The following is a 57,463-nucleotide window of genomic DNA, read 5'->3' as shown; positions in this document are numbered from 1 at the left end:
CGCAAGGTAATGGTACTGGGGTGTTTGGCCAGCGACTGCATATTTGATTCAGCGGTTTGCTTGAGATAGCTGAGGTAACGAACGTGGTTATTCAGGCTATCAATATTTGTATTGTTCAGTTGCTCGCGCAGATCATCGACGATCTGTGTTTCGATATGTGCCAGTGCGTAGACCAATTGCAGCTCATCCTGCACGTTCCGCAGCGTTGTTTGCAGTTGTTGGCTTTTCGTCGAGCTGGTTTTCTGTGTGAGTTGATCAATTAATGAACCTTGCTGCCAACTGATATCTTGCGAAAGCGACGTCAGCTCATTATTAAAATCATCATGTAGCCAGTTAATCCGTGCGGCTATCTCGGTCACTTTTTCTTTTGCCAGAAAATTGCTGTACAGGGCGCTGTCCAACTGCGAAAGCAATTCGCGGCTGTGACGGAGAGTAATGGCCAGCTGTTGTTGATTCTCCGGCGTCAGGCGGTGACTGGCTTGCTCAATCGTATCCAAACGATGTGCAATTTGGTCACGCATCTGAATGCGGGCACTGGTGTTGGGCGCATGTTGGAATTCATTTAGTTCCTGAATAAGCGCATTAAGATTTTCTTCTAACTGAAACGATGCCTGAATTTTAGGGAAGTATTCATTCAGTGCATAACGGATTTGTTGGCGTTGTTCATTCCATGAATAGAGGCTGACGGCACTGACAAATAGGGTTAAGACGGCACCAAAGGCAAATGCCCAGCGCAGGATAGAACTGATGGTGATGCGCTGCCACAACAGGTTCATTTAAGCGACTCCAATTGTTGGATTGCCAAAAATTGTTGCTGCTGAAAGAACTGCTGCCACGCCATTAGCTCGGTTTCCTGTGAGTTATCAGCATTTTTAGGTTGGTTAAACAGTGAAAGATAGCGAGGATCAGTGGCCTGGCGCGCCGAAACGGGAATAGCTGTTAGCAAGGCGCGGATTTCAGGCAGTGGCCGCTTTAGGCGAGCTTCTGCACTGTGTAGTGCTTTCCAGGCATCCTGCAATTGATGTAACCGGAAGCTGATGGCGGTATCGAATAGCTGTTGCACCAACGGCTGACGCAACAAAATTTGCCGGTAGTCTAGCGGCGTTTGTTGCAATAAACGTTGCTGTTGTTTGGCGCGAGGGTCATTTTCTGGCAACGGAGTGACCGGATATTTACCCGTTGCGGTGTCGGACAGCGCTTGCTGCCCAATGTCACTGAGCAAGAAATGGATAAAGCGGGTGGCATCACTCTGATGCGCACTATTTTTAGTTATTGCGATAAAAGTCGGGGAAGCGCCACTTTGTGGAAAATAACTGAAAGTGAGTTGCGGGTCTTTTAACAGCAAGGTGGCATAGTTATCGATAATTGGCCCAGCGACACCTAATCCGGTTTTAATTTTATTCGAGACGCCAAAACTGCGCGATGAAATCGTCGCCAAATTCCCCGAAACCTCCAACAAAGTTGCCCAACCTTGCTCCCAGCCGCGCTCCTGAAATAAGGTTTCTATCATCAGATGATTAGTATCCGAACGAGAGGGGCTGCTCATCAAAATCATTCCCTGATAGCGGGCATCTTTCAGCCCTTCCCATGTCGTAGGCGTGGGTAAATGTTTCTCTTTTAATCGCGCACTGTTTGCCAAAATACCGTAGCCCGAAATTGCTACCGCAACAGTAGAGTTGCGGATAGATTCAGGAACTAACTGTTGCTGATTTTGCCGTGGCAGTGGTGGTAGAGGGTTTAATTGTTGGTGATCTTGCAAGTGCTGCATCAACATCGGTGACGATGTCAGTATTAAATCAATACTTTCTCCCATTGGGGTATCGAGTAGCCGTTCAAGTGAAGAACTGGTCCGATTAAGAGTGCGCACGGCAATAGATTGCGGCTGTTTTTGCCACTGAGAAATAATATGCGCAGTGGCTTCAGGGGAGAATGTCGTCGCAATAACCAGTTCATTCGCCATACTGACACACGTAAAACTGGCAGTGAAAATTATACTCAGCAGCAATGTAGTTAATGCTCGCATATATTTTATTTCCTCTGGCAATGTGTGACTAATATCAAAAAAACAATAAATAAACGTTATATCTTCTCAGGGGATATTGTTCTCGTTTGTCCCATTTTTATCTTTTTCGGACCAATAAAATAACAATAATGATAAATGAGTTAATTTTGACTCATAATTTCCCGCCCATTGTGTCGATATTGAAACATATTAGCACTGTTGCATCCATCAAGGCATCACTGCATGCTGGTCTGGCAACATAATGACGCAGTAGACCCAGTAATATCAACTGGTTTATGTCTGTGCTGCTGTCTGTTTATTTCGATGGTGATATTGCCACAAAAATAATTATTGGCCTCAATGCCAGGGTTTCTATTTTTCTAAAAGTTAATTTAATAATAAATCGGTAAGGTGAACTATGCTCTCATTTATGAAGCCTAAAGTCGCAACGCATAAAGTCCCCGATGATAAAGTTATTGCTACATATAATCGCTATCGGGTTCAGGCGCTGTTCAGTATATTTATTGGTTATCTTTCCTACTATATTGTGAGAAATAACTTCACACTCTCAACACCTTATTTAAAAGAGCAATTACATCTCAGTGCAACAGAAATAGGTTTGCTGAGTAGTTGTATGTTAATTGCTTATGGCATCAGCAAAGGCATCATGAGTAGTTTGGCGGATAAAGCCAATCCCAAAGTGTATATGGCGGTCGGGTTATTACTTTGTGCATTAGTTAACGTCGGGCTGGGGTTTAGCGGGGCATTTTGGTTATTCGCGGTCTTGGTCATTTTTAACGGCTTTTTCCAGGGCATGGGGGTAGGGCCATCTTTTATTACCATCGCCAATTGGTTCCCGCGCCGCGAACGTGGTCGGGTCGGGGCTATCTGGAATATTTCACATAACGTCGGGGGCGGTATTGTCGCGCCTATCGTCGGCGGGGCGTTTGCTATTTTAGGTGCTGAACATTGGCAAACCGCCAGCTACATTGTGCCGGCCGGTGTTGCGGTTGTGCTAGGTTCACTGGTTTTACTGCTGGGTAAAGGCTCGCCGGTAAGTGAGGGCTTACCTCCGCTACAAGAAATCATGCCTGAAGACTTGGTTGTGGAGCCGGTAAAAGCTGGGCAACAAGCACCAGAGAATATGTCAGCATTTCAGATTTTCTGTACTTACGTGTTGAAAAATAAGCATGCCTGGTATGTCTCATTTGTTGATGTCTTCGTCTATATGGTGCGCTTCGGCATGATTAGCTGGCTGCCTATTTATTTACTGACAGAAAAGCATTTCACCAAAGGAGAGATGAGCGTCGCTTTCTTATTCTTTGAGTGGGCGGCAATTCCTTCAACACTATTAGCTGGCTGGTTATCCGATAAGTTCTTCCGTGGACGCCGTATGCCTCTGGCGATGATCTGTATGGCAATGATATTTATCTGCTTGATTGGTTATTGGCAGTGCGATTCGTTGCTGATGGTCACTTTCTTTGCCGCTATCGTGGGTTGTTTAATCTACGTACCGCAATTCCTGGCTTCAGTGCAAACCATGGAGATTGTTCCAAGCTTTGCTGTGGGGTCCGCTGTCGGTTTGCGCGGTTTCATGAGCTATATTTTGGGGGCATCGTTAGGCACCAGTCTGTTTGGTATCATGGTTGACAGAGTGGGCTGGCACGGCGGTTTCTATTTACTGATGGGTGGGATTGTCTGCTGCATTATTTTCTGTTACCTGTCACACCGTGGGGTGTTGGAGCTGGAACGTGATCGTAAAAGTCAGCAGGCTCAAATAGGCAAAGAAGCATTAGCTTGATGTATTAGAGATAAAAAACCGCTCATTTTTAGTCAGATAACATGGGCGGTTTATTTGATTAGCTATTCGCGGTAGTTATAAATTCCCGGCGGTAATACTAACTGCCAGGCAATTTCTTCCGCTTTCTCGCGCCCAAGTAGCAAGAAAACAATCTTCAGGGCGAAATCAATGGAGGTTCCCGGCCCTTGGCTGGTCACCAGATTCACCCGTCGGTCATAAACAACGCGCTGATCCATCCACTTAGTGGCAGCGATTTTATCTTTCAGCCCCGGAAAACCTGTCATATTCCCCACCGGGAACAGATTGTGGTGTTCAAGCACTAAGGCGGGGGCGGCACAGATTGCCGCGACCAGACGGCCTTCATTATGTGTTTGCTGCACAGTCGCGACTAATAGTGGGCTGTCACGAAAGCATTCTGCCCCTTTAACGCCGCCGGGCAGTACCACCACATCAAATTTTTCATCTGCGACATCAACTAGCCGAGCATCAGCCAATAACCGCACACCGCGTGAACAGACGATTTCTAATGCGCCGTCGCTGGCGACACTGGCGGTTGTGACCTGAATACCCGCGCGTACCAGAATATCAATAGTGGTAACCGCTTCTGTTTCTTCGCTACCAGGAGCCAGGCAAACCAGCGCCGATACGCTCATACTCATTTTCCTTACGCTTAATTAAATCATACAGCCGGGAATTCTCCGGTAATGTCATGCCGTGACTGCGTGCGCGCCGCAGTAAATAACCGGTGATGTAGTCTATTTCCGTGTGCCGCTGGCAACGTAAATCCTGCAATAGAGACGAGATATTATCTGCTGTATTCTGAATAACATCATTAACATAGCTGAGTAGGCTCTCAGTTGAAGTATGGTAACCCTCCATCTCCATCACACTGGCGACTTCAGCACACAAACTGGTAATCAACTCTGGGTAGCGCTGCAAATCACCATTCCGACAGTTATATAGCCCCGTAAGTGGGTTAATTACGCAGTTTACCGCCAATTTTTGCCAACAAGCGGCTGAAATATCATTATGCCAGGCAACATCGGGTAGTGCCTGATGCAATACATCGGCCAGATGACTGATATCCATGATGGTGGGCGAGGTCGGGCCGATATGTGTTATACCGCTGGCAACATGGACAATCGTGTTACCGTCGCGACGAGCGGCATGAGTGGTGACGCCATGCAAGAAAACATGCTCATCTCGAGGCAATTCCTCCTGTGTTCCCATTCCGTTATGTAGCAGTAAAATCTGACATTCAGGGTTAAGTTTAGGGAGCAAAGCACTAACCGCACTGGAAACTTGCCATGCTTTTAAGCAAACCAACAGTAATTCACTTTTCGACAAATGCTCTGGATCGTTCGTCGGGAGGTTCTGATTGAAAGCCTCGCCGTTTAACGTAATGACATTGACTGAACAAAAGGGCTGTGGCACACGAAGCCAGCCTTGTACATCATGGCCTTGCTGGTATAACGCGGATAGCCATAATTGCCCGAGAGCTCCGCAACCAAGCACAGTAATTTTCATTGAGACCTCCTTGGTGTGAGCAGTAATACACGACTTCTTTCTAGGTGTTATGCTTTGATTATAGACTTTTTGGTCATTAAAAGCAGAGTTAGCTACCAGCTCGGTTAGTGAAGAACCGCAGCTTAGTTGAGCCATTGTCAGCAGCTTGGCTTTGTCTGTGGGGGATAAAGCAGTTATTATGCTCGCCATTCATCTTATCAGGAGGAGGGAATATGCCATCTTTCGACATCGTATCTGAAATTGATATGCAGGAAGTGCGTAATGCCGTTGAAAACGCCACCCGTGATCTGGCGAACCGTTGGGATTTTCGTAATGTTCCAGCGAGTTTTGAATTAAATGAGAAGAACGAAAGTATCAAAGTTGCCAGTGAATCTGATTTTCAGGTTGAGCAATTGCTGGATATTTTGCGTGCTCAACTGACTAAGCGTGGCATTGAAGGTGCAGCACTGGAGATCCCGGAAGAAATGGATCGCAGCGGCAAAACCTACAGTGTAGAAGCCAAGCTGAAACAAGGCATTGAAAGTGTGCAGGCCAAAAAGCTGGTTAAGCTAATTAAAGACAGCAAACTGAAAGTCCAGGCGCAAATTCAGGGCGAACAAGTGCGCGTGACCGGCAAAGCTCGTGATGATTTGCAGAGTGTGATGGCATTGGTTCGCGGTGCTGATCTGGGCCAGCCATTCCAGTTCAATAATTTCCGCGACTAAATCCGCGGACAAAGAGGAACTCTGACCGACGCGCGGTTTTTGTTCCTCATTTTATTATCTGGTGGGCTGTTTACTGGCTAGCTAGGTTGCATTAACCAACTGCTCCAACTGACTACGATTGGTCTTTTTCGTATCAACTTTCACGTAAGCGCTGCGTTCCGCAGTCACAACTACCGCCTCGGTTACTCCCGGTTGGGCTTTAATCCGCTCTTCTAATGCTGAGTCTTTTACTGCCAATTCTGACAAAGTAATTCGCAGGCTACTGACATAAGGGGGCTCCTGCATTGTGGCACTGACGGCAAACCACACCAGCGCGATAACCGCTCCGGCGGCAAACACCGTGCTTGCCCCTGCCATACCAAATATCCAACCGCCTAAACTCCCGCCGATAGCCACGCCAATAAACTGGCTGGTGGAGTAGATCCCCATTGCCGTACCTTTATAACCTGCCGGAGATTCTTTGCTGATTAATGAAGGCAAGATAGCTTCCATGACATTGAAGGCGATAAAGAACAGCTGCACACCGGCAATAATGACCCACAACTGGTGCCCGGCAGACCACAGCACCACTTCGGCGGCAAACAGTACCGCGACACACCCCATGAAAACCTGCTTCATGCGGCGTTTGACTTCAGCATAGATAATGAACGGCACTACGGCGGCGAACGAGACCAGCATAGTCACCAAATAGACAATCCAATGCTGGGCAGGGGCCAATCCAGCACTGGCCATAATTTGCGGTAAAGCAACAAAGCTCGACATCAACAAGATATGTAGGCACATGATGCCAAAGTTGAGTTTAAGCAGCCGGCTGTTGTTGAGAACCTTGCTCACACTGCCTTTGACGATACTGGATTCGCGGTTAAGTACATGCCTGTCGGCATCGGGCACCACTGCTAGAGTGATGACAATACCTAATAGTGCCAGTATGGCTATTCCCCAGAACAGGGCTTGCAGACCAAAGGCATGGGTGACTATTGGCCCAATAACCATCGCGATAGCAAAGGTGATACCAAAACTGACGCCAATAAATGCCATCGCTTTGGTGCGGTTTTGTTCGCGTGTCAGGTCAGACAATAGTGCCATGACTGCGGCGGCAATTGCGCCAGAGCCTTGCAATGCGCGACCTAGAATGATGCCCCAGATAGAATCACTCAGTGCAGCAATCACGCTACCCAATGCGAAGACTAATAAGCCACCGACGATCAGAGGTTTGCGGCCAATGCGATCGGAAACCAGCCCAAAAGGGATTTGGAAAATGGCCTGAGCCAGACCGTAGATACCAATAGCTAGGCCAATCAACGCCTCACTGGCTCCAGAAAGTGCCATACCATAAGTGGTGAGAACCGGCAAAACCATGAACATGCCAAGCATGCGCAAAGAGAATACCGTACCCAGCCCCCAAGTAGCCCGAAGCTCTAGCGGGGTCATTTTATTGTCGTTCATTACCACCTCAGAAAAACCAATTGCACTATTGTAATGATGTTAATGCCTACCGGTAAATCTATTGATGTTTAGAATGTATTACAGGTGAGTTTTAAGATAACAGCAGGGTAGTGCAGAAATAAAAAATGGCTGTCAGAAACAGCCATTTTTACATCAATAGGGCTGAAATTACCCGACGTAAGTCAGTAATCCCGCCGAGGAAGGGACATTGAAATCAACCGACATCATGACGCTCAATGACGTAATGGCAATGATAGAGAAGACAAAGAGTTTTCTCGCCCACACGATGTCATTGGTTGCCTTGTAACCGCGCAATGCCATTCCCAGCCACCAGACACTCACCGCCGCAGCGACAACCAGGTATTTATAACCGGCATAGCCACTTAAGGTTAGCATCAAGGTCGCGACCATAAATGCCAAAATATAAAGGGTAATATGGTTTTTGGTGACCGATATTCCTTTTATCACCGGCAGAACCGGGATGTTGGCAGCTTGATAATCCTTAAAACGGAAAATCGCGATGGCATAAGAGTGCGGCATTTGCCACAAGCTGAAGATAAGCAGCAGAATCAAGGCACCCATATCGAACTGCCCGGTAACCGCACAGTAACCAATCACTGGTGGTGCGGCACCTGACAAGCTGCCAATCAACGTGCCGTAGACTGATTTGCGCTTCATGTAGAGGCTATAAACCCCAACATAGATAACGAAACCAATGACGGCCAGCATCATTGCTAATAGATTGGCGGCGACGTAGAGCAACAGCATGCCAGCAATACCCAGTACTGATGCATAAATCAGGCTCACTTTCGGATCGATAAGCCCTTTTACCAGGACACGATTCTTCGTTCTCTCCATGATACGGTCGATATCACGGTCGATATAGTTGTTAAATACACACCCGGAGGCAACAACTAACGAGACACCGAACAGGGTGGCGAGAAAAAGGGGGTAATCAATCACGCCTTTGGAAGCGAGGAGAAATCCCCCAACGACAGAAATTAAATTGCCGAAAATAATTCCTGGTTTAGTTACTTGCAGGTATTGCTTAATCATCACATGCAGCTCTTCAGTCAACCATCATATTGATGTTGAGGTTGTACATAATCCAGAGTGAGCCCACAACAACGATTGCGATAATCATAGCGGTGAACAGGAACGCCACCAGATTCCAACGTTCTTCGGACGATCCATTCATATGCAGGAAGTACACCAAGTGCACAATAATCTGCACTACGGCTAAACCGACCACTGTGGCCAGAATAGTCGTATGGGAGGCGGTACCGCTCATCACCATAGCAAATGGAATAACTGTCAGAATGACCGACAGAATGAAGCCAATAAGATATGACTTCAAGCTACCGTGGCTGGCTCCACCGTGAGTAGTTGTTGGATGACTCATTACATGGCTCCTAACAGATAGACAACGGTGAATACGCAGATCCAGACCACGTCCAGGAAGTGCCAGAACAAGCTCAGGCACATCAGACGGGTACGGTTCATCTCATTCAGGCCGCGTTTTGCTACTTGAATCATCATAATGATGATCCAAACCAGGCCAGCAGTAACGTGAATACCGTGGGTGGCAACCAGTGCGAAGAAGCTAGACAGGAACGCACTGCGATCCGGGCCGTAGCCTTCAACAATCAGGTGATGGAATTCATAGATTTCCATTGCCACAAAGCCCAGACCGAACAGGAAAGTCAGACCTAACCAGGTGTTTACCTGGTTTTTATGGCCTTTATTCATGCCCAGCATAGCGATGCCGTAAGTAATACTACTGAACAGTAACAGGAAGGTTTCGACCAGAACAAAGTTCAAGTCGAAGATATCCCTGCCGGAAGGACCGCCAGCGGTCCCGTTTACCAGCACTGCATAAGTTGCGAACAAAGTCGCAAACAAAATACAGTCGCTCATCAGGTAGATCCAGAAGCCGAATACTTTCGTTGCTCCTGCATCGTGATGCCCGTGCTCTGCATGGGCGACGTTGTGGTTAGTCAGAGTTTCAGTTGACATGATTCACGCCTGCTTTGCTGATTTGTTCATGATGAAGATTTTCAATGCGCTCAACTTCTGCAACCGGCACATAGTAATCAACATCCTCGTCGAAGCTTTTCACAATCCAGGTCACAATCATGCCAGCGAAGCCAATAATGGCCAGCCACCAGATATACCAGATCATGGCAAAGCCGAAGATCAAGCTGAAGCCAGCAATAATCACACCTGCACCAGTATTCTTCGGCATGTGGATTTCTTCGTATTTCGCTGGGCGTTTGTACGCTTCGCCTTTCTCTTTCATATCCCAGAACTCGTCACGGTCAACAACTTCAGGCACGACAGCGAAGTTATAGAACGGCGGTGGGGAAGAGGTAGACCACTCCAGCGTACGGCCACCCCACGGGTCACCAGTCAGATCGCGGTTTTGCTCGCGGTCACGAATACTGACGAACACCTGGATAACCTGACACAAGATACCGCAAGCAATCAGTGCTGCACCGCCTGCTGCCACCATCAACATCGGGTGGAATTCTGGGTTGATGTCTTGGCTCAGACGACGGGTCATGCCCATAAAGCCCAGCACATACAGCGGCATAAAGGCAACGAAGAAGCCAATTATCCAGAACCAGAAAGCACGGATGCCCCATTTCTCATTCAGCGTAAAGCCGAAGGACTTAGGCCACCAGTAAGTCAGGCCAGCGAAGCAACCAAATACCACACCACCGATAATCACGTTATGGAAGTGCGCAATCAGGAACAGGCTGTTATGCAGTACAAAGTTTGCACCCGGAACGGCAAGTAGAACACCGGTCATCCCACCGATAGAGAAGGTGATGATGAAGCCAACGGTCCACAACATTGCGGAGTTAAACTGAATACGGCCTTGGTACATCGTGAACAACCAGTTGAAGATTTTCACCCCAGTTGGGATGGAAATGATCATCGTGGCTATACCGAAGAAGGCGTTAACGTTGGCACCGGACCCCATGGTGAAGAAGTGGTGTAGCCAAACAATAAACGACAGTACGGTAATCGCGATGGTTGCCCAGACTAAAGAGGTGTAACCAAACAGACGTTTTCTTGAGAAGGTCGCAGTAACTTCGGAGAACACCCCGAATACTGGCAGAACCAAAATGTACACTTCCGGATGGCCCCAGGCCCAAATCAGGTTGATGTACATCATCATGTTGCCACCCATATCATTGGTAAAGAAATGGGTGCCAAGGTAGCGGTCCAGTGTCAGTAACGCGACGGTCACAGTCAGGATCGGGAATGAAACGATAATCAAAATGTTGGTACACAGTGCAGCCCAGGTGAAGACAGGCATCTTCATCATCGACATGCCAGGCGCACGCATTTTCAAGATAGTCGCGAAGAAGTTAACACCGGTCAGCAAGGTCCCCAAACCAGAAATCTGTAGACTCCAGATCCAGTAATCGACCCCGACACCTGGGTTGTACTCTTTACCTGATAGTGGCGGATATGCCAACCAACCGGTTTGCGCGAATTCACCGACTCCCAGAGAGATGTTGATTAACACCACCCCGACGACAAAGAACCAGAAGCTCAGTGAGTTCAGGAACGGGAAGGCAACGTCGCGAGCACCGATTTGTAGCGGTACAACCACGTTCATCAAGCCCACCACAAAAGGCATCGCCATGAAGAAAATCATGATAACGCCGTGCGCGGTGAAAATCTGATCATAGTGATGAGGCGGGAGGAATCCGGCCTCACCAGCAGAAGCAAGTGCTTGCTGGCTACGCATCATGATGGCGTCGGCAAAGCCACGCAGCAGCATGACCATGGCGACCAGAATGTACATGATACCGATTTTTTTATGGTCAACCGAAGTCAGCCATTCGCTCCATAGCCATTTCCATTTGCCGAAATAGGTCAGGGCAGCGACAACTGCCAGCCCACCCAGAACAATTGCAGCAACGGTAACCATAATGATTGGTTCGTGTAGCGGAACCGCATCAAGTGTTAATTTTCCCAACATCGTTTTATTCCTCGGCTCCGGCGTGAGCGGCGTGTTCGCCCATATCCATGCCCTGGCTCATATCCATACCTTTATGGGTATCATCGCCTTTCTTGTGCATGTTCATATCGCCCATAAATTTGCCAATGATTCCTTTAAACAGCTCCGGTTTAACACTGGAGAAATACTCAACCGGGTTATTTTCACTCGGCTCAGCCAGTTTATTGAAATCGTCAGTGGTATTCAGGGTGTTCGGCGATTTTTTCACCTGTGCGACCCACTGGTTGAAGTCTTCCTGCGTTGGTGTTGCGATTGCAGTGAATTTCATACCAGAGAAGCCTTTGCCACTGAAGCTGCTGGAAATACCATTGTATTTACCGGCTTCGTTGGCGATCAGATGCAGTTTGGTTTGCATCCCGGCCATCGCATAAATCTGCCCGCCTAACTGAGGAATAAAGAACGAGTTCATTACTGAGTTGGAGGTGATTTTGAAGTTCACCGGAACATCAGTAGGGAAAGCCAGTTCATTTACTGTAGCAATACCTTGTTCTGGATAGATAAATAGCCATTTCCAGTCAAGGGAGACCACTTCAATGGTGATCGGTTCTTTGCCAGCCACTTCAATCGGTTTGAACGGGTCAAGTTCGTGGGAGGTTTTCCAGGTTATCGTTGCCAAAATAGCAATGATAATGATTGGAACAGCCCAAACAACAAGCTCAATTTTGTTGGAATGGGACCAGTTTGGGGTGTAGGTCGCACTTTTGTTGGACGCGCGGAACTTCCATGCAAAAGCAAACGCCATAAAAATAACCGGAATAACGACGATCAACATTAAACCGATAGCTGTAAGTATCAGTGTTTTTTGTTCGACTCCGATTGCGCCTTTGGGATTCATCAATACCATATCGCAACCACTAAGCATTACTGTGGCTGCTAATAAAGACAGCATACCCATATTTTTAATGTATTTCTTAAGTCTCATCTAACGACCTCAATTACAAAAGGGCTCTATTGTCGTTTCATGTGTGCGGGCATTTTACGGGAAGGTTGCAGGACTGTAAACATGCTTAAGATTGTGTCAGCGGCTTGTTGACACTTTATGTTAAGGGGGTCACAGATGTTGCCATGCGTGACAATTTACTAATAGCAACAATATGTTGGCGATAGCACCTAGCGGGAAAACAGCGGATGTTAAGGAAAAACAACGGTAATTAGTGTTTTATTCACGGGAAATACTGATTTTAAATTAATACTTAGGCTTATTTTATGTAAATAATATGTGATGCCAAGGTAAATTAAAATATATTCAGGGGCGCTATAAATAGTCACCCCTGAATCATTTAGCTAGAAATTATATTTAATAGAGTAAACGATAGCGTCTTGTAAGAAATCTTCACCCAATTTGTTATAAGCATAACGGTACTGAATACCGGTGGTGAATTGTTTAATTGGTGTCCACCAAAGTGCAATGGCACCATTCACCCCGTTACGGCCACCATTACCTGCGGCATAACGTTCTGCCCGGTTAAACTCCAGTTCATTCCAGTTAGTGATGCTGAAATTCTCATCGAATGCGGTAAAGTCATAACCTGCGACCCAGCCCACGACATAGCCGTTGTTGCCCGAATAATAGGTTTGATCAACATAGTGCAGCGCGACGAAAGGCTTCATCCACACGCCTGCTACCGTGGCGTTATAGCCGATACCATACAGAGTGTTCACTTCGTGGAAGTTGCTGTAATTGTTACCTTCAGCACTTGGCAACGAGTAAGTGCCATAAAGATGGCCATAAAGGTTGAAACCGGAATCGCCTAAGTAATAACGGCCGGTTGTTTTGAAGGTATAGCGCTGGTTGTCACCGGGCTGTGCCGTTTTTGAATTGAACGGGTTTTCTAAATCAAAGAAGCCGTAGACCTCGCCCCAGCTATAACCTGCACCACCTTCCAATTCAATATAGGCAAAGTCATCTTTGTGTGAAGAGTTGCCTGATTTATGCGTAGTACTGCGACTCCAGTCAAGGTAGTTCATGCTGATATTAGCAAATCCCCACTGGTATTCAGCTTGTGCAGCGGGAGCCATCGTGACCGCAGTCAGCGCGGCTGCGCCGATAAGAATTTTACGCATAAATGCCTCTGTGTAGTTGAAAGATGTCAGGAGAAACAAAAGGACACAGTCCTTAACAAAAAGTGCGCACATCATAGTCCCAGAGCACGAAAGGATAAATAGCTCAAAGTGATGTAGATCTCGTTTTGTGAATAATATTTTGCAAGTGTTGCTTAAATTTGTGACATGGTTCAATTAATGTACTAAGGGAGCGTCAAAGATTGGATGGGCTGAAGTTATTTTCCTAACTGACAAATGCAAAAAAGCCGGCACAAGTACCGGCTTTAGTTAATGACGGGAGTTTATTAAGCTAATTTCTCTCGTCTGAGCGCGAGATAATCCAATACGCCACCCAGAACCATACCGACCACACTGAGCTGAATGCCTCGCAGCAGTAATATATCGGCCAATTGTGGGGCAGCGGTCCAATCCAGCGCGTTGCATATCAGTAAAATCAGCCAGGCGGCTAATAAAATGCAGCCAATTGTCAAAAAGCGTAGCGCCCAACGATAAGCTGTTTTAAATGCAGTACGAGGCATGAACTCATCTGTTTTTTGGGTGTGTTCCAGTGTCTGGCGGCAGATATAAAGCAGAATTAACCCCGGAATCGCCGCAGCAATAGAGAATAAATAGAACAGAGGCCAGCCATGAGTTTCAACAAACCAGCCGGCAATTGGGCCGACATAAACTCGACCTACTGCCGATAATGCTGATAACAAAGCAAATTGTGTGGCAGAGAACGATTTATTACAGAGCGTCATCAGTAGGGCGACGAAGGCCGCAGTCCCCATCCCGCCGCACAAGTTCTCCAGGAAGATGGCGCTGCCCATGGAGAATATATTCTTGTCGGTGATAGATAACAGCCAATAGCCGATATTGGAAACGGCTTGTAGAATCCCGAAAATCATCAATGCCCGGAATAAGCTCAAGCGCTGCATCAACAGGCCGCCATAGAGCGCACCAATAATAGTGGCAATCAATCCTAATGTTTTATTGACCAGACCGACTTCACCAGCATCGAAACCTATCCCACGGATCAGGAATGTGGTACTCAGACTAGCTGCAAAGGCATCCCCCATTTTGTACAGCACGATAAGCAGCAAAATCAGCCACGCATTGTTACGGCCAAAGAAATCACGTAAGGGCTCGACGATCGCCTGTTCTAAGGTTTTGGGGGGGGCAATTCGAATCACAGGCTCAGGAGCAAATAGGGTAGCAAACACCCCAATTAACATGAGCCCGGCCATCAGCCAGTAGGTCGATTGCCAGCCGAGATAACGGTCGGCTATCCACAGGGCCAGACCACCGGACACCAACATTGCCAAGCGATAGCCTAATACAGAAACTGCCGCACCGGTGCCGCGCTCTTCAGCGCTGAGTAAATCGGTTTTATAAGCATCAAAAACAATATCTTGCGATGCAGAACAGAATGCAACTAGCACGGCGATAGCGGCTAACCACCATAAATGTTTAGCCGGTTCCATAAAGCCCATGGCGATGATGGCGACAATTAACAGCAATTGGCTGATTAACAACCAACCGCGTCGACGGCCAAGAAATGAGGGCGTATAGCGGTCCATCAACGGGGACCAGAGGAACTTGAAGACGTAGGCCTGACCGACCAAAGAGAAAATACCAATAGTTTTTAGATCGACGTTTTCAACCGTCATCCAAGCTTGCAGCGTCCCGCCGGTAAGAGCTAAAGGGAGACCGGAAGCAAATCCCAACAAAAGAAGAACTAGAGAGTTGCGCTGGGTAAAAAGGTTCGAATAGCGATTGGACATGTGAGACCTACATGCTCCACCCCATGTGCGGGGCAGAGCATTCTGTTAAGCAGTAATAATGATGTTAAGCAAATAGCAGATTAGCGCGCATTTTGCTTGATAAAGCTACTGACGCTGGTGTCTTGCGCCATATCCGCAATAACATCGCTTAACACGGTATTGACGGCATTAGTGATTTTTTCGTTGGTTGCAGTAAATGCACCCTGAACGTTATAGCTGGCACGGTAATTCTTCACCTGCTTATTGCCGTTTTTCGCGGTAGCAGTAATAGAGATATCGGCTTTGGTGGTGATGTTATAACGCAGATTGCCTTCCTGAACATCGGCATACAGCTGATTTACCACGATTTGCAGGTCAACTGGTGCATTAGTGCCAATCATATAACCACGAGCAGTCATTTGTTTTTCAAGCACTTCTTGTAGCAGGAAACGCAGATCACGGGATGGGGTTAACACCACCAGTTGACCATCACGATTGACTTTAGCCAGTGCCGAATCTTGACGTTGGTCGGCCCCATTAATGCTGATTGTAATCCCCATTAATGTTGGATCTTGTGGCGGTAATACCACTTTCGGGGTGACATTCAAGGTGTTGTTACTGGCAGCACAACCCGCCAATATAAAAACAGCCAACAGCGGGAAAAGAATTTTCTTTAGCATGTTCACTTTCTCAATAGTTATGGAATTTTTTAATAATCAGAGCGGGATAGCAGCCATGTTATTTTGCGAGTTTGCAGTTGCGACATCATAGCACTGCGAGTGGCTGGTGGAAGATCCTGATGGAGAGAAATTCACCAAAAAATATGATTTTCCGCCAAGTACCCCTTCATTTAATGTTAAGACCTTACAAGTTGCCTTTTTGCTGACTATCAGATAAGTCCGTTAACCTAAACTGCTCGAGTTGAGATATTCAGGATATTTTGTATCTGAAATGTTATAAAACAGCCAAAATCAACTAATATTGCAATAGAGAGTAGGCAGTTTTCTGCCTCAGCAGTAAGGAGAGCATGATGATTTTGATTCGAGAACAAATTGAAGAAAAACTAAAAATGGCCTTCGAACCGGATCATCTGGAGGTAATCAATGAAAGTTACCGCCACAATGTTCCTGCTGGTTCTGAGAGTCATTTTAAAATTGTGATCGTCAGCGATAAATTTCAAGACCAGCGCTTTCTGAGCCGTCATCGGGCCATTTATAGTGTGTTGGCTGATGAGCTGGCAAGCACGGTTCATGCGCTGGCCTTACATACTTACACTCAGAAAGAGTGGGCTGGATTACAAGATACGGTTCCTGACTCACCGTCATGTCGTGGCGCCGGGACATTGGCTTAATCTGCGAGCGTAATCAAATACAAACCGGATAACAGTAGTAATTCTGGTCTGATTTAGGGTATTAGTAGGTGAGAATTTTGCGAGCGGCCTATAGGGCCGCTTCTGTTTCTGTATAGGCGACGTGTTAGTTTGAACCGTGCGCCACAGGAGTTTTAGCCGAGGGAACGATTCACGCGTGAATTTTACCGCGACAACATTCGCTTGCTTTCCTCGACTCATAACCTGTGCGCCGCTATAATGTCGCGTCTTATTTTTCCGGAATGGTTTCGGGACGCTTCTGACATCTGGGATACTCGGTTCTGTTTAATGCGGCCGTCCCGGTTCTTAGAGGGTGTTTTCAGAGTTCGCATCATTCCTGAAAGGGTAATGGTGCTGCTTCGTTTGCAGCTTCTGGAGTTGACCGAGCACTGTGATTTTTTTGAGGTAACAAGATGCAAGTTTCTGTTGAAACCACTCAAGGCCTTGGCCGCCGTGTAACAATTACTGTTGCTGCTGACAGCATTGAGAAAGCAGTAAAAAGCGAATTAGTTAAAGCCGCTAAAAATGTTCGTATCGACGGTTTCCGTAAAGGCCATGTGCCGATGAACATCGTTGAACAGCGTTACGGTGCTTCTGTTCGCCAGGACGTACTGGGTGATCTGATGCAACGTAATTTCGTTGATGCGATCATTAAAGAAAAAATCAACCCAGCTGGCGCGCCTAACTATGTACCGGGCGAGTACAAGCAGGGTGAAGATTTTACTTATTCCGTTGAGTTCGAAGTGTATCCGGAAGTTGAGCTGAAAGATCTGGAAAGCATTGAAGTAGAGAAGCCAGTTGTTGAAGTTAATGACGCTGACGTTGATACCATGCTGGAAACTCTGCGTAAGCAACAAGCAACCTGGAAAGAAACTGACGCTGCAGCAACTGCTGAAGATCGTGCAACTCTGGATTTCACCGGCTCTATCGATGGTGAAGTGTTTGAAGGTGGCAAAGCGTCTGATTTCGTGCTGGCAATGGGCCAGGGTCGTATGATCCCGGGCTTCGAAGAAGGTGTAATCGGCCACAAAGCCGGTGAAGAATTCACCATCGACGTAAACTTCCCAGAAGATTACCACGCCGAAAACCTGAAAGGTAAATCAGCGAAATTCGACATCGTGTTGAAGAAAGTTGAAGTGCGTGAGCTGCCAGAACTGACTGAAGAGTTCATCAAACGTTTCGGCGTTGCTGATGGTTCATTAGCGGGTCTGCGTGCTGAAGTGCGTAAAAACATGGAACGTGAGCTGAAAGGCGCAGTGCGTAACCGTGTGAAGACTCAGGCAATCGACGGTCTGGTCAGCGCTAACGAAATCGACGTTCCAGCTGCACTGGTTGAAGGTGAAATCGACGTTCTGCGCCGTCAGGCTGCACAGCGTTTCGGCGGCAACGAGAAACAAGCTGCTGAACTGCCACGTGAACTGTTCGAAGAACAAGCTAAGCGTCGCGTTGTTGTTGGTCTGTTGCTGGGCGAAGTTATCAGCCAGCACGAGCTGAAAGCTGATGAAGATCGTGTTAAAGCACTGATCGAAGAAATGGCTTCTGCTTACGAAGATCCACAAGAAGTGATCGAGTTCTACAGCAAAAACAAAGAGCTGATGAACAATATGCGTAACGTTGCTCTGGAAGAACAAGCAGTAGAAACTCTGCTGGCTAAAGCCAAAGTTACTGAAAAACCAACTACCTTTAGTGAGCTGATGAATCAGACCACTACTGCGTAATGTTTTTTTAGCGCATTAAATTGAAAAAGCCCGTTGCCTTTGGCTGCGGGCTTTTTCTTTTAGTAACAATAATCCCTCAATAGTATGATTAATCTGGCATGTTTCGTCGTAATCTGCGCTATATTTGAAAAGTGAAATGAAGTACTTAACAGATAAAAAATCAATAGGGCGTCGGGATTACGGCAGGGATCGCGGGCGGTTATTAGGCTAAAAAATGGGTATGGGGCTTGAAAAAGAATATTAATCCCCCAATTAACTTAATAGACGTTCATATCTGATGTTGATGAAACACTGGCTGATTACCACCGTCGAATGTGTCTGGATACCCAGACTGTTTGCATGCGACCTTGATGCATGAACATAGTCATCATTGCTTATCTCAAGTAGAATCGGTTATGAATGGCGCCAAAGTAAATTCTATTAGGAGACGGTAATGTCATACAGTGGCGAACGAGATCAATTTGCACCTAACATGGCTCTGGTGCCAATGGTGGTTGAGCAGACTTCACGTGGAGAGCGTTCTTACGATATCTTCTCCCGTCTGCTGAAAGAGCGCATTATTTTTCTGACCGGTCAAGTTGAAGACCATATGGCCAACTTGATTACCGCGCAAATGCTGTTTCTGGAAGCAGAGAATCCAGAGAAAGACATCTTTTTGTATATCAACTCACCAGGTGGGGTGATTACTGCCGGGATGTCAATTTATGACACCATGCAATTTATTAAGCCTGATGTCAGCACTATTTGTATGGGCCAGGCGTGTTCAATGGGTGCATTCCTGTTGACTGCGGGTGCTAAGGGTAAACGCTTCTGCCTGCCGAATTCACGGGTGATGATCCATCAACCGTTGGGCGGCTTCCAGGGCCAGGCCACAGATATTGAAATTCATGCCAAAGAGATTTTAAAAGTGAAATCGCGCATGAATGAACTGATGGCGCATCACACGGGAAAATCTCTTGAAGAAATAGAGAGAGACACTGAGCGCGACCGTTTCCTGTCTGCTGAACAGGCTGTAGAATACGGTTTAGTTGATTCTGTGTTCACCCGTCGTGACTAACGACTTATTTCTGTGAGCCGATATACTATAGTGAATGTAAATAGAACAATTCGTGATGCTGAATAAGCCTAATTGCGTATTGTTTGTGCAACCCTCATGATGTCGGCTGTCCGTTGAAGGCTAACGTGGCGTACAGAAGTAGCGAGAATAGTCTCCCTGCCGCAGGTTTCAGATGTGGCAGATATTAAAGAAGAGGTTTACTGATGACAGATAAGCGCAAAGACGGTTCTGGAAAGCTGCTGTATTGCTCTTTCTGCGGCAAAAGCCAGCATGAAGTGCGTAAGCTAATTGCCGGGCCGTCAGTGTATATCTGCGATGAATGTGTCGATTTGTGTAATGACATTATTCGCGAAGAGATCAAAGAAGTCGCACCGCATCGCGAGCGTAGCTCGCTGCCTACGCCACACGAAATTCGTCGTCACCTTGATGATTACGTCATCGGACAGGAACCGGCGAAAAAAGTATTAGCGGTTGCGGTATATAACCATTACAAACGTTTACGCAATGGCGACACCAGCAATGGTATCGAATTGGGTAAAAGTAATATTCTGCTGATCGGCCCAACGGGCAGCGGTAAAACACTGCTGGCAGAAACTCTGGCTCGCTTCTTGGATGTGCCATTTACTATGGCTGATGCGACCACACTGACCGAAGCGGGTTATGTGGGCGAAGATGTTGAAAACATCATTCAGAAGCTGCTACAGAAATGCGATTACGATGTTCAGAAAGCACAACGTGGCATCGTCTATATCGATGAAATTGACAAGATTTCACGTAAGTCTGATAACCCATCTATCACTCGCGATGTTTCGGGTGAAGGTGTGCAACAGGCTTTGTTGAAATTGATCGAAGGGACTATTGCTGCTGTTCCACCTCAAGGTGGTCGTAAGCATCCACAGCAGGAATTTTTGCAGGTTGATACCTCTAAAATTCTGTTTATCTGTGGTGGTGCTTTTGCGGGGCTGGATAAAGTTATTGAGCAGCGCATTAATACCGGCAGTGGTATTGGCTTCGGTGCCCAGGTAAAAGGCAAGTCAGAGAAGGCTACAGAAGGCGAGTTATTGCGCCAGGCTGAGCCGGAAGATTTGATTAAATTCGGTTTAATCCCTGAATTTATCGGCCGTCTGCCTGTGGTTGCTACTTTGAGTGAATTGAGCGAAGACGCGCTGATTCAGATCCTGAAAGAGCCGAAGAACGCCCTGACTAAACAATATCAGGCGTTGTTTAATCTTGAAGGCGTTGAACTTGAGTTCCGCGATGAAGCGTTGACAGCCATTGCCAAAAAAGCAATGGCGCGCAAAACAGGTGCTCGTGGCCTGCGCTCTATCGTAGAAGGCGCTTTGCTGGATACCATGTACGATTTACCGTCAATGGACAGTGTGGAAAAAGTGGTTGTGGATGAGTCAGTTATCGCTGGTCAATCTGCGCCAATGCTGATTTATGGTCAGCCTGAAGCCCAAGCTTCTGGCGAATAATTAGCCAAATAATCCAGATGGTTAGTATGACAATGGGGGATTTTATCCCCCATTTCTTTTTCCTCGCATTGTAATCGTTGAATGTAAGACATTCGTCCCCATATACTCAATTACCTATTTAGTGAAACTCGTGATGACTCGTGTTTCACGAGATTCCCAGAAATCTGGCGGAAGCTAAACTAAGAGAGAGCTCTATGAACCCTGAGCGTTCCGAACGCATAGAAATCCCCGTATTGCCTCTGCGCGATGTGGTGGTTTATCCGCATATGGTGATCCCACTGTTTGTTGGCCGGGAAAAGTCGATTCGGTGCCTGGAAGCTGCAATGGACCATGATAAAAAAATCATGCTGGTTGCGCAGAAAGAAGCCTCAACTGATGAGCCTGGTATCAACGATCTGTTTTCAGTCGGCACTGTAGCCTCGATTCTGCAAATGCTGAAATTGCCTGATGGCACAGTCAAAGTGCTGGTTGAAGGGCTACAGCGTGCGCGTATCACCACGCTTTCCGACAGCGGCGAGCACTTTGCTGCCCAAGCGGAATATTTAGAATCACCGGTGATGGACGACCGTGAGCAAGAAGTATTAGTTCGCACGGCGATTAATCAGTTTGAAGGTTACATCAAGCTGAACAAGAAGATCCCACCAGAAGTACTGGCTTCATTGCACAGTATTGATGATGCGGCGCGCCTTGCTGATACTATCGCAGCCCATATGCCGTTGAAATTAAATGATAAACAAGCTGTTCTGGAAATGTTCGATGTCACCGAACGTCTGGAATATCTGATGGCGATGATGGAATCTGAAATTGATCTGTTACAGGTCGAAAAACGGATTCGCAATCGTGTCAAAAAACAGATGGAAAAAAGTCAGCGCGAATACTATTTGAATGAGCAAATGAAAGCCATTCAGAAAGAATTGGGCGAGATGGACGATGCGCCTGATGAGCACGAAGCGCTGAAACGCAAAATCGAAGCGGCAAAAATGCCGAAAGATGCACGCGAAAAAACCGAAGCTGAACTGCAAAAGCTGAAAATGATGTCGCCGATGTCGGCGGAAGCTACCGTGGTTCGCGGTTACATTGATTGGATGTTGCAGGTTCCGTGGAACAGCCGCAGCAAAGTTAAAAAAGATCTGGTTAAAGCACAGGAAGTTCTGGATACCGACCATTACGGCTTAGAACGCGTTAAAGATCGTATTTTGGAATACCTCGCAGTACAGAGCCGGGTCAGCAAAATCAAAGGGCCAATCCTGTGTCTGGTGGGGCCTCCTGGGGTCGGTAAAACGTCTCTGGGGCAATCTATTGCCCGTGCCACAGGCCGTCAATATGTGCGTATGGCACTGGGTGGCGTGCGTGACGAAGCGGAGATTCGTGGTCACCGTCGTACCTATATCGGTTCTATGCCGGGTAAATTGATCCAGAAGATGGCAAAAGTTGGGGTAAAAAACCCACTCTTCCTGTTGGATGAGATTGACAAAATGGCATCCGACATGCGCGGTGATCCGGCATCTGCCTTGCTGGAAGTGCTAGATCCAGAGCAAAACGTGGCATTTAACGATCATTATCTGGAAGTTGATTATGATCTGTCCGATGTCATGTTTGTGGCGACGTCTAACTCCATGAATATTCCAGCGCCATTGCTGGACCGTATGGAAGTGATTCGCCTGTCCGGTTATACCGAAGATGAAAAACTCAATATTGCCAAGCAGCATCTGTTGCCGAAACAATTTGAGCGTAACGCCATTAAGAAAGGCGAGTTGACCATCGACGACAGTGCCATCATGAGCATTATCCGTTATTACACCCGTGAAGCTGGGGTACGTAGTTTGGAACGTGAAATTTCCAAATTGTGCCGTAAAGCAGTAAAAAATCTGCTTATGGATAAAACGGTTAAGCACATTGAAATCACCGGTGACAACCTGAAAGATTTCCTTGGCGTACAGAAAGTCGATTATGGCCGCGCTGATACTGAAAACCGTGTCGGTCAAGTCACTGGCCTGGCATGGACTGAAGTGGGTGGTGATTTGCTGACCATCGAGACTGCTTGTGTTCCGGGCAAAGGTAAGTTGACTTACACCGGTTCTCTGGGTGAAGTCATGCAAGAGTCTATTCAGGCCGCATTAACCGTGGTTCGCGCACGTGCGGATAAATTGGGTATTAATCCTGATTTTTACGAAAAACGTGACATTCACGTGCATGTGCCGGAAGGTGCGACGCCGAAAGATGGCCCAAGTGCAGGTATTGCAATGTGTACCGCACTGGTTTCTTGCCTGACAGGTAACCCGGTACGTGCCGATGTTGCGATGACCGGCGAAATCACTTTACGTGGCTTAGTATTGCCAATCGGTGGTTTGAAAGAGAAATTGCTGGCCGCGCATCGTGGTGGGATTAAAGTTGTGCTGATTCCAGATGATAACAAACGTGATTTGGAAGAGATTCCAGACAATGTTATTGCTGATCTGGAGATTCATCCGGTGAAACGAATTGATGATGTTTTAGCCATTGCATTGCAAAATCCTGCCTTCGGGGCACAGCCGGTAGCGTCAAAATAGTGACGGATCGCAAGAAGTATTGATAAAACTGATGCTGGTGAGTGAAATCCTACTTGCCAGCTATTTTTTGTGCCGCTAAGTTAGTTCGGCTGTCTGGCAAAAGTTTAAGCCTTTGGGCTACTTGCTATGGCTAGACAGGATTGATATAACAGCTGCGCTGTCGTGTTGTCCGTAGGGATTTCGGCGCGACGATAGAATTCTAAAGGGGATGAAAGAGTGAATAAGTCACAACTGATCGACAAAATTGCCGCAGGTGCTGATATTTCTAAAGCGGCCGCTGGGCGCGCGTTGGACGCAATTATTGCTTCTGTTACTGAATCTTTGAAAGAAGGGGATGACGTAGCTCTGGTTGGTTTTGGTACTTTTGCAGTACGTGAGCGTTCTGCACGTACTGGCCGCAACCCTCAGACAGGCAAGGAAATCAGTATTCCAGCAGCTAAAGTACCAGGCTTCCGTGCCGGTAAAGGCCTGAAAGACGCTGTAAACTGATTACCGCGTCAATTCTCACCTGCCGCGAATATTGTTTGTGTTAAACAATAACCTGACGCAGTTGAGCTGGTAAGGTAAGATACAAGGCGCATCGTTAATGATGCGCTTTTTTTTCGTTTAGCGAGTTGAATTGACTAACAGTTGAAGTGACGGAGAGCTGAAGTCACGTAACATACTGGTCTGGCGAAAAATATCAGCAGCCTTTTTAGACAAAACACAGTAGTTAGAAAGTACAGTAAGCAGTTTTAACGCGCAGCAGCACGAAGGGCTGTCGCAAGGAATGCTGGGTTTATTTAGACCTGCGCAACAGTTTTAATCCATATTACAGCGGAGTATTGTCACATTATGATGGACAATTTACGCGCGGCTGCTAATAACGTCGTGCTCAAAATCATTCTGGCCTTGATCATGTTGTCCTTTATCCTGACTGGGGTTGGCAGCTATCTGATTGGCGGTTCCAACGACTTTGCAGCCAAAGTTAATGGCCAAGAGATTAGTCGTGCTCAGTTAGAACAGGCTGTACAGAGTGAACGTGGCCGCTTGCAACAGCAATTAGGTGAACAATTCTCCGCACTGGCCGCGAATGAAGGCTACATGCTGCAATTGCGTCAGCAGGTGCTTGGGCAGTTGGTCAACAATATGTTACTTGACCAATATGCTAAAAAATTGGGCCTGACTGCCAGCGATGAACAAGTTAAAGATGCCATTCGTCAGGCACCTTACTTCCAGACTGATGGTAAGTTCGACAATAACAAATATCTTGAGCTGGTTAATCGGATGGGTTACACCCCAGACCAATTCGCTCAATTGCAGCGTCAGCAGCTCATTAATCAACAATTGCTACAAGCCTTTGGTGACACTGGCTTTGTTCTTCCTGTCGAAGCACAGGCGATGTCAGAGCTGATTTTGCAGCAGCGTGATGTCCGTCTGGCGACAATCGACCTTAAAGCACTTCAAGCGCAGCAGAAAGTCACTGATGAAGAGCTACAAGCCTACTACGATCAGAACAAAAATAGCTTCATTGCACCGGAACAGATGAAAATCAGTTTCATTGCCATGGATGCCGCAGCGATGCAGGACAAAATTACCGTTACTGAAGAAGATATCGCTGCCTATTACGACCAACACAGAAGTAGCTATACCCAGCCAGAACAACGCAATTACAGTGTTATTCAGTTTAAGACTGAAGCTGAAGCCAAAGCTGCGTTGGAAGAGCTGAAGAAAGGGGCTGATTTTGCCGCGATGGCAAAAGAGAAATCGACTGACATCATTTCCCGTAAAAATGGCGGTGAATTGGGTTGGTTAGAGCCGGAAACTACCGCTGATGAGCTGAAGCAAGCCAATCTGACTGAAAAAGGTCAGTTATCTGATGTGGTTAAATCCTCTGTTGGTTATTTGATTGTTCGTTTAAATGACATCAAGCCAGAGCAGGTTAAACCGCTGTCAGAAGTGCATGATGCGTTGGCAAAGCAGGTTAAGCAGGAAAAAGCTGTTGATGCTTATTATGCCTTGCAGCAAAAAGTGAGCGAAGCGGCAACCAGTGATAACGAATCTTTAGCTTCTGCCGAAGAAGCCGCTGGAGCTAAAGCTAAGCAGACGGGTTGGTTTACTCGTGATGCAGTGCCTGCTGAAATCAATTTCAAACCTGTTATCCAAGCCATCTTTGAGGGTGGTTTAGTGGGCGAGAATGGCGCGCCGGGCAGCAACTCAGATGTCATTACCGTTGATGGTGATCGCGCGTTTGTTATTCGTATCGATGGCCATAAACCAGAAGGTATTGAGCCATTCTCTCAAGTCCGTGATCAAGTTGCCGAATTGGTGAAACGTCAGAAAGCGGAACAAGTGGCTCGCGTTGATGGCGAGAAGATCCTAACCGCGCTGAAACAAGGCAAAGGCGATGAAGCCATGAAAGCCGCTGGTATCAGCTTCGGTGAGAAGAAAACCTTGTCGCGCGCGCCGGACGACGATCAGTTAGTACAGACTGTCTTTGCATTGCCTCATCCACAAAAAGATCAGCCGGTTTATGGCTTGTCTCAGGATCGTCAAGACAACATTGTATTGATCGAGCTGTTATCGGTAACGCCGGGTAAATTGCCGGAAGGCGAGATGAAGACCTTTATAGCTAAAATGCAAGAGGGCTCCAGTGGCGTGACCTTCGATGCGCTGATGGCGAACCTGCACAAACAGGCCACTATCAAAATGGGCCCTGCGGAGCAGCAGCAACCGCAATAAGCCTCGCATTCATTTGCAAATCAATGTAACAACGAAAGGTCGCTTTGGCGGCCTTTCGCATATCTGAAACCTGCCCTTTGCGGTGAATCGAAGGCTGCGGCAAGGTAGTCATGCTGTCAAATACAAGGAGGATACAGCATGAAATTTATAGGAAAATTATTTGTAATCACGACATTATTAGCCGGCTTTAATATCCAGCCCTTAGCTTATGCGGTACCCGCCAGCCCCTCGCAGGAAAAAGCCCTTAGTCAAACGACCAAGGCCACAACAGCCAGTCCTCAGGTAAAAACTGTGCAGGATAAAATGGTTGTCACGGCGACAGCAACAAGTGACCCAAGCCTAATAAATATCAATAGTGCCGATGCTGAACAGTTGGCGCAGTTCCTCAGTGGCATTGGTAGGAAGAAAGCTGAGGCAATTGTTAACTATCGTGAACAGTTCGGCCCTTTTACGGATGCTGAGCAGTTGCTTGAAGTTCCTGGCATTGGTCCTTCTTTCTTAGAGAAGAACGGTAGCAAGCTTAAAATGTGAATATTGCAGTCAGGCAGGTACTGACGAGTATTTGTCTGGCTATTTCAGCTCGTTATTTTCATAACAAATAACTCCCAGCATTTCATACTGTAAGGTGTAATTGCGGGGTAAAACTGTGACGTTGTTCTAGATTATATAGTAAGCGTGCTATGAAGTGTTTTTCCTCTGCTAATCTTTCTTTTTGAGGTCATACCAGTTGTGGGTGTCACTCTATAATGACTATTAACTGTTTGGAGAAGCTCGTCGTCATGCATACTCATATTAAAGTCAGGGGTTTCCATATTGATGTTTTTCAACATGTTAATAATGCCCGCTACTTAGAGTTTCTCGAAGAAGCCCGTTGGGAATGGCTCGATGGTGAGCCAGCAGCGCAGTGGATGGCTGAAAACCAAATCGCTTTTATCGTCGTTAATATCAATATTAACTATCGTCGGCCCTCAGTGTTGGGCGACCTACTGCGTATCGACAGCCAACTGCTAAAACTGAATGGTAAAAGTGGTGTGATGAAACAAACTATCACGCTGGAGCCGGAGTCTATTCCCGTGGCTGATGCAGAATTAACCTTTGTTTGTATCGACTTGCGTAGTCAAAAGGCATTGCCTATTGAGGGAGAATTACGCGCCAAGTTGGAGGAGTTTGTTAACCGAGGGTGCTAAAGGAGGTTGTTCTGTTATTTATCAATCACTACCTCGCCCCGATGGAGCGAGGTAGTGAAAGTAGGGCGGTTATCCGCGCTACAGTAGCAAATGGATCAAACCAGCCCGGTTTTTTGTTTCAGGCTTAGCAGAGTTTTGGCCTTATTGGCTTGATAAGACTCAAGCCCTCTGGCACGCAAGTGGCAGGCTGCGCATTGGCCACAGCCATCGCCCTGAACCCCGTTGTAGCAGGTGAGGGTGCTATGGCGAACCAGTTCTAGTTGCTGATAATAATCGGCTAAGGCCCATGTTTCTGCCTTATCTAACCACATCAAAGGGGTGATAAAGGCGATATCTCGGCCAATACCTAAATCTATCGCATGGTTGAGTGCTTTAACGAACTCATCCCGACAATCCGGGTAACCGGAGAAATCTGTCTCGCAGACGCCTGTGATAACCGCTTCTGCTTGTACCTGATAAGCATAAATGGCCGCTAAGGTGAGAAATAGAATATTACGCCCAGGTACAAAGGTGCTGGGAACCCTATCCTTTTCGTCTTCATTGTAGGTAGGGACTGGAATACTGTCTCGGGTCAGGCTGCTAACCGCTAATTCATTAAGCATGCCGACATCCAGCACTTTGTGTGCTTTGACGCCAAGTTGGGCTGCCAGTTTGCGGGCAACCTCTATTTCTGCGCGGTGGCGTTGCCCGTAATCGAATGTAATGCAGTGGACTTCATCATATTGCTGTAATGCTTGGATTAAACAGGTTGTGGAATCTTGCCCACCACTAAAAACAACGACGGCGCGTCTCATGTAGTTACCTCGTGCGGCTATGGGTATCTTTAGGTGTCATCCCACAGCAAAATTAAAAACTGACTGTATGGTACTCAGTTAGCGTGAGAAAGGGTAGTTAGCTGAGTTTAGTCGTCAGGTGGTGGCTGGTGGCAACCATGCCTGGCTGAAGTCGAACCAGCCGTAAGCGGTTAACGTAACACCGTTAATGCGCGGTGGGGCGTTGACTTGATATTGATAGTTGAACAGCGGGAGAATCAGCCCTGACAACATCAGCTCATTGTAATGTTCGCGTAATTGGCGAAAACGTTGTGGAGCAGGTTCGATTTGCTGAATCTGGGTCAATGTCACTTGCTGCTGTTCCCACTGTTCTGGCGAGAGAATGCCACGCCAGAGTGGATCAAGACGCAACCAACTTTCCATTGCGGCTTCTGGTGATTCACCCACTAAATGGTCTGCAAGTAGTAAGTCAGCCTCTTCGATTTGTTCGGTATTTTTCCACTGCTTATCATGGCTGGCGTAAATCTCTAATGTGCAACCATGCGCTGCCAATACTGTTTTGAGTTGTTCGGCAACAACTTTAAGCTCCATTGGTGGTTGATATACCAGCGTTAGGCGGGGGGGTAATGGCGGGTCTTCATCAGATGTAAATTGTGGAATAGGCCAGCCGGGCAGCATTTCATGGCTAGGGGTTATGATGCCGCGCATAATGGATAACTGCTCCAATATACCGGAGGTTTGTACTAGCATCAATAACTTAGCTATTTGCTGCGGTGTAATGTTACGCCGGTACTGATTAATGGCCAGATAACAAAACCCAAGGCTCATACTGCGCTGAACAGGGCGAGCTAGCGGGAAGTCCTCCTCCTGACCGATAGTAATGCGCACCGGATGTTGGCAACTGCCGTCTGCTGTTTGCACCACCAGGCTCGGGGTTATCCAGTATTCGATGATTTCCAGATAGGGGTGCTGCAAGTGATAAAACTCATGTTGCTCTAGCCGCACCAGATGCTGTTCGAAAGTCGCCAGTTTAAATGGACCAGCGCCCAATAGCGGATAGTCTGGATGAAACAGCCGGCAGGGTAAATCAGCCAGTCGATGAGCCAGCCAGTAATCTGGCTGTGAAAGAGTAAATTGCAAGCAGAGAGCATGGGGGAGGGTGATAGAGCGAATATTAGTAAAGCTGGGTCGACTGCGCGTATTTGCTTGCAGCTGTGCCAATGTTTGTAATAGCTGCTCGCCCCGAATGTGTTCACCATTGTGCCAACGCAGCTGGCTACGTAAAAAGAATTGCCAGGTTAAGCCATCCTCACTCACTTGCCAGTGATGGGCCAAATCAGGTTTTGGTTGTGGATCACCGGTGTTAAATCTGGTCAGGCCCGCATGCAAAGTATAAATTAGGTGTTGTTCAGCTCGGCCAGTGGCGGTGAGTGGGTTTAACGATTCAAGCTCGCGGTAATAAGGAATTCGCAATATTGGGCTGTCCGCTTGCCATTGCCCACCCATATGAGGGTTAAGTAAAGCTTGAAGGCGCTCAGGTTCCAGTTGAGCTAATTCGAGTGCCGCCTGATGATCACCTTGCTCAAGGAATATTTGCAGGTAAGTTGCGCGGAGTGTATCCGGGCTTTTCAGACATTGCAGTTGCGCTCGCTTTCCTCGGCCAACTTGTGAATGCCAACTAAGCCAGTCATTCGCCTGTAGCTGCTGGATTAGCGTGCGGGCATGGCGTTCACTGCAAAATAATAGGCCAGCGACTTCACCTACCGTGGTTGAGACTTGCTGGTCGGCGAATTTCTGATATAAACGCTGATATTGAGCTAGTCGGTGAATAATTCGCATAATCAATAACCTATTCCATTATGTTATCAGCTAGTTTAAGCCTATCCAGTGCCCGCATAGCCGTACTGATTGGCATCGGTTCTAAATACAGAACAGTTTAAATTAATTGTTCACTATTAGTTCCGTAAATACTACGCCATAATTTTATGCATACCACCAGTTTCACTCTTTATGAGGTTTTGAATGTACCGTTTAGCCGCTTTTGATATGGATGGAACCTTACTGATGCGTGACCATAATATTGGTGGCGCGACATTGAATGCGTTGCATCAGTTAGTGGAGAACGGAATCATTCTGACATTTGCTACTGGCAGGCATTATATTGATATGAAAGGGATTTTATCCCACTCCGGTATTAATGGTTATTTGATTACCGGTAATGGTACCCGAGTTTGCGACATGGATGGCGAACAGCTCTATGGTATGGACTTGCCCGCCGAGTTGGTGGAATTTGCACTGCACACGCCGTGGAAAACCGATGCCAGTATCCATATTTTCCGTGATGAAGGCTGGTTTACCAACTGCAATGATCCCGCCCTGCTGACGGCACATAAAACCAGCGGTTTTCAGTTCCAGCATACCGCATGGGATGCATTACCTCTGACCGGCAACCACAAAATTTGTTTTATTGCGCCGCATGAAGAACTGGTTGAGCTGAAGACTCAGCTTGAGCAGCAAATGGGAGGGAAAGCTGATTTCTGTTTCTCTGCTCTGGAATGTCTGGAAGTATTGCCTCTGGGTTGCAATAAAGGAACGGCGCTGGAGCGATTAAGCCACCACCTTGATTTAACCCTGGCGGATTGTATGGCATTCGGCGATGCGATGAATGATAAAGAGATGTTGTCGCGAGTGGGTCGTGGGCTGGTAATGGGGAATGCATTACCGCAATTGAAGCTAGAGTTACCCCAGTTACAGGTTATTGGCCGCTGCGAACAACAAGGCGTAGCGCACTATTTGCAACATTGGCTAAGTTCACCACACCTCACCTATTCCCCCGAATTCTGAGGTTTATCTCCTTCGTCTTTGACGTTGGGGATAGCTATTAGCCAGCCGGATGACCATCCGGTTTTTTTCTTCTAAAAGGGGCCTTAAACCGGCCCCTTTTGTCGATCAGTTACAGGTTATTTAGCTCATTGCTGAATGAGGTCAAATCGCCAATATTATGACTCACCCACTGAGGGTTATAGTAGGTATCGAGATAACGCTCACCGCTATCACAGAGTAATGTCACGATAGCGCCAGTTTTACCCTGTTCACGCATCTGTTTAGCTAACTGTAATGCCCCCCAGACGTTAGTGCCGGTTGAAGCTCCCACTTTGCGGCCAAGAATGCCTTCCAACCAATGGATGGTGGCAACACTGGCGGCATCCGGTACGCGCAACATACTGTCGATCACTTCTGGAATAAATGAAGGCTCCGCGCGCGGCCGACCAATACCTTCAATGCGGCTGCCACAGCTGCCGGTTACGGTGCGGTCACGGTTGCAGAAACAGTCATAAAATACCGAGTTTTCCGGGTCGACCACGACGAGTTGAGTATCATGACCTTGATAGCGGATATAACGGCCTAGGGTTGCCGATGTGCCGCCGGTACCTGCGCTCATCACAATATAGTCCGGTACTGGGAAAGGTTCGCGGGCCATTTGGCGGAAGATACTGTCAGCAATATTATTGTTACCGCGCCAGTCTGTAGCCCGCTCCGCATAAGTAAACTGGTCCATATAGTGGCCGTTAAGTTCACGAGCCAATTGTTCGGATGCAGCATAAATTTGCCCAGCACTTTCTACAAAGTGGCAGCGGCCGCCATAAAAGGTAATTTGTTCGACTTTACGCCGTGCAGTGCAACTTGGCATAACGGCAATAAAAGGCAAACCAATCAAACGCGCAAAATAGGCTTCAGACACCGCGGTGCTTCCTGAGGAGGCCTCAATAATGGTGGTGTCTTCTTTGATCCAACCATTACATAAGCCATAGAGAAATAATGAGCGGGCTAAACGGTGCTTCAAACTGCCGGTTGGATGGGTACTTTCATCTTTTAAATAGAGATAAATGCCGGGAAATGCTGGCAGATTTAAGCGGATCAGGTGAGTATCAGCGGAGCGTTGAAAATCGGCTTCTATTTCACTGATAGCATTTTTTACCCAAGTATTGGTCATTTTATGGCCTGCGATGTAGGTAGTAAACTAATGATGATTAGGTTAACGGTTCCTGAAGAAAAAAACGTTGCTATTTTTACTTCTATATCGCCAAATGGTAGAAATTTATTCTATGGTTACTGGATATGTTAGATAAAACTGACCGTAAGCTCCTGTGCATGCTGCAAGAAGATTGCACGCAATCACTGCAAGTGTTGGCAGAAGCGGTCAATTTGACCTCTACGCCATGCTGGAAACGTTTGAAACGCCTTGAGGATGAAGGCTTTATTCGTGGGCGAGTCGCTCTGTTGGATAGCGAAAAGCTAGGATTAGGACTCACTGCATTTGTGCTGATCAAAACGCAACAGCATAATAGCGGCTGGTATCAGGAGTTCGTCGAATTTATCCGCAAAATGCCAGAGGTGTTGGCGTTCTATCGTATGGCGGGGGAGTATGACTATCTGATGCAGGTCGAAGTTGCCGATATGAAAAGCTACGACAGCTTTTACAAACGTATGGTTAACGGTGTTCCGGGGCTGATTGATGTGACATCAAGCTTTGCGATGGAAAAGATTAAATATACGACTGTGTTACCGGTTCCTGAGTAACTATACTTTTTATCTTTCAAGCTGTAGCCGTGTTGGCTGTTCCCACTCACTGCAATCACTGACTTACGTCAGCTTAGTGGGGTGAACATCTTTGCCAACTTCCTGCTTCTTGAAGTCGATAGAGTATAAAAAGCCTTTTAAGTGATGGTATTCTACTTATCGCGTATAACGAGCAATACCGAGGCTCTTCGGTGTCAGACCATGGAATAAAACTGCGTGAGATTGTTTGCACAATTAGGCTGGTATTTCCGCCGTGAATGGCGCCGTTATATTGGCGCGGTATTATTGTTGATCATTATTGCTATCTTGCAATTATTGCCACCTAAGTTGGTCGGCGTCATTGTGGATGGCATCAGCACAAAACAGATGTCGACCAATATGTTACTGGTGTGGATCGGTGTGATGCTGGTGACCGCCATTGTGGTCTATCTGTTGCGTTATGTGTGGCGAGTCTTACTTTTTGGTGCTTCCTATCAATTAGCCGTAGAGTTGCGGGCAAACTTTTATCGCCAACTCAGCCGGCAAACCCCTGGCTTCTATTTACGTCACCGTACCGGCGATTTAATGGCGCGCGCCACTAATGACGTCGACCGCGTGGTTTTTGCCGCGGGGGAAGGGGTTTTGACGTTAGTCGATTCACTAGTGATGGGATGTGCGGTGCTGATTGTGATGAGCACCCAAATTAGCTGGCAATTGACCTTACTGTCATTGTTGCCTATGCCGGTCATGGCAGTAGTCATCAAGTATTACGGTGACCAACTGCATCAGCGCTTTAAATCAGCTCAGGGGGCATTTTCTGCCCTCAATAATCAGGCGCAAGAGAGCCTGACCAGCATCCGTATGATCAAGGCCTTTGGCCTGGAAAATCATCAGTCGCAACAGTTTGCGCAAGTCGCAGAAGAGGCGGGCGCTAAGAATATGTATGTTGCACGTATTGATGCCCGTTTTGACCCGACGATTTATATCGCCATTGGTGTCGCGAATTTGCTGGCTATCGGCGGTGGTAGCTGGATGGTAGTAAATCACAGTATCACTTTGGGGCAACTGACCAGTTTTATTATGTATTTGGGATTGATGATTTGGCCGATGCTGGCATTGGCGTGGATGTTTAATATTGTTGAGCGGGGCAGTGCTGCTTATAGCCGCATCCGCAGCTTGCTAGAAGAAGCACCGGTGGTAAAAGACGGCGACATTGCACTGTCTGACGAGCGCGGCACCTTAGTTGTCAATATTCACCGTTTCCAATATCCGGGGGCTGAACAGCCATCACTGCATGATGTTTCGCTGACACTGGCTCCGGGGCAAATGCTGGGCTTATGCGGGCCGACGGGCTCTGGAAAAAGTACCTTACTGGCATTAATTCAGCGGCAATTTGATATTGATGACGGCAGGATCTGCTATCAAGGGCATCTGCTATCTGATATCCGCTTAAATGACTGGCGCGGGCGTTTATCTGTGGTTAGCCAGACCCCATTTTTGTTCTCTGATACCGTCGCGGGCAATATTGCATTAGGTAAACCCGATGCTACTCAAACACAGATTGAACGAGCCGCTCGTTTAGCCAGTGTGCATGAAGATATTTTGCGCCTTCCTCACGGCTATGACACTGAAGTAGGTGAGCGCGGTGTGATGTTATCCGGTGGGCAAAAGCAGCGCATTTCCATTGCACGCGCTCTGCTGTTAGACACCGAAATTTTAATTCTTGATGATGCGCTCTCTGCGGTTGATGGTCAGACAGAGCATGAAATCTTAAAAAACCTGCGGGAGTGGGGTGAGCACCGCACTGTGATTATCAGCGCACATCGTCTTTCTGCTTTGACCGAAGCTAGCGAAATTTTGGTTATGCAACATGGTGGCGTAATGCAACGAGGCACCCATAACGTGTTGGTTAATCAGTCTGGATGGTACCGGGAAATGTACCGTTATCAGCAACTGGAGGCCGCCTTGGATGAGGGCGAACCGGAGGTTAAAGCGGATGAGTAAAACTCAGCAACCTCTGCCGATACGTAAACTCTGGCCCACACTAAAGCGCCTACTCTCTTATGGATCGCCTTATCGTAAGCCCCTCGGGTTGGCGGTATTGATGCTGTGGGTGGCCGCGGCCGCTGAGGTCAGCGGCCCGCTGCTAATTAGCTATTTCATTGACCATGTGGTCGCCAAGGGGACTCTGCCTCTGGGGCTGGTTAGTGGCTTGGCATTAGCTTATTTGCTGTTGCAATTACTGGCGGCAGCGTTGCACTATTTTCAGGCATTGCTGTTCAATCGGGCCGCCGTGGGTGTCGTTCAACGGTTACGTATTGAAGTGATGGATGCGGCTTTACGCCAGCCGCTCAGTGCTTTTGATACCCAACCAGTCGGGCAATTGATTTCCCGCGTGACGAATGACACCGAAGTTATAAAAGATTTGTATGTAATGGTGGTGTCAACCGTACTGAAAAGTGCGGCATTAATCGGTGCAATGCTGGTGGCGATGTTCAGTCTGGATTGGCGCATGGCGCTGATTTCGATCTGTATTTTCCCTGCTGTGCTGGTGGTTATGGCCATTTTTCAGCGTTATAGCACGCCAGTCGTCCGCCGTGTTCGGGCCTATTTGGCGGATATTAATGACGGTTTCAATGAAGTCATAAATGGTATGGGCGTGATTCAGCAGTTCCGTCAGCAAGCGCGCTTTGGGGAACGTATGGAATCAGCCAGCCGCGCGCATTATGTCGCGCGTATGCAAACCTTGCGTCTGGAAGGTTTTCTATTGCGTCCGCTGCTGAGCTTATTTTCTGCTTTGGTGTTGTGTGGTTTGTTGCTGCTTTTTGGCTTCAGTCCAGAAGGCTCTGTCGGGGTTGGTGTGCTGTATGCATTTATTAACTATTTGGGCCGACTCAATGAACCGCTGATTGAACTGACCTCACAACAGTCGATCATGCAGCAAGCTGTGGTGGCCGGGGAGCGTATTTTCGAGCTGATGGATCGTGCCCAACAAGGCTATGGTACTGATGACCGCCCACTGTCCAGTGGTCACATTCAGGTTAAAAACGTCAGTTTTGCTTACCGTAGCGATAAAATGGTACTGCAAAATATTTCCCTTGATGTGCCTTCGCGCGGTTTTGTCGCCTTGGTGGGGCACACCGGCAGTGGTAAGAGCACATTGGCTAATCTGTTGATGGGCTACTATCCGGTGCAAAAAGGTGAAATTCTGCTTGATGGCCGGCCGCTACCACAATTATCACACCAAACATTGCGCCAAGGCGTGGCGATGGTGCAGCAAGACCCGGTGGTACTGGCTGATTCGTTTTTTGCCAATGTAACTTTAGGCCGTGATATCAGTGAGCAACAAGTGTGGGATGCACTGGAAACAGTGCAACTGGCCCCGTTAGTCCATGCTTTACCTGATGGCTTGCACAGTTTGCTCGGCGAGCAGGGCAACACCTTGTCAGTTGGGCAAAAACAGTTGCTGGCGATGGCGCGAGTATTGGTGCAGGCCCCACAAATTCTGATTCTGGATGAAGCCACGGCGAATATTGATTCTGGTACTGAGCAAGCAATCCAGAAAGCCCTGCAACTTATCCGGAAAAACACCACGTTGGTGGTGATAGCTCACCGCCTTTCAACCATTGTCGATGCGGATACCATCCTGGTATTACACCGTGGTGTCGCAGTTGAGCAAGGTAAGCACCAAGAGTTACTGGCGGCTCATGGGCGCTATTATCAAATGTATCAGTTGCAGTTGGTCAGTGAAGATTTAGCCGCTATAGACCAAGTAGAAACCGCGGTGAGTTAAACAATAAGCTGCGGGGCTGATGGGCCCTGCAACTTATACCTGAGAGCTTTTCGCTTTAATCCTTCCCGTGAATATCCCCGTTAATGTCCACTCGGTGCGACTCGCGCACCATAATCTGGCAAGACTATAGCGCGCAGAGGCGACCCTGCACTTCTGTGACGCGCGTCGCACTAATTTGGTGCACAAAAACTGTTCGATAATATCGATTCAGCTGCTGCTCCGTTGGATGAGTTATCTCAACCGCCCTCTGTTCGCCCTTTCCAGATTAAATTCTCATGACTCATATTTATGGCATAGCCTTTGCTTTATCTGTTGCGTGGCAGACATGAATTCGACCTAATTCGAGAAGGGGCAAATATGAAGCTGGTTACCGTGGTGATCAAACCATTTAAGTTGGAGGATGTGCGTGAAGCCTTGTCCTCTGTAGGTATTCAGGGGCTGACCGTAACCGAAGTAAAAGGATTTGGTCGCCAGAAAGGACATGCAGAACTCTATCGGGGAGCTGAATACAGCGTCAATTTCTTACCTAAAGTGAAAATTGATATCGCTATTGCTGATGATCAATTGGACGAAGTCATTGATGTGATCAGTAAGGCCGCCTATACCGGCAAAATTGGTGATGGCAAAATTTTCGTTGCTGAATTGCAACGTGTTATTCGCATCCGTACCGGCGAAACAGACGAAGCAGCACTGTAATTTGCAGGCTCAAATTTAGTGAATAGGGATGGGTTGATGATGAAAAAACTTTTATCCGTGTTGGGCCTGAGTTCGGTAGCGATGCTGCCCTCTTTGGCAATGGCCGCAGCACCGGCTGTAGCTGACAAAGCCGATAACGCTTTTATGATGATTTGCACCGCTTTAGTGCTGTTTATGACTGTGCCCGGTATTGCCCTGTTCTATGGCGGCCTGCTGCGTTCTAAAAACGTATTATCGATGATGACTCAGGTCATGGTGACCTTTGCACTGATTTGCGTGCTGTGGATACTGTATGGCTACAGTCTGGCGTTCAGTACCGGTGGTAATGCGTTCTTCGGTGGTTTTGATATGGCGATGCTCAAAGGTATTGGTTTGACCAGCCTGAGCGGCACTTTCTATCAATATATTCATGTGGCGTTCCAAGCCTCATTTGCCTGTATCACCGTCGCGTTGGTGGTGGGTTCATTCGCCGAACGTATTCGTTTCTCCGCAGTATTAATTTTTGCGGTGCTGTGGTTCACCTTCTCATACCTGCCAATGGCGCACATGGTATGGGGCGGCGGTTTCCTGGCACTGGATGGCGCGCTGGACTTCGCAGGCGGCACTGTGGTGCATATTAACGCCGCGATTGCTGGCTTGGTGGGGGCATACTTGCTGGGTAAACGTGCCGGTTTTGGCAAAGAAGCTTTTAAACCACACAACTTACCGATGGTGTTCACCGGTACAGCTATCCTGTATATCGGCTGGTTTGGATTCAATGCCGGTTCTGCCAGTGCCGCTAACGAAATTGCCGCACTTGCCTTCTTGAATACTGTTGTTGCTACCGCCGGTGCCATCCTTTCTTGGGTATTTGCTGAGTGGATTTTACGTGGCAAACCTTCACTGTTAGGTGCATGTTCTGGCTGTATCGCCGGTCTGGTTGCGATTACTCCAGCGGCAGGTACAGTGGGCGTCGGTGGTGCACTGATTATCGGTCTGGTTGGTGGGGTTGCTGGTCTGTGGGGTGTGGTTCTGCTGAAAAAATGGCTGCGGGTGGATGATACCTGTGACGTGTTCGGCGTCCACGGCGTGTGTGGGATTATCGGTTGTATTCTGACTGGCGTCTTTACTTCTGCTTCTCTGGGCGGTACAGGTTACGCGACTGGCGTGACTATGGGCCATCAAGTCGGTGTGCAGTTGTTCAGTGTGGGTGTCTGTTTGGTCTGGTCTGGTGTTGTTGCTTTCGTGGCCTACAAAATTGCGGACCTGGTGGTTGGTCTGCGGGTACCTGAAGAACAAGAACGCGAAGGTCTGGATGTTAACAGCCACGGCGAAAATGCATACAACCAGTAAGCTAAGTAGTTATTGCCCGCTGATAGGTTAGAAAAAATAACAAAGATGATGATAGCAACAGGGGCGATGGAAACATCGCCCCTGAACTATTTAGATACCGACAGTTTACTATCAACGATGCAAACGAATAACCCCTTCCTGCACCGTTGAGGCTATCAGCACCCCTTCCCGAGTATAAATCTGCCCGCGAACAAAGCCCCGAGCACCAGAGGCCGACGTGCTTTCTACCGCATACAACAGCCAATCATCCAAACGGAATGGCCGATGGAACCACATGGAATGGTCGATGGTGGCAATTTGCACACCCGGCTCAAGGAAGCCAATCCCGTGCGGCTGTAAGGCGGTCAGTAGGAAATTGAAATCAGAGGCATAGCCCAGTAAATACTGGTGAACTCGTAAGTCATCCGGCATTTTGCCATTGGCACGGAACCAGACATAACGATTGGGCTCTTCTACTGAACCTTGCAGCGGGTTGTGGAATTTTACCGGGCGCATTTCAATGGGCTGATGGCCGATAAACTTCTCCCGCACTTTTTCGGGGATGAGATGGGCAAATTGGCGGGCAATTTCAGTCTCAGACATTAACCCCTCTGGTGGGGGGACATCTGGCATCGTGTTTTGGTGCTCAAGACCCTCTTCCTGGCTTTGGAACGATGCCGTCATGTAGAAGATAGGTTTACCATTCTGAATCGCACTCACCCGACGAGCGCTGAAGCTGTTGCCATCACGCAATGTTTCGACGTCATAAATAATGGGTTTGCTGCTGTCCCCTGGGCGTAAAAAATAGCTGTGAAATGAATGAACAAGCCGGTCAATCGGAACGGTTTGTTTGGCTGCATAAATCGCCTGACCCACAACCTGACCACCAAATACCTGGCGCAAGCCCAGATCTTCACTTTGGCCACGGAAGATCCCTTCTTCAATTTTTTCCAGATCGAGTAGATCGAGCAGTTTTTCTAATGCCTGACTCATGTTGTGGCCCCTGATGATTGAGTTCATACACAGTGTGCTGAATCCATTGGTCGGTCGTCAATATATTGCTGCGAAACGGCTGCTCAGTTGATCAGCATTTGATAAGGAATAGTCTGATAAATAGCTTAATCGGGCGGCAAGCGCCATGGCTCAGCATATTGTGCTATAATTAGCTTGCTAGGTGGTTGAAGCCACTTATTAAACGCGGGCTTTTCTCTGAATAGCCAGCATCTTAATAATAAGAAGGAGTGCGACCTATGAAACCTTGGCAATCAATAAAATTTTGGCAGATAGCGGGTGGGGCAGCATTGGTAGTGAGTCTGGCTGGGTGTGCTCACAAGGGAGCTGATGTTCCGGTTCCGGCACCCGCAGGGACAACGACCGCTGCGGCACCTATTGCGCAACCTGCTGTGCAAGGGACAGTGAATATCCGCGAGCGCATTGCCTTGCCACCTGATTCCGTCGTAACGGTTACGCTGTCGGATGCTTCACTGGCTGATGCTCCTACTCGGGTGATTGCTCAAAAAGCGATTCGTACCGAGGGTAAACAGGCACCTTTTACTTTTGCCTTGCCGTTTAACCCAGCAGAAATTCAGCCCAATGCCCGTATTATTGTCAGCGCAGCTATCACGCATAATGGTCAGCTAATGTTTATCACTGATACCATTCAGGAAGTGATTAATAATGGCACGGGTACTCAGGCCAACCTGTTGCTGGTGCCTGTGACCTCTGTGGCGATCGAAACTGCGCCAACAGCAACAACATCAGGTACTGGGACGATACAGTAACCACTGAGAGCGCTACAGAGTATTAATGATTCTGTAGCGCTGCTATTATTGGTATTGCCAACGATACTGTTGTAAATCAATGCGCCCAGCTGGCGTTATCTCAATACCTTCAGCTAACAATGCGTTTTTCTGCCGAAGATAATCTTCCCCAACCAACGAAATTTCACCATGGCGATTGATAACCCGATACCAGGGTAATGTCGAGCCTTCCGGCAAACGCTTTAATACACCACCAACTTGTCGCGCTGCTCTTGGGGAGCCTATCAGCCGGGCAATATCACCATAAGTGGTTACCTGGCCATAGGGGATTGCCGCCACCACGTGGAATACTCGTTGGCGAAAGCTATCTATGGCTGGTGGGCTGCTTTGCTCTGTTATTTCATCCAGCGCTTCAGCTTCATCTTGGTCTTGTCGCCCCATTGTTGATGATGTCACTGCATCCTCTTGGTTGTCTGTTATCTGCATGATGGTATAGAAATGAATAACATCATCAGCGATTTTGGTGCCAGAAGAAAATGAATTTAGTCGATAGCTGAACACGACTGGGCAAGAAACCATCGGTTAGCGCAGGTTGTCTTGCTATTTGGTGGGGCATGGTCGATAATGCCCACCGCTCCAGAGTATAAGGAGCCGTTAACGTCAATGGAGGCCCTGTTGGTTCTCCCGCAACACTAACTTGTGAACTCGGTCAGATCCGGAAGGAAGCAGCCGTAGCAGGCGCGGTGTGTGCCGGGATGTAGCTGGCAGGGCCTCCACCATTTCTAATGTACGACTTACTGTCGCTTCATCTTTTTTCGGGACTAGGGTCAGTGCCATTGATGCAACATTCATCTTGAAAATATTGGATAATATTTTCCAAAACATCATATTTGGCAACACACATAAGTGTCCGACTCTCTCTATTTTGCTGGATCAACCCTACCGATATTAATGCTGAGATATGATGGCTAAGTGTTGATGCAGGGATCCCTAACTGTTTCTGCAGTTCACCCACGGGTAATCCCTGATTTCCGGCTTTAATCAGATGTTTGAAAATAAACAGACGTGTAGGATGTCCTAGCTCTTTCAGTGCCTTAGCAACTTCTTCCAATTCCATATATCTACCTCTATAGACAATATTTCGATAATAGCAGAAATATACATTGATTAACAAATTATTTCGAATATACTAGAAATATAGTTTATTGGTTGTGAGGAAACAGGAATGAATGATGGGTTAACGATGTTGGCAGATGCATCAAAGATGTTTCTTTTTTTAGCAACCGAACTGTCACTATTGTTTTTAGCGATCAGTCTGTGCGTCAATTTGATACGACAGAAAGTACCCGATACAAAAATTCAAGCTATGCTGGGCAATCGTAAAGGTAGAGGATATGTGATTGCAGCCATGCTCGGAGCATTAACACCGTTTTGCAGTTGCTCAACCATTCCCATGCTGCGTGGACTATTGTCCGCTAAAGCTGGTTTTGGACCAACACTGACTTTTCTGTTTGTTTCTCCGTTACTCAATCCAATTATTGTTGGGTTGATGTGGGCGACTTTCGGGCTAAACATCACCTTGTTGTACATCCTCATCGCGACAACAGTGTCCGTGTTTTCCAGTCTCTTATTGAATAAGTTAGGGTTTGAGCGGTATGTAATTAATACTAAAAATACCAAAGGCAATTCTTGTACCGCAAGTTGCTCTACACCAGATATAACCGTACAAAAAGTCTCTTGTTGCAGTTCTAATCCTTGTAGCAAACTTAAACGGCCGGTTCGGAAAACATCGTGTTGTAGCACTCAACTGGTTAAACCGAGTGGTTCGGGGTACGAGAATGAAAGTTGCGCGGGATCAACGTCACCAAGTGTTATAAAACTGGCATGGAAAGACGCATGGAAACAGTTCAGGGAGGTGTTTCCCTATCTGTTGGCTGGCGTGCTGATTGGCGCTTTTATCTATGGTTTTGTCCCGACAGAGTGGATCGCAAAACATGCTGGCAGTGATAATCTGTTCGCTGTGCCTTTTAGTGCAATCGTTGGTATCCCGCTTTATATCCGGGCTGAAGCCGTGATCCCTCTGGCCTCAGTTTTGATGACGAAAGGAATGGGAATAGGGGCAGTTATGGCTCTGATCATTGGGAGTGCAGGAGCAAGCTTAACAGAAGTTATTCTGCTTAAGTCCATGTTTAAGGCACCCATGATTGTTGCATTCCTTGTTGTTATTATAGGCATGGCAATCATGATGGGGTATCTGACCCAGCAGCTCTTTTAGTGACAGAAAGATATCGGTAATTTGTGTTCAAAGGGGGGGATTATTAAAATTTGATAGATGGGGTTGTCTCTAGAGCCAGTATTTTCTAACGGAGCTGTCTGGGTACACCACTTATCAACGTCCAATACCTAGCGAATAAAATGCACAATGACACAAGGCACGCAGCGCAAAGCGTGCCTTGTCCAGAAGAGTTTAGTTTTGATAATTAACTACCTTGCTTCTTCTTTCCATCAACATAACATCCCGCCATACACCTCTCATTTCGCCGATTTTTTCCCTGATACCTATCGCACGAAAACCCGATTTTTCATGTAGCCTGACACTGCCAGTATTTTCAGGGAAAATACCCGCAATCAGTGTCCAGATCTTGGCCTCTTCAGACGCATTAATCATATGGGACATCAATCTATAACCAATACCCTGACCACTGCTCTGAGGATTCACGTAAATGCTTACTTCAGCGACACCTCTATAGGCGTAACGTTTTGAAAAAGCCGACAACGCAATCCAACCTTCAATTTTACCTTCTATGAGCGCGACATAGCGGCACTGATCCATATGACCATCATTCCAGTCATACCAGCTTGGCGATTCGGTTTGAAAAGTAGCATGGCCCGTGTCGATCCCCCGTTGATAGATATCACTGACTGCAGACCAATCCTTTTCTGTCATTTCTCGAACATATACTTCTTTCATCGACTGTATCCTCAACGGGCTATTTATTACTCTGGGTGCCAAACACGAAAAGGGAGCATTCAATGCCCCTTTACTTGCTTCTGGCGTTATTTATTTCTCTACGCGCTTACCCTGTTCGTTTACTACCCGCTCACCATCTTCCTTATTGAAAGCGCCACGCTGCGCATCGGGCAAAATCTCCAATACTACCTCAGAAGGTCGGCATAACCGGGTTCCCAACGGAGTGACAACTATCGGACGGTTGATCAGGATAGGATGCCGCAGCATAAAATCGACCAGTTCGTCATCACTGAAGGTTTCTTCTGCCAGGCCTAATTGCTCATAAGGCTCAACGTTTTTACGTAACAGCGCCCGAACCGTAATCCCCATATCGGCGATCAATTTTACCAATACCTCACGACTTGGCGGTGTTTCCAGATACAGAATAACTGTGGGTTCAGTGCCACTGTTGCGAATTAACTCCAACGTGTTACGCGATGTTCCACAAGTCGGATTATGATAAATAGTCACATTGCTCATCTGGATGATCTCTCATTGAAATATCCGAAGGCTATGCCTTCAGATGTTGTTGATTAAGCCCTATTTTTTAACCAATATTTACAGAGATACTGATAACCTCAGTGCTAATGCTGCCAGGGTGACAAACAGCACTGGGATCGTCATGACAATGCCCACCCGGAAATAATAGCCCCAGGTAATAGTCATATTTTTTTGTGATAACACATGCAGCCACAATAAGGTTGCCAAGCTACCTATCGGGGTGATTTTCGGCCCCAGATCGCTGCCGATGACGTTGGCATAAATCATCGCTTCCTTGATCACTCCGGTGGCAGAACTGCCATCAATCGACAGAGCCCCTACCAAAACAGTAGGCATATTATTCATGATGGAAGACAGAAACGCCGTCAGGAATCCGGTACCGAGCGTCGCCACCCATAATCCCTGATCCCCCAGTTGATTCAGCAAGGCGGAAAGATAGTGGGTCAACCCCGCATTACGTAGGCCATAAACCACCAGGTACATCCCCAGCGAGAAGATAACAATTTGCCAAGGTGCGCCGCGCAGCACTTTACCGGTATTAATGGCATGTCCTTTTTTCGCAACAGCAAACAAAATCAGCGCCCCCACGGCAGCAACCAAACTGACAGGAACACCGAGCGGCTCCAAAGCAAAAAAACCAACTAACAGCAGAACCAGAACCAGCCACCCGGTTTTAAACGTGTTGATATCGCGAATTGCCTCTTTTGGCTCTTTCAACAGGGACAGGTCGTAAACGGCGGGAATATCTTTGCGGAAAAACAGATGCAGCATGACCAACGTCGCCGCAATGGCAGCCAGATTAACCGGTACCATCACTGCTGCGTATTCAGTGAATCCAAGATTAAAGAAATCAGCCGAGACAATATTTACCAGGTTCGAGACGATAAGCGGCAGGCTGGCCGTATCGGCAATGAACCCCGCAGCCATTACAAAGGCCAACGTAGCGCCACGGCTGAAACCCAACGCCAGAAGCATCGCAATTACAATAGGCGTCAGGATTAGAGCCGCGCCATCATTGGCGAACAGAGCCGCCACCGTAGCTCCGAGTAAAATAATGTAGGTAAACAACAAACGACCTCGCCCATTGCCCCACCGAGCAACATGCAGTGCAGCCCATTCAAAGAAACCGGATTCATCCAACAGCAGGCTGATGATGATCACGGCAATAAAAGTCGCGGTCGCATTCCAAACGATCTGCCAAACCACCGGAATATCACCGATATGAACGACACCGGTCAGTAACGCCAGTCCCGCACCGAGCATTGCACTCCAACCAATTCCCAACCCTTTGGGTTGCCAAATAACCAGCACAATAGTCAGGACAAAAATCGCACCTGCCAACAACATAACGCCCCCGATAGGGCAAAAGTATTCCCTTTGCCCTGTAAATGTTTATAAATTAAACGTCACCAGTCAGATAGCTCAGACGTGCAAGACCGATAGGTTCTTCTTCCTGCCGCGGAACCAGTGCCAACCGCGAAGATAATGTCTCTCTGACTTTTTTATCTGCTCAATTTCATGTGATGCACGTAACTGCAACATAATGCTGGGTCATAAACTGAGAGAGTTTTCATCGATTCTTTCCTTCCCGTTGCTTGGTTAATCTGTTCGCGCTCTCAAACAAATACGAAAAAACAGATATGAATGGGTAAATTTTTTAATGTATCAGAGGCAAGCGACCTTGCCTTTCATTGTCGTATTACCTCTCGCCAGTAAAATGATTGCATCCCGTTGACTGAGATAAGCTTGCTCAATCACGGTCGCAGCCCAAGCAGGAATATGAGGTGATAAACGATAGTGAATCCACTTTCCAGCCCGACGATCCAGCAAAAGCCCAGATTCTCTCAGCATTGCTAGATGTCTGGAAATCTTAGGCTGAGACTCATTCAAGGTATTACAAAGCTCGCAAACACATAGCTCGCCGGATTCTCGCAACAGCAGAATGATATTCAGACGAGTTTCATCTGATAAATTTTTGAAAAGTTGCAATGGCGTTAATGTCATCATGGGAACTCCGAGGCTTGAATACTGAGGTTATCTTAGGTCAGCCAGAGATAAAGTCAATTTATGTATTCGTTTTAACATATATAATGATTTGCAGGGAGTGACCTACTCTCCATTAATTACACACTCCGATGTTAGTAATGTCTTCATCAGCAACCTGAGGACATCCCATGAAGACGCGTTTTCCGACGAACAGATTATCAGGATTCTCCGCGAAGCTATGCTGGGGCGTAGGCGCTTTGGCTAGTGACTCATACAGGTGATGTACATTCTGGGTAATATTGTGCTGTTTCGTGTCTATTCCGCGACAATAAGAACAGATCTGGGCTCTGAATTGCCATCTGAATTTGCAGTGGGTTAGCAAAACGGAGAATTGGAAGGTAAACAAACTGATATTACTAACTGACTATTGTATTTAACCGTGGGGGGCAGGTCAGTAGGGTGCGGGATAGACTAAGTATTGAACAGCGAAATGGGATTTTTCTTATATTTATATAGATTAGATTTTCTATTTACGCTTTAGGTTTAGCAATGAATTAATAATGTCTCTAAATTATTAGCTATCAGCTGGAGCCTTAATAAATTAAATAGAGCAACAATGTGCCTTTACTTAACCGCTTTGATAACGCTAATAGTTTGGTTGACGTGTAGATGTGCAATAGCGCGGGATTGAAGCTAACCTTCAATACCGTAGTTTTGTCACCACATTTATCCTAAATTAAAACACTTACAAAGCACTTGCCGCATTGAAGCCGATAGCGATTATCGGCTCAACGTTGTGTGTCTTAACCAGCGTTAAGCAGACTATTTCACATGTTGCCAGACAGTAGGTGGAATTTTATCATAAAGTTTATTCATTGTGAGTTCAGCTAAGCGATGATCGGCAGCTGAGTAAAACAATTCCAACTCATCATCGCTTAGCTCGTACTTATTTTTTTCAATTACACGTTCCAGCGTATCAATAGTCGTACATTTTCTTAAACGCATCAGGTAGTCAGTTTTTGTCATGGTAATTTTTCTTCTCAATATACAAATAATATAGGGGAACTATCCCTTAAGTTTTCATCAGGGTACAGATGTATTCCCCTGAGAAAAGTCTGAATAAACGCTCTTTGGTTTTTTGCCAGCGACGCAATTCAGGATCATTGATCCCATAACTACTGAACAGAGTATATGTATCGTCTAAATATTCTTCCACTAACTCTGAAAGGTCGCCGCCATCTGGGTATTTTATTTTAAAACTCATCACAAATGAAGCTATATGCTCGATCAAATCATTGAGTTGCAGGTTTACGGCAGATGTCGGGTCATTTACCCAGCCATGGTGGCTATCACCAAGGGTAGCAATGCCTTCATCATACAAACTCTCACATAGAAACTTCAATTGGGCAATGTCATGCCGTTTAGGTGAGTACTCATCCATATCATCCCCTCCGTAAACTCTTAATTCGGTGTTGATAACACAATGTGAGTAGATCGGTAATCATATAAACGAAGAAGCTTATCGGTAAAGTAAATAAACTAGTCTTGTTATGAATATAAATCATTTCTCCGCTCACCGCGCAACTTTATTACTTAAGCTTACAATTCGTCAGCGGTTGAAGGTCTATCATTGTTAATTATATCAAAGACGATTTTTTCGGGATGTACAATAAATGTTACAGCATTTGTTAGTGATTCTTCAGTATTGATATCCAAACATGGATTGAAGATATACCACCGATAACAGTAAGTCATTGAATAACAATTAGCTTTCACATTGTGAATATCAAGGATCTCTAATGAGCCAACCTTGTATCTAGCATCCTCTGAATAATACATTAACCCGGAAACTAAATTTCCTTCAATCTCACGGATATTATTGTTGATAACATTCTTCAGTAATGAAATCGGGTAACACCCTGATGAGAAGTCCCCAGCTATTTCATTGTTCATTAATTGTCCGCTCATAGTGGTAAGATTAATTCATTACTGTGCCGTTATCGTTACAAAAAATGCGATGATATTTATTTTCCAACTACTATTGACATGATTTGAATCAAAAAATTCAATTTTAATGAGATTTATCAACCAAAAGGCTTAGTTAACACCCAGTGATGTTATTTGGATCACTATCGACCAATAACACTATCTTGCAATAAAATAACAAGGCTTAAATAGAAATCTCAATATTTAAGGTTATTACCTACAGTTAATTTACCCCATATCTATTAATTTAGAATGCTCAGCGGGTTTTATCAAGTAGAGGTGCTGCTGTATTAGTTATTTTTTATTATGTAATTTACTGTTTTGCGAGCATTCGCGAGTAATTATGATACTGGAGTGGCAAAAGCTTACCAGCCCTCATCAGCAAAGTAGCAGTAAAGATAGTTTAATTTACTGTAACTAACCATGTTAGTGCCGCTTGTTTTATCCACAGCGGAAGTTTTACTTCCTGCACGCAATTCTGCCGATGGGGCATCTCGTCATGGTTTGTTACTTTTGACATAGATAAGCCAGTGCACGACTCTTGAACTTAGTGATAATATGTGATGTTATAATGTATCACTTAAATATCTGTTTCTTCCTTATATGAATAAGCTTTCAGCTCGGTTTAATTCTCTTCCTTATTGGACATTATTCTCACTTTCTTCGTTACAGCGTATGGCGGGGGTTGCTCTGCTTTGCCTGCTGCTGTGGTGTGCTATTTATTGGGCGAATGTATTGCCATGATAAATTTGAGAAATACTGAAATTGGCTATGAACGTCATGCGCTGACGCCACCCATTGACGGCTGTTTTATCGCGGGTTCTCTAACCGCTATTATCGGCGCAAATGGCACAGGTAAATCGACTTTACTTAAAACATTGGCGGGCTTGCAACCGGCAGTTGCCGGTCAAATCACTTTCACTGGCGGTAAAGCGCCGCAAATGGCCTATCTTCCGCAACAAGCTGAATTAGATAAGCAGTTTCCCATTGTTGTTCAAGATGTTGTGGCAATGGGGTGCTGGCCACAAAGTGGCTTGCTCGGAGGGATTAACCCTCAATCACGGCAGCGCATTCAACAGGCATTAGACACCGTTGGCATGCAGGATATGGCGTGCCAACCCGTGGGCGAGTTGTCCGGCGGACAATTACAACGGGTGCTGTTTGCCCGCCTGTTAGTGCAGCAGGCGCAACTGATTTTACTGGATGAGCCTTTTACTGGCATCGATAGTCAAACTGTTCGGCTATTGCTTGAGGTTATTCATCAACTTCACGACGAGGGGCGGACTATTATTGCTGTCCTGCACGATATGTCGATGGTTGCCGATCACTTTCCCCATGCATTGTGGATGACCCCGCAAGGGTGCTGCTGGCAGTCGTCTGATCAGGTTCTAGCACAATGGCATCACATCCACAGTTCATCTTGCGCGCTTTCCTCTTTGCTCCCACAGCAACCACTGAGGGCCATCAATTCATGACAGTGTTTCATTTACTTGTTGATCCTTTCATGGATTTTGGCTTTATGCGCCGGGCTTTGGTGGCTTGCTTGGCACTGTCACTCAGTTCAGCACCTCTAGGTGTTTTCTTATTACTGCGACGAATGAGTTTAGTCGGTGATGCCCTGTCTCACGCAGTACTACCCGGTGCGGCTATCGGCTATCTGATTTCGGGTATGTCACTGGTTGCCATGGGCATTGGTGGTTTTATTGCCGGGCTGGCGGTTGCCATGATGTCCGGCTGGGTCAGTAGGCGAACACTATTAAAGGAGGATGCCAGTTTTGCCGGCTTCTATCTTGGCTCTCTGGCTTTAGGGGTCACTTTGGTTTCGCTGCGGGGTTCCAGCATGGATCTGCTGCATGTGTTATTCGGTTCTATTCTGGCCGTCGATGCTAGCGCCATGACCATGGTGGGCACGATCACCACATTTTCCATGCTGGCTTTGGCTGCTATTTATCGCGCGTTAGTCGTCGAATCGTTCGATCCGGTTTTTTTGCGGGTCAGTATGGGGCGTTGGCTGATGGTAGTCCACGCGCTATTTCTCTCTTTGGTTGTTCTTAATCTGGTTGCTGGGTTCCAAATTCTTGGCACCTTGATGTCGGTCGGATTAATGATGTTACCGGCGGCCAGCGCACGTTTTTGGGCTAAAAATCTGCCGCAAACATTGGGGGGCGCGATGGCGATTGGCATGCTTGCCAGTATTGTTGGCCTGTTGTGGTCTTATTATGCTTCGCTGCCTGCTGGGCCTGCCATCGTGCTTAGCGCCAGCCTGATTTTCTTTGTGTCTATTTTATTTGGAACGCGTGGTGGTGTGTTGGCAACTGCGCGCCGTTGAGAAGTATCTGTCATAAAAGGAGAGTTAAATGAAGCGTTTACCTATTAGTTTGGCGGTGGCTGCCCTACTGTCAAGCCCATTGGCAATGGCAAAAACGGTTGAAGCCGTTGCCAGTTTTTCTATTTTAGGAGACATCGTCCAGCAAGTTGGGGGCGAGCATGTCAATGTGGTGACTTTGGTTAGGCCAAATAGTGATCCTCACGGTTTTGCACCTACGCCGAAAAACAGCAAGCAGCTGTCCAAAGCGGATGTGGTATTTGTCAGTGGGTTAGGATTGGAGGGTTGGCTGGAGCGGCTGATCACCGCCTCTGGTTATAAAGGCCAGGTGGTTATCGCATCAACCGGAGTCGATACCCGCAAAATGGATGAAGAGGGTAAGGAAGTGACTGATCCCCATGCATGGAACAGCATGGCGAATGGTATTAAATATGCTAACAACGTAATGAATGCATTGATTGCCGCCGATCCTGAAGATGCGGATTATTTTCGCAAACGGGGCGGGGAGTATATTCAGCAGTTGGAAAAACTGGATGCTTACGCCAAAGCACAATTTGCAGCAATTCCAGCCGCGCAGCGAAAAGTGCTAACCAGCCATGATGCTTTTGGTTATTTTAGCCAGGAATATGGGGTTAACTTCTTGTCACCAGTGGGTTTCTCTACTGAATCTGAAGCCAGTGCCAGCGGTGTGGCAGCACTGATTAATCAAATCAAACAAGAGAAAATAAAAACCTATTTTATTGAAAATCAAACCGATCCGCGCTTGGTGAAACAGATTGCCACCGCCAGTGGTGCTAAAGCGGGCGGAGAACTCTATCCTGAAGCGTTGTCTGCCGCAGGTGGCCCGGCCACGACCTATGCCGAGGCATTTAAACACAATGTAGATACTCTGGTGGCCAGTATGAAGTAGTCGCAGGAAAAGAGTATTCAGCCTGTGATAGTTAGCGTCAGAGGCTGAATTTCAGTGCCTTTTGTGACAGAAAAAAGCCCCGTTGGGCAGCAACGGGGCTTACTGGTAGACTGACAATATACTCAATATCAACGTTTCTTATGTGTCCCTCCTTGAACCGCTTTAAAACGTGGATTGCTTTTGCAAATAACATACACTCGGCCACGACGACGGACGATTTTGCAGTCGGGATGACGGTTTTTTGCAGAACGTAATGAACTCAATACTTGCATGATTAACTCTCAGAATTAGCTGGCTTTTTTGGTCAGGAAACTGCCAAAACGTTGATGGAAGCGTGCAGTGCTGCCCTCTTTTGAGAACTCTTTTTGTTTACCGGTGTAATACGGATGTGAGGCCGAAGAGATATCCAATGTGACATAAGGATAAGTCTGACCATCACGTTCAATCGTGCGTGCCGTGGCAATGGTTGAACCTACAGTGAAATAGGTATCTGCACTGGTATCGTGGAAAACCACGGTTCGGTAGTTAGGATGGATGCCAGGTTTCATAAGAACTCCATATGTTATGTTATACTATAACAATAATTATGCACCTTTCATTTTTCAGTTTCAAGTCCGAATAAAAAAAATCCGCAAACCTAAGTCTGCGGATTTTGCAATCTGGGTGCTGTTATTGCTGTGTTTTAGGCGACGACATGCAGCCCGAGAACAGCGAAGATGTTGGCCAGTATCCCAACAATAATTGCGGCGATGGGGCCAGCCGCCAACTTCATGACGGGGCGGCCACATATTTCGTTAAGGATATATAAGCTGACGACCACGAAAATACCGGTACCGGGCCAGATCTGATTTGCGGCATTGACCCCGCCAACCAAGAGTGCAATTTCAAGAATCTGTGTCATGGCCGTACGAATATTGTCACCCGACATTTTCAGTGATGGGAAGCGGTTCATTGCCTTACCAATTCGACTTAAACTGGTAATCTCCACCCCCATAGCGCCAGCGCCGAGGATGCCGGCCACGACTGGATTCGGAGCGAGATAACCTAATCCGAGGAACCAGTCACACCAGCCGTTAGTACCATACACGCCGCTTATCATTGCGGTGGTAATAATCAGCGGCATAAAGGCGAGAGCTTGTACGATGGCGACGATGGCTGCTGAAGTAATTTGTCCTTTACCAAGCAGTGCCGCGGCAATGGGTTCGCCAGCGATCCAATGGTAGTGGGCAGTAATGGTGATCAAGGCCGCCATCGGCAATAGATAAATAGCATTCTTCCGAATACGCTTTATGTTGTCGTCAAACAGGCTGTGTTCCACTTCCTCGCCATGGCGTTTATCGCGCGAGGCAAAAAACAGCAGGCAAATCATGCCAAACAGCATCGCAATCCCTTCAGGACTGAGCGCCACTTCATTACCGGCAATAGTGACCGGGTTTATGCGCTCAATGACTACGCGGGCCAGGAAGGCAATAATAATCGTGATTAGCCCGGCTTTCTTACCAAACTGATAACCGACGGCAATAGCAGGGAAGGCGACAAAGGCATAAATGATAGGGTCACCCACTGACGCCAGAGCATCCAGGAAATTGACCGGCAGATAAGAGAAACCTTTAATCAGCCCATCCAGCGCGATGGTCACTAACGCACCATAAAGAGTACCAATGAATACTGCGAGCTTAGTATTGTTCAGTGATACCCCAATAATATCGGCGGTCAGTAACACGATATGAATAACAATAATCCCAGTTGCCAGCGTAATCGGCATGGCAAAACCGGTGATAAAGCCAATACTGATAGCAAACGAGATACCGGCCAGTTCTTTTCGGCTCATATTGCCATTCATAAACTCTGGCATGATAGGCCGCAATCCATCGTGATAAACCGCGATAGATTTATTGGCCAGAAAGGTGGCGTATCCCCCCATTAGCGAGAAAAGAATAATCTTAACTAAATTAAACGATTCCATATCACGACCCCATCGGAGCTAACCAGCTCCAGGCTAATTTGTTTATTATTGTTGTTGGTGGCAACGCCAAGTTTTTTAGTTATATACAATAAAGTCACTTGGCGTTATTTATTTGCATTGTTATTTGTCAGCTAATAAAACGGCACACAGGGCTTTAACTGAGCTTTCAACACGATCATTGGTAAAGCCAAATGCCTTTTTCCCCTGTTCTATCAATTGGCTGACAGCTGCCTCAGAGGGCTGGGTTAGGGCATTAGCAATAGTGGCGCACTTGTCGCGACCTATCAGGGCATAGGCCATGGCCAGTGCACCACCAGCGCCACTTTGGCAAGCACCGACGTAATAATCAAAACTGCCATTTTTTACTTTCATGGCGGCATCCATGTCGGTAAATATTTCAGAAGAGACTTTCCCTGCACCATATTTAATTAAACAATCTTGTATTTCGTTTTTATTAAGCTGCCCGCCAATAGCGATTTTAAGCATTTCTGTTTCCCCACTTTTGAATATGTTTTAAATAGCCTGGATATATTCCCTTATTTGCTGGCATTCGTTAGTTGCTGCCAGAAAGAGTGGCCATTTTGTGGTGCAGGAGCGGCAAAAAACTCACAAACTGTCGCGCCGACATCAGACATTGTTTTGCGGATACCTAATCGAATGGCCCGCGGTAGTGAACTATCCGTGCTGGCATGATAGACCAGCAGCGGGACTTGCTCCCGAGTGTGTTTACTGTGGCCGATGGTTGGGTCGTTACCGTGGTCAGCCATCACCACCAGGCAATCACCTACAGCCATAGCGGCGGTAATATTACCTAACATTGTGTCGACCAATTGCAGGCGCTCGGCGTAACGTTCAACATCTTGCCCATGGCCCGCCAGATCCGTCTCCTGAATATTGGTACAGATGAAGGCACTCCCTGCGCGTTGAACCTCGCTCAATGTGATATCCAAAATAACTTGGGAATCAACCAATTGTTGGTAGCTTCGCCCGGCAGAGTTGGCAACAATATCTGCCACTTTACCGATCAGAACCGTTGGAATATTCACTTTTTCTAGCTGCTGGGGCACCTGAACATCAGTATCAACACCATAACCGAGATGAATAACCTGAAAACCACGATCATAAACACCGGATTTTGGGCTATTAATGCCAATATAGTGTTGTTGCTTAACTTCAGCTGCACTGATGATTGCCTGGCTGTCCATCAGTAGCCCTCCATAGGCGATGACACGGTTCACTTCGACACAACCGCGCACTATCCTACCTATTTTTTCTACCTGAGAAAAATCAATGGCGCTTAAATTAGCACAAATATTAAATACTTGACCTAAATCTGCCTCAAGATTATCACCAATTGCTACACAGTCATTGACCCATAAAAATTGTAAATCGCTGTTATCATCAGTCGCACTGCGCTCTTCAACTTGATATCCCTGTTGGCGTAATGCATTAGCCACCCGTGATTTTACCGTAGCGAAGGGCATGCTTAAGGGCGCGCGGGGCAGGGTACCCATAATTTCCTGATGACCCATAAAGGTGTCTCCACCTTCATGTTGCAATAGTGCCACACCAAAACTGGCATGCGGATTATCTTGCATCACACTGTCATTGAAATCAGGTGAACCAATATGCAGTGCATTGAGTAGCCCCAGCTTTTCCAGGTTAGGTAACCGCAGCTCTGGATAGGTTTGCAAAATATGGGCGCAGGTGTTGGCCTCTTTATCTTGTGGGCGAACTTCGCAAACATCAGGCATGGCACCCACGCCAAAACTGTCGATGACCAGTACGATAAACTTACTCATAACCTCTCCTGTCCTGTGGACGTTGGAATGGTATTACCCTGACTATCATAAATTCCTAGCAGTGTTGGTTGGCCGGTATGAATCCCTGCAACCAGGGCTACATCACTGCGGGTGGCAAAAATTTGGGTGCGAAAGCACATGATAACTGGGCTGCCGACGGCAAAGGGTTCGACAAGGCTGAGCGTGTAGTCGATGCTGTCATTGGCCGGTTTCAGTACCTTGCTTGCGCGCCATTGTTGCTCATAGACCAGTGCATTGCTTAAATGGCCGCGGCGATAATATCCGCCACCATAACAATAACTTTTGCCTTGATGACAATGGGAAATCTCGGTCAGATACAGCATCGCGACATGCTCGGGTTGGTTGCCCTGTTGATTGGATGGCATAGTTCCGGTCAATGAATGTCCCGGTTCAGCATGCGTTACCCCAAAGCGCGCTAACTGCGGCAGGCTTTCTACCCCAGTTGCTGAAGGCCATTGACCTGCTCCACAGATATCCCTTGTTGCTCAAAGATACTTTTTGCCTCAATAAGTGTATTGAGGTTGGGGCTGGGCAATGTTTTTCCTTTTTCACTATCAAAAAGCATGCAGGGAAAATGGGTGACTCCCACCAAACGAACCCCCGGTAAGGCTTTTATTTCGTTAATAATGCCGGGCAGTTCATCTAGCGAAAATCCGGCCTCTTGTCCCGGATAAATAAGGTCACCGTGGTGCCAAACTTTGAGCAACAGCGCTTGCTCTCTGTTCTGACGCAGAGCTGCGGCTGCAATTTCACGCGCTTTAGCAGTACTGTATACTGTAATCACCTCTGGGTGGTGGGCAACCACTTCATCCACCATAGCACTGGGGATTTGCACCAAATGACCGACATGAGCCACGGGTAAATTATGCTGATAGAGTTGGCGTGCCTCTTTGAAATCTACTGCGACAATCCCTTGATAGCCACATTCCAGCAGTAGTTTGCAGAGCTGCGGGTTTCGGCCAAATTGTTTACTCATGAGATAAAGTGTGATGCCGTAACGTGCTGCTGTAGCTAACAATAAACGTGCATTTTGTTTGACCTGATCAACATCAATGACATAGCTGTCAGGTTTAATGGCCCCTTGTTGCCAAAGTAAAAGTGCCGCATCCATGAGTGCTGGATTTTGTTTTTGTAGTGCTTTCAATAGCATATTAAATTCCCAAATATTGATATTTTATTATTCATTTTTTTGAATATTTAGCTTATGTAAATATAATTAGCTCTCTGCCTACTGGGCCAAGTGTAAGCCATATAAGTTTGCTAATAGATATCCTACTTCGTAATCGGGTACCTCGAAGGCAAACAGTGAGAGTAAATCGTTATTAATTTCCCTGATATTGGCAAAAATTTCTGCGGCTTCGATCTCTGTTAATATCTCGTTATCGATAGCCGGAATAACCTGTCCTTGACTTGCCCGCATCAACGCATTGGCCATATGAGTGATTAACATTTCACCCTGAGGATGGCGAATAGATAATTGCCAGTGTTGCTCCAGCCGCTTGAGAACATTAAGCATGCCGAAATAAACATCTGAATCAATAACCTGTGCGTCATAAAGGATTTTTAATCTTACTTCCATTTATCTTTCCTTGATGCGGTTTGTCTTTATCTTCATTTTTATGAATATTTACATCATAGTAATTTATTACCTTGCTGCAAATACTCAACTCGCTATTTGGTATATTGATCACAATATAATCATCACTGCGGGATGGGCTGCTCTGGCGCGGGGATAGTGCCCTGTTTTCTGCTGTGTCAACGTGGCAAAAACGCGTGCAAGTGGCAGAAAAAGATAAAAGAAAAGGCCGCAATATAGCGGCCTTCTAAGTATGACATCATCAGTTGTCAGTAAGGTTTACGGCACCTTATGATCAACGGTGTGTGCGTGTTCTACATCTTCGCTTTTCCGACTGAAACGGCGGCGAACCACCACGAAGAATACCGGAACAAAGAAGATAGCCAGCACGGTTGCAGTTATCATACCGCCCATTACACCGGTACCAACCGCATTCTGTGCACCAGAACCGGCACCGCTACTGATAACCAGCGGCAGAACCCCAAGGATAAAGGCCAGTGAGGTCATCAAGATTGGACGCAGACGCATACGCACCGCTTCCAAGGTTGATTCCACCAACCCTTTGCCTTCTTTGTCCATTAAGTCCTTGGCGAATTCAACAATCAAGATGGCGTTCTTGGCCGATAGCCCGATAGTGGTCAATAAGCCTACCTGGAAGTAAACGTCATTTTCCAAGCCGCGTAGCGAAGCCGCCATCAGTGCACCGACCACACCCAGTGGTACCACCAACATAACTGAGAATGGAATCGACCAGCTTTCATACAATGCAGCCAGACACAAGAAGACCACAATCAGCGAGATGGCGTACAGTGCTGGAGCCTGGTTACCGGATAAACGTTCTTGATAGGACATACCCGTCCAGTCATAACCAATACCACTTGGTAACTTAGCTGCCAATTCCTGCATCAGATCCATTGCTTCACCGGTACTTTTACCCGGTGCAGCCTGACCCAGAATCTCCATGGATGGTAAGCCGTTGTAGCGTTCCAATCGTGGAGAGCCATATTCCCATTTGGCACTGGAGAAGGTTGCAAACGACACCATTTGACCGGCGTTGTTACGGACATACCATTTATCAATGTCACCCG

At 46.9% G+C, this 57,463-nt stretch carries 55 protein-coding genes, 1 other RNA gene and 1 pseudogene (2 of these 57 only partly in view); 23 read left to right on the top strand and 34 right to left on the bottom strand.

The window, feature by feature from the left end:
- Positions 1-776 carry the start of a two-component system sensor histidine kinase PgtB gene (gene pgtB / locus N0H69_RS19810; RefSeq protein ID WP_050151567.1) on the bottom strand. It extends 1,207 nt beyond the left edge of the window, so 776 of the gene's 1,983 nt are visible here — the first part of the coding sequence; it begins with the start codon at positions 774-776; its stop codon lies off the left edge, out of view.
- Positions 773-2,023, bottom strand: a complete 1,251-nt coding sequence (locus N0H69_RS19805) for an ABC transporter substrate-binding protein (protein WP_080994249.1) — start codon at positions 2,021-2,023, stop codon at positions 773-775. The genes pgtB and N0H69_RS19805 overlap by 4 nt, the downstream gene beginning before the upstream one ends.
- Positions 2,024-2,420: 397 nt before the next feature.
- Here N0H69_RS19805 and pgtP point away from each other — a divergent pair, with 397 nt between their 5' ends.
- Positions 2,421-3,803, top strand: coding sequence for a phosphoglycerate transporter PgtP (gene pgtP, locus N0H69_RS19800; RefSeq protein WP_050108968.1), 1,383 nt, complete (start codon positions 2,421-2,423; stop codon positions 3,801-3,803).
- Between the two features lie 62 nt (positions 3,804-3,865).
- Here pgtP and yajL read toward each other — a convergent pair whose 3' ends face one another.
- Both yajL and panE read right to left on the bottom strand, forming a co-directional pair.
- Positions 3,866-4,456: a protein deglycase YajL gene (yajL, locus tag N0H69_RS19795; RefSeq protein WP_050108967.1), complete on the bottom strand. Its 591-nt coding sequence runs from the start codon at positions 4,454-4,456 to the stop codon at positions 3,866-3,868.
- Positions 4,419-5,330 carry a 2-dehydropantoate 2-reductase gene (panE, locus tag N0H69_RS19790; protein ID WP_050108966.1) on the bottom strand — a complete coding sequence of 304 codons (912 nt, stop codon included), beginning with the start codon at positions 5,328-5,330 and terminating at the stop codon, positions 4,419-4,421. Before panE ends, yajL begins: the two co-directional genes overlap by 38 nt.
- A 212-nt stretch (positions 5,331-5,542) precedes the next feature.
- On the opposite strand from panE, the gene N0H69_RS19785 reads away from it, so the two are divergent.
- Positions 5,543-6,034: a YajQ family cyclic di-GMP-binding protein gene (locus tag N0H69_RS19785; RefSeq protein ID WP_050108965.1), complete on the top strand. Its 492-nt coding sequence runs from the start codon at positions 5,543-5,545 to the stop codon at positions 6,032-6,034.
- 81 nt (positions 6,035-6,115) lie between these two features.
- Here N0H69_RS19785 and N0H69_RS19780 read toward each other — a convergent pair whose 3' ends face one another.
- From N0H69_RS19780 to N0H69_RS19740, 9 genes are all read right to left on the bottom strand, one after another.
- Positions 6,116-7,480 (bottom strand): MFS transporter, encoded by a 1,365-nt coding sequence (locus tag N0H69_RS19780; RefSeq protein ID WP_050151566.1) that lies wholly within the window; start codon positions 7,478-7,480, stop codon positions 6,116-6,118.
- 168 nt (positions 7,481-7,648) lie between these two features.
- The gene (cyoE, locus tag N0H69_RS19775) at positions 7,649-8,536 is read right to left on the bottom strand and encodes a heme o synthase (RefSeq protein WP_050109007.1); all 888 of its coding nucleotides are present in this window, start codon (positions 8,534-8,536) and stop codon (positions 7,649-7,651) included.
- 13 nt (positions 8,537-8,549) lie between these two features.
- Complete coding sequence (locus tag N0H69_RS19770) at positions 8,550-8,882, bottom strand: cytochrome o ubiquinol oxidase subunit IV (protein ID WP_025377412.1); 333 nt, start codon at positions 8,880-8,882, stop codon at positions 8,550-8,552.
- The gene (locus N0H69_RS19765) at positions 8,882-9,496 is read right to left on the bottom strand and encodes a cytochrome o ubiquinol oxidase subunit III (protein WP_050108963.1); all 615 of its coding nucleotides are present in this window, start codon (positions 9,494-9,496) and stop codon (positions 8,882-8,884) included. The genes N0H69_RS19770 and N0H69_RS19765 overlap by 1 nt, the downstream gene beginning before the upstream one ends.
- Entirely contained in the window at positions 9,486-11,477 is a 1,992-nt protein-coding gene (cyoB, locus tag N0H69_RS19760) for a cytochrome o ubiquinol oxidase subunit I (protein WP_050108962.1), read from the bottom strand. The genes N0H69_RS19765 and cyoB overlap by 11 nt, the downstream gene beginning before the upstream one ends.
- 4 nt (positions 11,478-11,481) lie before the next feature.
- A complete protein-coding gene (gene cyoA, locus N0H69_RS19755; protein WP_050151565.1) occupies positions 11,482-12,438 on the bottom strand; it encodes a cytochrome o ubiquinol oxidase subunit II in 957 nt (318 codons plus the stop codon).
- A gap of 362 nt (positions 12,439-12,800) precedes the next feature.
- Positions 12,801-13,580 (bottom strand): nucleoside-specific channel-forming Tsx family protein, encoded by a 780-nt coding sequence (locus N0H69_RS19750; protein ID WP_050108960.1) that lies wholly within the window; start codon positions 13,578-13,580, stop codon positions 12,801-12,803.
- Positions 13,581-13,864: 284 nt separating this feature from the next.
- Positions 13,865-15,343, bottom strand: coding sequence for a muropeptide MFS transporter AmpG (ampG, locus tag N0H69_RS19745; RefSeq protein WP_050108959.1), 1,479 nt, complete (start codon positions 15,341-15,343; stop codon positions 13,865-13,867).
- 80 nt (positions 15,344-15,423) lie between these two features.
- Positions 15,424-16,002 carry a lipoprotein gene (locus N0H69_RS19740; protein WP_032910677.1) on the bottom strand — a complete coding sequence of 193 codons (579 nt, stop codon included), beginning with the start codon at positions 16,000-16,002 and terminating at the stop codon, positions 15,424-15,426.
- A 350-nt stretch (positions 16,003-16,352) separates the two neighbouring features.
- On the opposite strand from N0H69_RS19740, the gene bolA reads away from it, so the two are divergent.
- The 9 genes from bolA to N0H69_RS19695 all read left to right on the top strand — a co-directional run bounded on the left by bolA (position 16,353) and on the right by N0H69_RS19695 (position 27,398).
- Complete coding sequence (gene bolA, locus N0H69_RS19735) at positions 16,353-16,673, top strand: transcriptional regulator BolA (RefSeq protein ID WP_072077564.1); 321 nt, start codon at positions 16,353-16,355, stop codon at positions 16,671-16,673.
- Between the two features lie 431 nt (positions 16,674-17,104).
- Positions 17,105-18,409, top strand: coding sequence for a trigger factor (gene tig, locus N0H69_RS19730; RefSeq protein ID WP_050108958.1), 1,305 nt, complete (start codon positions 17,105-17,107; stop codon positions 18,407-18,409).
- Between the two features lie 433 nt (positions 18,410-18,842).
- Positions 18,843-19,466, top strand: coding sequence for an ATP-dependent Clp endopeptidase proteolytic subunit ClpP (gene clpP / locus N0H69_RS19725; RefSeq protein ID WP_004714577.1), 624 nt, complete (start codon positions 18,843-18,845; stop codon positions 19,464-19,466).
- Positions 19,467-19,669: 203 nt separating this feature from the next.
- Complete coding sequence (gene clpX, locus N0H69_RS19720) at positions 19,670-20,941, top strand: ATP-dependent protease ATP-binding subunit ClpX (RefSeq protein WP_050108955.1); 1,272 nt, start codon at positions 19,670-19,672, stop codon at positions 20,939-20,941.
- A gap of 194 nt (positions 20,942-21,135) precedes the next feature.
- On the top strand, positions 21,136-23,490 hold the full coding sequence (gene lon, locus N0H69_RS19715; RefSeq protein WP_004707582.1) for an endopeptidase La: 2,355 nt from the start codon (positions 21,136-21,138) through the stop codon (positions 23,488-23,490).
- A 216-nt stretch (positions 23,491-23,706) separates the two neighbouring features.
- Positions 23,707-23,979: a nucleoid-associated protein HU-beta gene (gene hupB, locus N0H69_RS19710; RefSeq protein WP_004392663.1), complete on the top strand. Its 273-nt coding sequence runs from the start codon at positions 23,707-23,709 to the stop codon at positions 23,977-23,979.
- A 345-nt stretch (positions 23,980-24,324) separates the two neighbouring features.
- Positions 24,325-26,211, top strand: coding sequence for a peptidylprolyl isomerase (gene ppiD / locus N0H69_RS19705; RefSeq protein ID WP_050122642.1), 1,887 nt, complete (start codon positions 24,325-24,327; stop codon positions 26,209-26,211).
- 138 nt (positions 26,212-26,349) lie between these two features.
- Positions 26,350-26,742 carry a ComEA family DNA-binding protein gene (locus N0H69_RS19700; protein WP_050151564.1) on the top strand — a complete coding sequence of 131 codons (393 nt, stop codon included), beginning with the start codon at positions 26,350-26,352 and terminating at the stop codon, positions 26,740-26,742.
- 248 nt (positions 26,743-26,990) lie between these two features.
- Entirely contained in the window at positions 26,991-27,398 is a 408-nt protein-coding gene (locus N0H69_RS19695; RefSeq protein WP_050122648.1) for an acyl-CoA thioesterase, read from the top strand.
- Between the two features lie 95 nt (positions 27,399-27,493).
- Here N0H69_RS19695 and queC read toward each other — a convergent pair whose 3' ends face one another.
- On the bottom strand, positions 27,494-28,192 hold the full coding sequence (gene queC, locus N0H69_RS19690) for a 7-cyano-7-deazaguanine synthase QueC (protein ID WP_050108948.1): 699 nt from the start codon (positions 28,190-28,192) through the stop codon (positions 27,494-27,496).
- 114 nt (positions 28,193-28,306) lie between these two features.
- Positions 28,307-30,010, bottom strand: coding sequence for an SgrR family transcriptional regulator (locus N0H69_RS19685; RefSeq protein ID WP_050151563.1), 1,704 nt, complete (start codon positions 30,008-30,010; stop codon positions 28,307-28,309).
- Between the two features lie 183 nt (positions 30,011-30,193).
- Here N0H69_RS19685 and cof point away from each other — a divergent pair, with 183 nt between their 5' ends.
- Positions 30,194-31,015 carry an HMP-PP phosphatase gene (gene cof, locus N0H69_RS19680; protein ID WP_050108944.1) on the top strand — a complete coding sequence of 274 codons (822 nt, stop codon included), beginning with the start codon at positions 30,194-30,196 and terminating at the stop codon, positions 31,013-31,015.
- A gap of 109 nt (positions 31,016-31,124) precedes the next feature.
- Here cof and N0H69_RS19675 read toward each other — a convergent pair whose 3' ends face one another.
- The gene (locus N0H69_RS19675) at positions 31,125-32,165 is read right to left on the bottom strand and encodes a PLP-dependent cysteine synthase family protein (RefSeq protein ID WP_050151562.1); all 1,041 of its coding nucleotides are present in this window, start codon (positions 32,163-32,165) and stop codon (positions 31,125-31,127) included.
- A 125-nt stretch (positions 32,166-32,290) separates the two neighbouring features.
- On the opposite strand from N0H69_RS19675, the gene N0H69_RS19670 reads away from it, so the two are divergent.
- From N0H69_RS19670 to amtB, 5 genes are all read left to right on the top strand, one after another.
- The gene (locus tag N0H69_RS19670; RefSeq protein WP_050108941.1) at positions 32,291-32,752 is read left to right on the top strand and encodes an Lrp/AsnC family transcriptional regulator; all 462 of its coding nucleotides are present in this window, start codon (positions 32,291-32,293) and stop codon (positions 32,750-32,752) included.
- A gap of 216 nt (positions 32,753-32,968) precedes the next feature.
- Positions 32,969-34,735, top strand: coding sequence for a SmdA family multidrug ABC transporter permease/ATP-binding protein (locus N0H69_RS19665; RefSeq protein ID WP_050151560.1), 1,767 nt, complete (start codon positions 32,969-32,971; stop codon positions 34,733-34,735).
- On the top strand, positions 34,728-36,524 hold the full coding sequence (locus tag N0H69_RS19660; protein ID WP_050108938.1) for a SmdB family multidrug efflux ABC transporter permease/ATP-binding protein: 1,797 nt from the start codon (positions 34,728-34,730) through the stop codon (positions 36,522-36,524). The genes N0H69_RS19665 and N0H69_RS19660 overlap by 8 nt, the downstream gene beginning before the upstream one ends.
- Before the next feature lie 357 nt (positions 36,525-36,881).
- The gene (gene glnK, locus N0H69_RS19655) at positions 36,882-37,220 is read left to right on the top strand and encodes a P-II family nitrogen regulator (RefSeq protein WP_002208627.1); all 339 of its coding nucleotides are present in this window, start codon (positions 36,882-36,884) and stop codon (positions 37,218-37,220) included.
- Positions 37,221-37,259: 39 nt separating this feature from the next.
- Positions 37,260-38,552, top strand: a complete 1,293-nt coding sequence (amtB, locus tag N0H69_RS19650; RefSeq protein ID WP_050109005.1) for an ammonium transporter AmtB — start codon at positions 37,260-37,262, stop codon at positions 38,550-38,552.
- A 111-nt stretch (positions 38,553-38,663) separates the two neighbouring features.
- On the opposite strand, the gene tesB is transcribed toward amtB, so the two are convergent.
- Positions 38,664-39,524, bottom strand: coding sequence for an acyl-CoA thioesterase II (gene tesB / locus N0H69_RS19645; protein WP_050108936.1), 861 nt, complete (start codon positions 39,522-39,524; stop codon positions 38,664-38,666).
- 257 nt (positions 39,525-39,781) lie between these two features.
- Between tesB and N0H69_RS19640 the strand changes: the two genes are divergently transcribed.
- Positions 39,782-40,312 carry a YbaY family lipoprotein gene (locus N0H69_RS19640; protein WP_050108933.1) on the top strand — a complete coding sequence of 177 codons (531 nt, stop codon included), beginning with the start codon at positions 39,782-39,784 and terminating at the stop codon, positions 40,310-40,312.
- A 45-nt stretch (positions 40,313-40,357) separates the two neighbouring features.
- On the opposite strand, the gene N0H69_RS19635 is transcribed toward N0H69_RS19640, so the two are convergent.
- Positions 40,358-40,663 carry an MGMT family protein gene (locus N0H69_RS19635; protein WP_050151579.1) on the bottom strand — a complete coding sequence of 102 codons (306 nt, stop codon included), beginning with the start codon at positions 40,661-40,663 and terminating at the stop codon, positions 40,358-40,360.
- 301 nt (positions 40,664-40,964) lie between these two features.
- Between N0H69_RS19635 and ffs the strand changes: the two genes are divergently transcribed.
- Positions 40,965-41,061: signal recognition particle sRNA small type (gene ffs, locus N0H69_RS19630), an RNA gene on the top strand.
- 35 nt (positions 41,062-41,096) lie between these two features.
- On the opposite strand, the gene N0H69_RS19625 is transcribed toward ffs, so the two are convergent.
- Positions 41,097-41,408 carry an ArsR/SmtB family transcription factor gene (locus N0H69_RS19625; RefSeq protein ID WP_050151558.1) on the bottom strand — a complete coding sequence of 104 codons (312 nt, stop codon included), beginning with the start codon at positions 41,406-41,408 and terminating at the stop codon, positions 41,097-41,099.
- A 108-nt stretch (positions 41,409-41,516) separates the two neighbouring features.
- On the opposite strand from N0H69_RS19625, the gene N0H69_RS19620 reads away from it, so the two are divergent.
- Positions 41,517-42,566, top strand: coding sequence for a permease (locus N0H69_RS19620; RefSeq protein WP_050151555.1), 1,050 nt, complete (start codon positions 41,517-41,519; stop codon positions 42,564-42,566).
- A 192-nt stretch (positions 42,567-42,758) separates the two neighbouring features.
- On the opposite strand, the gene N0H69_RS19615 is transcribed toward N0H69_RS19620, so the two are convergent.
- The 7 genes from N0H69_RS19615 to N0H69_RS19585 form a co-directional block, all read right to left on the bottom strand.
- On the bottom strand, positions 42,759-43,262 hold the full coding sequence (locus N0H69_RS19615) for a GNAT family N-acetyltransferase (protein WP_050151553.1): 504 nt from the start codon (positions 43,260-43,262) through the stop codon (positions 42,759-42,761).
- A gap of 90 nt (positions 43,263-43,352) precedes the next feature.
- Positions 43,353-43,781 (bottom strand): glutaredoxin-dependent arsenate reductase, encoded by a 429-nt coding sequence (gene arsC, locus N0H69_RS19610; RefSeq protein ID WP_050151551.1) that lies wholly within the window; start codon positions 43,779-43,781, stop codon positions 43,353-43,355.
- A 78-nt stretch (positions 43,782-43,859) separates the two neighbouring features.
- The gene (locus N0H69_RS19605; RefSeq protein ID WP_050151549.1) at positions 43,860-45,149 is read right to left on the bottom strand and encodes an arsenic transporter; all 1,290 of its coding nucleotides are present in this window, start codon (positions 45,147-45,149) and stop codon (positions 43,860-43,862) included.
- 318 nt (positions 45,150-45,467) lie between these two features.
- Positions 45,468-45,809, bottom strand: coding sequence for a metalloregulator ArsR/SmtB family transcription factor (locus N0H69_RS19600; protein WP_050151547.1), 342 nt, complete (start codon positions 45,807-45,809; stop codon positions 45,468-45,470).
- 801 nt (positions 45,810-46,610) lie between these two features.
- Positions 46,611-46,814 carry an expression modulating protein YmoA gene (gene ymoA / locus N0H69_RS19595; RefSeq protein WP_002208622.1) on the bottom strand — a complete coding sequence of 68 codons (204 nt, stop codon included), beginning with the start codon at positions 46,812-46,814 and terminating at the stop codon, positions 46,611-46,613.
- A gap of 46 nt (positions 46,815-46,860) precedes the next feature.
- On the bottom strand, positions 46,861-47,229 hold the full coding sequence (gene tomB, locus N0H69_RS19590; protein ID WP_004392643.1) for an Hha toxicity modulator TomB: 369 nt from the start codon (positions 47,227-47,229) through the stop codon (positions 46,861-46,863).
- A 158-nt stretch (positions 47,230-47,387) separates the two neighbouring features.
- Positions 47,388-47,741 carry a hypothetical protein gene (locus N0H69_RS19585; protein WP_050108920.1) on the bottom strand — a complete coding sequence of 118 codons (354 nt, stop codon included), beginning with the start codon at positions 47,739-47,741 and terminating at the stop codon, positions 47,388-47,390.
- A 773-nt stretch (positions 47,742-48,514) separates the two neighbouring features.
- Between N0H69_RS19585 and N0H69_RS19580 the strand changes: the two genes are divergently transcribed.
- Genes N0H69_RS19580 through N0H69_RS19570 form a run of 3 tightly spaced genes read left to right on the top strand, consistent with a single transcriptional unit; the run spans position 48,515 to position 51,010 of the window.
- Entirely contained in the window at positions 48,515-49,249 is a 735-nt protein-coding gene (locus tag N0H69_RS19580; protein WP_050133694.1) for a metal ABC transporter ATP-binding protein, read from the top strand.
- Positions 49,246-50,103: a metal ABC transporter permease gene (locus tag N0H69_RS19575; RefSeq protein ID WP_050151544.1), complete on the top strand. Its 858-nt coding sequence runs from the start codon at positions 49,246-49,248 to the stop codon at positions 50,101-50,103. Before N0H69_RS19580 ends, N0H69_RS19575 begins: the two co-directional genes overlap by 4 nt.
- 28 nt (positions 50,104-50,131) lie before the next feature.
- A complete protein-coding gene (locus N0H69_RS19570; protein ID WP_050151542.1) occupies positions 50,132-51,010 on the top strand; it encodes a metal ABC transporter substrate-binding protein in 879 nt (292 codons plus the stop codon).
- 128 nt (positions 51,011-51,138) lie between these two features.
- Here N0H69_RS19570 and ykgO read toward each other — a convergent pair whose 3' ends face one another.
- From ykgO to acrB, 8 genes and pseudogenes are all read right to left on the bottom strand, one after another.
- The gene (gene ykgO / locus N0H69_RS19565) at positions 51,139-51,282 is read right to left on the bottom strand and encodes a type B 50S ribosomal protein L36 (protein ID WP_002208618.1); all 144 of its coding nucleotides are present in this window, start codon (positions 51,280-51,282) and stop codon (positions 51,139-51,141) included.
- Positions 51,283-51,297: 15 nt separating this feature from the next.
- Positions 51,298-51,558: a type B 50S ribosomal protein L31 gene (locus N0H69_RS19560; RefSeq protein WP_050077358.1), complete on the bottom strand. Its 261-nt coding sequence runs from the start codon at positions 51,556-51,558 to the stop codon at positions 51,298-51,300.
- Between the two features lie 134 nt (positions 51,559-51,692).
- The gene (locus N0H69_RS19555; protein WP_050108913.1) at positions 51,693-52,976 is read right to left on the bottom strand and encodes a YhfT family protein; all 1,284 of its coding nucleotides are present in this window, start codon (positions 52,974-52,976) and stop codon (positions 51,693-51,695) included.
- 120 nt (positions 52,977-53,096) lie between these two features.
- Positions 53,097-53,462 (bottom strand): DUF2620 domain-containing protein, encoded by a 366-nt coding sequence (locus N0H69_RS19550; protein ID WP_050133560.1) that lies wholly within the window; start codon positions 53,460-53,462, stop codon positions 53,097-53,099.
- Positions 53,463-53,512: 50 nt separating this feature from the next.
- Positions 53,513-54,778: a phosphopentomutase gene (locus N0H69_RS19545; protein WP_050151540.1), complete on the bottom strand. Its 1,266-nt coding sequence runs from the start codon at positions 54,776-54,778 to the stop codon at positions 53,513-53,515.
- Positions 54,775-55,949, bottom strand: a pseudogene (locus N0H69_RS19540) (YhfX family PLP-dependent enzyme). The gene N0H69_RS19545 and the pseudogene N0H69_RS19540 overlap by 4 nt, the downstream one beginning before the upstream one ends.
- A 78-nt stretch (positions 55,950-56,027) precedes the next feature.
- Positions 56,028-56,378 (bottom strand): PRD domain-containing protein, encoded by a 351-nt coding sequence (locus N0H69_RS19535; RefSeq protein ID WP_050108906.1) that lies wholly within the window; start codon positions 56,376-56,378, stop codon positions 56,028-56,030.
- Positions 56,379-56,654: 276 nt separating this feature from the next.
- Positions 56,655-57,463, bottom strand: partial view of an efflux RND transporter permease AcrB gene (gene acrB / locus N0H69_RS19530; RefSeq protein ID WP_050108904.1) — the final stretch only. It continues 2,344 nt past the right edge of the window; the window shows 809 of its 3,153 coding nt (coding positions 2,345-3,153); its start codon lies off the right edge, out of view; its stop codon occupies positions 56,655-56,657.

Origin of the sequence: Yersinia alsatica (genome assembly GCF_025133195.1) — a bacterium.
Lineage (GTDB): Bacteria > Pseudomonadota > Gammaproteobacteria > Enterobacterales > Enterobacteriaceae > Yersinia > Yersinia alsatica.
The sequence above is the reverse complement of the archived record's forward strand: the minus strand, read 5'-3'. Positions and strand labels throughout refer to the sequence as shown.

Bases quoted from the DNA above. Each gene is read 5' to 3' on its own strand.
- N0H69_RS19805 (WP_080994249.1), bottom strand. From the start codon at position 2,023: ATGCGAGCATTAACTACATTGCTGCTGAGTATAATTTTCACTGCCAGT.
- pgtP (WP_050108968.1), top strand. From the start codon at position 2,421: ATGCTCTCATTTATGAAGCCTAAAGTCGCAACGCATAAAGTCCCCGAT.
- yajL (WP_050108967.1), bottom strand. From the start codon at position 4,456: ATGAGCGTATCGGCGCTGGTTTGCCTGGCTCCTGGTAGCGAAGAAACA.
- panE (WP_050108966.1), bottom strand. From the start codon at position 5,330: ATGAAAATTACTGTGCTTGGTTGCGGAGCTCTCGGGCAATTATGGCTA.
- N0H69_RS19785 (WP_050108965.1), top strand. From the start codon at position 5,543: ATGCCATCTTTCGACATCGTATCTGAAATTGATATGCAGGAAGTGCGT.
- N0H69_RS19780 (WP_050151566.1), bottom strand. From the start codon at position 7,480: ATGAACGACAATAAAATGACCCCGCTAGAGCTTCGGGCTACTTGGGGG.
- cyoE (WP_050109007.1), bottom strand. From the start codon at position 8,536: ATGATTAAGCAATACCTGCAAGTAACTAAACCAGGAATTATTTTCGGC.
- N0H69_RS19770 (WP_025377412.1), bottom strand. From the start codon at position 8,882: ATGAGTCATCCAACAACTACTCACGGTGGAGCCAGCCACGGTAGCTTG.
- N0H69_RS19765 (WP_050108963.1), bottom strand. From the start codon at position 9,496: ATGTCAACTGAAACTCTGACTAACCACAACGTCGCCCATGCAGAGCAC.
- cyoB (WP_050108962.1), bottom strand. From the start codon at position 11,477: ATGTTGGGAAAATTAACACTTGATGCGGTTCCGCTACACGAACCAATC.
- cyoA (WP_050151565.1), bottom strand. From the start codon at position 12,438: ATGAGACTTAAGAAATACATTAAAAATATGGGTATGCTGTCTTTATTA.
- N0H69_RS19750 (WP_050108960.1), bottom strand. From the start codon at position 13,580: ATGCGTAAAATTCTTATCGGCGCAGCCGCGCTGACTGCGGTCACGATG.
- ampG (WP_050108959.1), bottom strand. From the start codon at position 15,343: ATGTCCAATCGCTATTCGAACCTTTTTACCCAGCGCAACTCTCTAGTT.
- N0H69_RS19740 (WP_032910677.1), bottom strand. From the start codon at position 16,002: ATGCTAAAGAAAATTCTTTTCCCGCTGTTGGCTGTTTTTATATTGGCG.
- bolA (WP_072077564.1), top strand. From the start codon at position 16,353: ATGATTTTGATTCGAGAACAAATTGAAGAAAAACTAAAAATGGCCTTC.
- tig (WP_050108958.1), top strand. From the start codon at position 17,105: ATGCAAGTTTCTGTTGAAACCACTCAAGGCCTTGGCCGCCGTGTAACA.
- clpP (WP_004714577.1), top strand. From the start codon at position 18,843: ATGTCATACAGTGGCGAACGAGATCAATTTGCACCTAACATGGCTCTG.
- clpX (WP_050108955.1), top strand. From the start codon at position 19,670: ATGACAGATAAGCGCAAAGACGGTTCTGGAAAGCTGCTGTATTGCTCT.
- lon (WP_004707582.1), top strand. From the start codon at position 21,136: ATGAACCCTGAGCGTTCCGAACGCATAGAAATCCCCGTATTGCCTCTG.
- ppiD (WP_050122642.1), top strand. From the start codon at position 24,325: ATGATGGACAATTTACGCGCGGCTGCTAATAACGTCGTGCTCAAAATC.
- N0H69_RS19700 (WP_050151564.1), top strand. From the start codon at position 26,350: ATGAAATTTATAGGAAAATTATTTGTAATCACGACATTATTAGCCGGC.
- N0H69_RS19695 (WP_050122648.1), top strand. From the start codon at position 26,991: ATGCATACTCATATTAAAGTCAGGGGTTTCCATATTGATGTTTTTCAA.
- queC (WP_050108948.1), bottom strand. From the start codon at position 28,192: ATGAGACGCGCCGTCGTTGTTTTTAGTGGTGGGCAAGATTCCACAACC.
- N0H69_RS19685 (WP_050151563.1), bottom strand. From the start codon at position 30,010: ATGCGAATTATTCACCGACTAGCTCAATATCAGCGTTTATATCAGAAA.
- cof (WP_050108944.1), top strand. From the start codon at position 30,194: ATGTACCGTTTAGCCGCTTTTGATATGGATGGAACCTTACTGATGCGT.
- N0H69_RS19675 (WP_050151562.1), bottom strand. From the start codon at position 32,165: ATGACCAATACTTGGGTAAAAAATGCTATCAGTGAAATAGAAGCCGAT.
- N0H69_RS19670 (WP_050108941.1), top strand. From the start codon at position 32,291: ATGTTAGATAAAACTGACCGTAAGCTCCTGTGCATGCTGCAAGAAGAT.
- N0H69_RS19660 (WP_050108938.1), top strand. From the start codon at position 34,728: ATGAGTAAAACTCAGCAACCTCTGCCGATACGTAAACTCTGGCCCACA.
- glnK (WP_002208627.1), top strand. From the start codon at position 36,882: ATGAAGCTGGTTACCGTGGTGATCAAACCATTTAAGTTGGAGGATGTG.
- amtB (WP_050109005.1), top strand. From the start codon at position 37,260: ATGAAAAAACTTTTATCCGTGTTGGGCCTGAGTTCGGTAGCGATGCTG.
- tesB (WP_050108936.1), bottom strand. From the start codon at position 39,524: ATGAGTCAGGCATTAGAAAAACTGCTCGATCTACTCGATCTGGAAAAA.
- N0H69_RS19640 (WP_050108933.1), top strand. From the start codon at position 39,782: ATGAAACCTTGGCAATCAATAAAATTTTGGCAGATAGCGGGTGGGGCA.
- N0H69_RS19625 (WP_050151558.1), bottom strand. From the start codon at position 41,408: ATGGAATTGGAAGAAGTTGCTAAGGCACTGAAAGAGCTAGGACATCCT.
- N0H69_RS19620 (WP_050151555.1), top strand. From the start codon at position 41,517: ATGAATGATGGGTTAACGATGTTGGCAGATGCATCAAAGATGTTTCTT.
- N0H69_RS19615 (WP_050151553.1), bottom strand. From the start codon at position 43,262: ATGAAAGAAGTATATGTTCGAGAAATGACAGAAAAGGATTGGTCTGCA.
- arsC (WP_050151551.1), bottom strand. From the start codon at position 43,781: ATGAGCAATGTGACTATTTATCATAATCCGACTTGTGGAACATCGCGT.
- N0H69_RS19605 (WP_050151549.1), bottom strand. From the start codon at position 45,149: ATGTTGTTGGCAGGTGCGATTTTTGTCCTGACTATTGTGCTGGTTATT.
- N0H69_RS19600 (WP_050151547.1), bottom strand. From the start codon at position 45,809: ATGATGACATTAACGCCATTGCAACTTTTCAAAAATTTATCAGATGAA.
- ymoA (WP_002208622.1), bottom strand. From the start codon at position 46,814: ATGACAAAAACTGACTACCTGATGCGTTTAAGAAAATGTACGACTATT.
- tomB (WP_004392643.1), bottom strand. From the start codon at position 47,229: ATGGATGAGTACTCACCTAAACGGCATGACATTGCCCAATTGAAGTTT.
- N0H69_RS19585 (WP_050108920.1), bottom strand. From the start codon at position 47,741: ATGAACAATGAAATAGCTGGGGACTTCTCATCAGGGTGTTACCCGATT.
- N0H69_RS19580 (WP_050133694.1), top strand. From the start codon at position 48,515: ATGATAAATTTGAGAAATACTGAAATTGGCTATGAACGTCATGCGCTG.
- N0H69_RS19575 (WP_050151544.1), top strand. From the start codon at position 49,246: ATGACAGTGTTTCATTTACTTGTTGATCCTTTCATGGATTTTGGCTTT.
- N0H69_RS19570 (WP_050151542.1), top strand. From the start codon at position 50,132: ATGAAGCGTTTACCTATTAGTTTGGCGGTGGCTGCCCTACTGTCAAGC.
- ykgO (WP_002208618.1), bottom strand. From the start codon at position 51,282: ATGCAAGTATTGAGTTCATTACGTTCTGCAAAAAACCGTCATCCCGAC.
- N0H69_RS19560 (WP_050077358.1), bottom strand. From the start codon at position 51,558: ATGAAACCTGGCATCCATCCTAACTACCGAACCGTGGTTTTCCACGAT.
- N0H69_RS19555 (WP_050108913.1), bottom strand. From the start codon at position 52,976: ATGGAATCGTTTAATTTAGTTAAGATTATTCTTTTCTCGCTAATGGGG.
- N0H69_RS19550 (WP_050133560.1), bottom strand. From the start codon at position 53,462: ATGCTTAAAATCGCTATTGGCGGGCAGCTTAATAAAAACGAAATACAA.
- N0H69_RS19545 (WP_050151540.1), bottom strand. From the start codon at position 54,778: ATGAGTAAGTTTATCGTACTGGTCATCGACAGTTTTGGCGTGGGTGCC.
- N0H69_RS19535 (WP_050108906.1), bottom strand. From the start codon at position 56,378: ATGGAAGTAAGATTAAAAATCCTTTATGACGCACAGGTTATTGATTCA.